Source organism: Saccharopolyspora terrae (assembly GCF_004348435.1).
GTDB classification, from domain to species: Bacteria; Actinomycetota; Actinomycetes; order Mycobacteriales; family Pseudonocardiaceae; genus Saccharopolyspora; species Saccharopolyspora endophytica.
This window is the reverse complement of sequence record NZ_SMKS01000042.1, coordinates 1-52,681: the sequence shown is the minus strand read 5'-3', so window position 1 is coordinate 52,681 and position 52,681 is coordinate 1. Positions and strand designations below refer to the sequence as shown.

55 protein-coding genes, 1 tRNA gene and 1 riboswitch are annotated in these 52,681 nt (G+C 66.4%); of the genes, 23 read left to right on the top strand and 33 right to left on the bottom strand.

Annotation, left to right across the window (positions count from 1 at the left end; translation table 11 throughout):
- Positions 1 to 180: 180 nt before the first annotated feature.
- Positions 181 to 633, bottom strand: coding sequence for a TetR-like C-terminal domain-containing protein (locus tag E1181_RS21405; RefSeq protein WP_207922244.1), 453 nt, complete (start codon positions 631 to 633; stop codon positions 181 to 183).
- A gap of 199 nt (positions 634 to 832) precedes the next feature.
- Here E1181_RS21405 and E1181_RS21400 point away from each other — a divergent pair, with 199 nt between their 5' ends.
- Positions 833 to 1,642 carry an SAM-dependent methyltransferase gene (locus tag E1181_RS21400; RefSeq protein ID WP_235876928.1) on the top strand — a complete coding sequence of 270 codons (810 nt, stop codon included), beginning with the start codon at positions 833 to 835 and terminating at the stop codon, positions 1,640 to 1,642.
- Between the two features lie 717 nt (positions 1,643 to 2,359).
- Here the strand turns inward: E1181_RS21400 and E1181_RS21390 are convergent.
- Positions 2,360 to 4,345 carry a hypothetical protein gene (locus E1181_RS21390; protein ID WP_132677424.1) on the bottom strand — a complete coding sequence of 662 codons (1,986 nt, stop codon included), beginning with the start codon at positions 4,343 to 4,345 and terminating at the stop codon, positions 2,360 to 2,362.
- A 488-nt stretch (positions 4,346 to 4,833) separates the two neighbouring features.
- Here E1181_RS21390 and sepF point away from each other — a divergent pair, with 488 nt between their 5' ends.
- Positions 4,834 to 5,358 carry a cell division protein SepF gene (sepF, locus tag E1181_RS31550; RefSeq protein WP_165944707.1) on the top strand — a complete coding sequence of 175 codons (525 nt, stop codon included), beginning with the start codon at positions 4,834 to 4,836 and terminating at the stop codon, positions 5,356 to 5,358.
- Here the strand turns inward: sepF and E1181_RS21380 are convergent.
- On the bottom strand, positions 5,355 to 6,449 hold the full coding sequence (locus E1181_RS21380) for a hypothetical protein (RefSeq protein ID WP_132677422.1): 1,095 nt from the start codon (positions 6,447 to 6,449) through the stop codon (positions 5,355 to 5,357). The genes sepF and E1181_RS21380 overlap by 4 nt on opposite strands.
- 93 nt (positions 6,450 to 6,542) lie before the next feature.
- Between E1181_RS21380 and E1181_RS21375 the strand changes: the two genes are divergently transcribed.
- Together E1181_RS21375 and E1181_RS21370 are read left to right on the top strand one after the other, a co-directional pair.
- Positions 6,543 to 7,385 carry a hypothetical protein gene (locus tag E1181_RS21375; protein ID WP_132627060.1) on the top strand — a complete coding sequence of 281 codons (843 nt, stop codon included), beginning with the start codon at positions 6,543 to 6,545 and terminating at the stop codon, positions 7,383 to 7,385.
- A 72-nt stretch (positions 7,386 to 7,457) separates the two neighbouring features.
- Positions 7,458 to 8,696, top strand: a complete 1,239-nt coding sequence (locus E1181_RS21370; RefSeq protein ID WP_132677421.1) for an MFS transporter — start codon at positions 7,458 to 7,460, stop codon at positions 8,694 to 8,696.
- Positions 8,697 to 9,071: 375 nt separating this feature from the next.
- Here E1181_RS21370 and E1181_RS21365 read toward each other — a convergent pair whose 3' ends face one another.
- The 4 genes from E1181_RS21365 to E1181_RS21350 form a co-directional block, all read right to left on the bottom strand.
- Positions 9,072 to 9,422 (bottom strand): HIT family protein, encoded by a 351-nt coding sequence (locus tag E1181_RS21365; protein ID WP_132677420.1) that lies wholly within the window; start codon positions 9,420 to 9,422, stop codon positions 9,072 to 9,074.
- Positions 9,423 to 9,531: 109 nt separating this feature from the next.
- Positions 9,532 to 10,803 carry a hypothetical protein gene (locus E1181_RS21360; protein WP_132677419.1) on the bottom strand — a complete coding sequence of 424 codons (1,272 nt, stop codon included), beginning with the start codon at positions 10,801 to 10,803 and terminating at the stop codon, positions 9,532 to 9,534.
- 161 nt (positions 10,804 to 10,964) lie between these two features.
- A complete protein-coding gene (locus tag E1181_RS32960) occupies positions 10,965 to 11,294 on the bottom strand; it encodes a diguanylate cyclase domain-containing protein (RefSeq protein WP_165944706.1) in 330 nt (109 codons plus the stop codon).
- On the bottom strand, positions 11,221 to 11,556 hold the full coding sequence (locus E1181_RS21350; RefSeq protein ID WP_132677417.1) for a diguanylate cyclase domain-containing protein: 336 nt from the start codon (positions 11,554 to 11,556) through the stop codon (positions 11,221 to 11,223). The genes E1181_RS32960 and E1181_RS21350 overlap by 74 nt, the downstream gene beginning before the upstream one ends.
- A gap of 177 nt (positions 11,557 to 11,733) precedes the next feature.
- Here E1181_RS21350 and E1181_RS21345 point away from each other — a divergent pair, with 177 nt between their 5' ends.
- A complete protein-coding gene (locus E1181_RS21345; protein ID WP_132627065.1) occupies positions 11,734 to 12,036 on the top strand; it encodes a hypothetical protein in 303 nt (100 codons plus the stop codon).
- A 10-nt stretch (positions 12,037 to 12,046) separates the two neighbouring features.
- On the opposite strand, the gene E1181_RS21340 is transcribed toward E1181_RS21345, so the two are convergent.
- The 11 genes from E1181_RS21340 to E1181_RS21290 all read right to left on the bottom strand — a co-directional run bounded on the left by E1181_RS21340 (position 12,047) and on the right by E1181_RS21290 (position 20,361).
- Positions 12,047 to 13,870: a hypothetical protein gene (locus E1181_RS21340; RefSeq protein ID WP_132677416.1), complete on the bottom strand. Its 1,824-nt coding sequence runs from the start codon at positions 13,868 to 13,870 to the stop codon at positions 12,047 to 12,049.
- An 81-nt stretch (positions 13,871 to 13,951) separates the two neighbouring features.
- Positions 13,952 to 15,163: a phage tail tape measure protein gene (locus tag E1181_RS21335; protein ID WP_132677415.1), complete on the bottom strand. Its 1,212-nt coding sequence runs from the start codon at positions 15,161 to 15,163 to the stop codon at positions 13,952 to 13,954.
- Position 15,164: 1 nt separating this feature from the next.
- A complete protein-coding gene (locus tag E1181_RS21330; RefSeq protein ID WP_132677414.1) occupies positions 15,165 to 15,569 on the bottom strand; it encodes a hypothetical protein in 405 nt (134 codons plus the stop codon).
- Positions 15,570 to 15,588: 19 nt separating this feature from the next.
- A complete protein-coding gene (locus E1181_RS21325) occupies positions 15,589 to 16,104 on the bottom strand; it encodes a hypothetical protein (RefSeq protein WP_132677413.1) in 516 nt (171 codons plus the stop codon).
- Positions 16,104 to 16,535, bottom strand: coding sequence for a hypothetical protein (locus E1181_RS21320; RefSeq protein WP_132677412.1), 432 nt, complete (start codon positions 16,533 to 16,535; stop codon positions 16,104 to 16,106). The genes E1181_RS21325 and E1181_RS21320 overlap by 1 nt, the downstream gene beginning before the upstream one ends.
- Positions 16,536 to 16,556: 21 nt before the next feature.
- A complete protein-coding gene (locus E1181_RS21315) occupies positions 16,557 to 17,498 on the bottom strand; it encodes a hypothetical protein (protein WP_132677411.1) in 942 nt (313 codons plus the stop codon).
- Positions 17,498 to 17,998 carry a WhiB family transcriptional regulator gene (locus tag E1181_RS21310; protein ID WP_132627072.1) on the bottom strand — a complete coding sequence of 167 codons (501 nt, stop codon included), beginning with the start codon at positions 17,996 to 17,998 and terminating at the stop codon, positions 17,498 to 17,500. Before E1181_RS21310 ends, E1181_RS21315 begins: the two co-directional genes overlap by 1 nt.
- Positions 17,998 to 18,567, bottom strand: coding sequence for a hypothetical protein (locus E1181_RS21305; protein ID WP_132677410.1), 570 nt, complete (start codon positions 18,565 to 18,567; stop codon positions 17,998 to 18,000). The genes E1181_RS21310 and E1181_RS21305 overlap by 1 nt, the downstream gene beginning before the upstream one ends.
- 136 nt (positions 18,568 to 18,703) lie before the next feature.
- Positions 18,704 to 19,621, bottom strand: a complete 918-nt coding sequence (locus tag E1181_RS21300) for a helix-turn-helix domain-containing protein (RefSeq protein WP_132677409.1) — start codon at positions 19,619 to 19,621, stop codon at positions 18,704 to 18,706.
- Positions 19,622 to 19,636: 15 nt separating this feature from the next.
- Complete coding sequence (locus E1181_RS21295) at positions 19,637 to 20,104, bottom strand: DUF3307 domain-containing protein (RefSeq protein WP_132677408.1); 468 nt, start codon at positions 20,102 to 20,104, stop codon at positions 19,637 to 19,639.
- Positions 20,101 to 20,361, bottom strand: coding sequence for a helix-turn-helix domain-containing protein (locus tag E1181_RS21290; RefSeq protein WP_235876927.1), 261 nt, complete (start codon positions 20,359 to 20,361; stop codon positions 20,101 to 20,103). Before E1181_RS21290 ends, E1181_RS21295 begins: the two co-directional genes overlap by 4 nt.
- A gap of 158 nt (positions 20,362 to 20,519) precedes the next feature.
- Here E1181_RS21290 and E1181_RS21285 point away from each other — a divergent pair, with 158 nt between their 5' ends.
- From E1181_RS21285 to E1181_RS21275, 3 genes are all read left to right on the top strand, one after another.
- On the top strand, positions 20,520 to 20,882 hold the full coding sequence (locus tag E1181_RS21285) for a helix-turn-helix domain-containing protein (RefSeq protein WP_132677407.1): 363 nt from the start codon (positions 20,520 to 20,522) through the stop codon (positions 20,880 to 20,882).
- Between the two features lie 271 nt (positions 20,883 to 21,153).
- A complete protein-coding gene (locus E1181_RS21280) occupies positions 21,154 to 22,353 on the top strand; it encodes a helix-turn-helix domain-containing protein (RefSeq protein WP_132677406.1) in 1,200 nt (399 codons plus the stop codon).
- The gene (locus tag E1181_RS21275) at positions 22,350 to 22,892 is read left to right on the top strand and encodes a flavoprotein (RefSeq protein WP_132677405.1); all 543 of its coding nucleotides are present in this window, start codon (positions 22,350 to 22,352) and stop codon (positions 22,890 to 22,892) included. Before E1181_RS21280 ends, E1181_RS21275 begins: the two co-directional genes overlap by 4 nt.
- 50 nt (positions 22,893 to 22,942) lie before the next feature.
- Here E1181_RS21275 and E1181_RS21270 read toward each other — a convergent pair whose 3' ends face one another.
- The gene (locus E1181_RS21270; protein ID WP_132677404.1) at positions 22,943 to 23,926 is read right to left on the bottom strand and encodes a hypothetical protein; all 984 of its coding nucleotides are present in this window, start codon (positions 23,924 to 23,926) and stop codon (positions 22,943 to 22,945) included.
- A 17-nt stretch (positions 23,927 to 23,943) separates the two neighbouring features.
- Between E1181_RS21270 and E1181_RS21265 the strand changes: the two genes are divergently transcribed.
- Positions 23,944 to 25,236 carry a M48 family metalloprotease gene (locus tag E1181_RS21265; protein ID WP_132677403.1) on the top strand — a complete coding sequence of 431 codons (1,293 nt, stop codon included), beginning with the start codon at positions 23,944 to 23,946 and terminating at the stop codon, positions 25,234 to 25,236.
- A 30-nt stretch (positions 25,237 to 25,266) separates the two neighbouring features.
- Here the strand turns inward: E1181_RS21265 and E1181_RS21260 are convergent, their stop codons facing one another.
- The gene (locus tag E1181_RS21260; protein ID WP_207922243.1) at positions 25,267 to 25,473 is read right to left on the bottom strand and encodes a MerR family transcriptional regulator; all 207 of its coding nucleotides are present in this window, start codon (positions 25,471 to 25,473) and stop codon (positions 25,267 to 25,269) included.
- A 98-nt stretch (positions 25,474 to 25,571) separates the two neighbouring features.
- On the opposite strand from E1181_RS21260, the gene E1181_RS21255 reads away from it, so the two are divergent.
- Positions 25,572 to 25,766 (top strand): hypothetical protein, encoded by a 195-nt coding sequence (locus tag E1181_RS21255; RefSeq protein WP_132677402.1) that lies wholly within the window; start codon positions 25,572 to 25,574, stop codon positions 25,764 to 25,766.
- Positions 25,767 to 26,002: 236 nt separating this feature from the next.
- Here the strand turns inward: E1181_RS21255 and E1181_RS21250 are convergent, their stop codons facing one another.
- From E1181_RS21250 to E1181_RS21230, 5 genes are all read right to left on the bottom strand, one after another.
- Positions 26,003 to 26,422, bottom strand: a complete 420-nt coding sequence (locus E1181_RS21250) for a hypothetical protein (protein ID WP_132677401.1) — start codon at positions 26,420 to 26,422, stop codon at positions 26,003 to 26,005.
- 22 nt (positions 26,423 to 26,444) lie between these two features.
- Positions 26,445 to 28,262, bottom strand: a complete 1,818-nt coding sequence (locus tag E1181_RS21245) for a site-specific integrase (RefSeq protein WP_132677400.1) — start codon at positions 28,260 to 28,262, stop codon at positions 26,445 to 26,447.
- An 88-nt stretch (positions 28,263 to 28,350) separates the two neighbouring features.
- Positions 28,351 to 28,425 (bottom strand) — tRNA-Val (locus E1181_RS21240).
- Between the two features lie 94 nt (positions 28,426 to 28,519).
- On the bottom strand, positions 28,520 to 28,984 hold the full coding sequence (locus E1181_RS21235) for a peroxiredoxin (protein WP_132677399.1): 465 nt from the start codon (positions 28,982 to 28,984) through the stop codon (positions 28,520 to 28,522).
- A gap of 110 nt (positions 28,985 to 29,094) precedes the next feature.
- Positions 29,095 to 29,529, bottom strand: coding sequence for a DUF3052 domain-containing protein (locus tag E1181_RS21230; protein ID WP_093420851.1), 435 nt, complete (start codon positions 29,527 to 29,529; stop codon positions 29,095 to 29,097).
- A gap of 302 nt (positions 29,530 to 29,831) precedes the next feature.
- Between E1181_RS21230 and aceE the strand changes: the two genes are divergently transcribed.
- Both aceE and E1181_RS21220 read left to right on the top strand, forming a co-directional pair.
- Positions 29,832 to 32,606, top strand: coding sequence for a pyruvate dehydrogenase (acetyl-transferring), homodimeric type (gene aceE, locus E1181_RS21225; RefSeq protein ID WP_132677398.1), 2,775 nt, complete (start codon positions 29,832 to 29,834; stop codon positions 32,604 to 32,606).
- A 258-nt stretch (positions 32,607 to 32,864) separates the two neighbouring features.
- Entirely contained in the window at positions 32,865 to 33,908 is a 1,044-nt protein-coding gene (locus tag E1181_RS21220) for an isocitrate/isopropylmalate dehydrogenase family protein (RefSeq protein WP_235876926.1), read from the top strand.
- Here the strand turns inward: E1181_RS21220 and E1181_RS21215 are convergent.
- Complete coding sequence (locus tag E1181_RS21215) at positions 33,895 to 34,542, bottom strand: nicotinamide mononucleotide transporter family protein (protein ID WP_132677397.1); 648 nt, start codon at positions 34,540 to 34,542, stop codon at positions 33,895 to 33,897. The genes E1181_RS21220 and E1181_RS21215 overlap by 14 nt on opposite strands.
- Before the next feature lie 98 nt (positions 34,543 to 34,640).
- Positions 34,641 to 34,768: riboswitch (FMN riboswitch) on the bottom strand.
- Between the two features lie 162 nt (positions 34,769 to 34,930).
- Between E1181_RS21215 and E1181_RS21210 the strand changes: the two genes are divergently transcribed.
- Positions 34,931 to 35,158 (top strand): DUF3263 domain-containing protein, encoded by a 228-nt coding sequence (locus E1181_RS21210; protein WP_093420858.1) that lies wholly within the window; start codon positions 34,931 to 34,933, stop codon positions 35,156 to 35,158.
- A 253-nt stretch (positions 35,159 to 35,411) separates the two neighbouring features.
- Here the strand turns inward: E1181_RS21210 and E1181_RS21205 are convergent, their stop codons facing one another.
- The gene (locus tag E1181_RS21205) at positions 35,412 to 36,275 is read right to left on the bottom strand and encodes a peptidoglycan recognition protein family protein (RefSeq protein WP_132677396.1); all 864 of its coding nucleotides are present in this window, start codon (positions 36,273 to 36,275) and stop codon (positions 35,412 to 35,414) included.
- A 125-nt stretch (positions 36,276 to 36,400) separates the two neighbouring features.
- Positions 36,401 to 37,162 (bottom strand): mechanosensitive ion channel family protein, encoded by a 762-nt coding sequence (locus E1181_RS21200; RefSeq protein WP_165944704.1) that lies wholly within the window; start codon positions 37,160 to 37,162, stop codon positions 36,401 to 36,403.
- 242 nt (positions 37,163 to 37,404) lie between these two features.
- Here E1181_RS21200 and E1181_RS21195 point away from each other — a divergent pair, with 242 nt between their 5' ends.
- The 5 genes from E1181_RS21195 to E1181_RS21175 all read left to right on the top strand — a co-directional run bounded on the left by E1181_RS21195 (position 37,405) and on the right by E1181_RS21175 (position 42,270).
- Entirely contained in the window at positions 37,405 to 38,619 is a 1,215-nt protein-coding gene (locus E1181_RS21195) for a PucR family transcriptional regulator (protein ID WP_207922242.1), read from the top strand.
- 193 nt (positions 38,620 to 38,812) lie between these two features.
- The gene (locus tag E1181_RS21190) at positions 38,813 to 39,733 is read left to right on the top strand and encodes an ACP S-malonyltransferase (protein WP_132677394.1); all 921 of its coding nucleotides are present in this window, start codon (positions 38,813 to 38,815) and stop codon (positions 39,731 to 39,733) included.
- Positions 39,730 to 40,710, top strand: coding sequence for a beta-ketoacyl-ACP synthase III (locus tag E1181_RS21185; protein WP_132677393.1), 981 nt, complete (start codon positions 39,730 to 39,732; stop codon positions 40,708 to 40,710). The genes E1181_RS21190 and E1181_RS21185 overlap by 4 nt, the downstream gene beginning before the upstream one ends.
- 79 nt (positions 40,711 to 40,789) lie before the next feature.
- The gene (locus tag E1181_RS21180) at positions 40,790 to 41,029 is read left to right on the top strand and encodes an acyl carrier protein (RefSeq protein ID WP_132677392.1); all 240 of its coding nucleotides are present in this window, start codon (positions 40,790 to 40,792) and stop codon (positions 41,027 to 41,029) included.
- The gene (locus E1181_RS21175; protein ID WP_132677391.1) at positions 41,026 to 42,270 is read left to right on the top strand and encodes a beta-ketoacyl-[acyl-carrier-protein] synthase family protein; all 1,245 of its coding nucleotides are present in this window, start codon (positions 41,026 to 41,028) and stop codon (positions 42,268 to 42,270) included. The genes E1181_RS21180 and E1181_RS21175 overlap by 4 nt, the downstream gene beginning before the upstream one ends.
- Positions 42,271 to 42,447: 177 nt before the next feature.
- Here the strand turns inward: E1181_RS21175 and E1181_RS21170 are convergent, their stop codons facing one another.
- The gene (locus tag E1181_RS21170; RefSeq protein WP_132677390.1) at positions 42,448 to 43,026 is read right to left on the bottom strand and encodes a hypothetical protein; all 579 of its coding nucleotides are present in this window, start codon (positions 43,024 to 43,026) and stop codon (positions 42,448 to 42,450) included.
- Positions 43,027 to 43,086: 60 nt separating this feature from the next.
- Positions 43,087 to 43,602: a DUF3145 domain-containing protein gene (locus E1181_RS21165; RefSeq protein WP_132621199.1), complete on the bottom strand. Its 516-nt coding sequence runs from the start codon at positions 43,600 to 43,602 to the stop codon at positions 43,087 to 43,089.
- A 382-nt stretch (positions 43,603 to 43,984) separates the two neighbouring features.
- Between E1181_RS21165 and E1181_RS21160 the strand changes: the two genes are divergently transcribed.
- Entirely contained in the window at positions 43,985 to 45,235 is a 1,251-nt protein-coding gene (locus E1181_RS21160) for a hypothetical protein (RefSeq protein ID WP_132677389.1), read from the top strand.
- Positions 45,236 to 45,433: 198 nt separating this feature from the next.
- On the opposite strand, the gene E1181_RS21155 is transcribed toward E1181_RS21160, so the two are convergent.
- The 3 genes from E1181_RS21155 to E1181_RS21145 form a co-directional block, all read right to left on the bottom strand.
- Positions 45,434 to 46,036, bottom strand: a complete 603-nt coding sequence (locus E1181_RS21155) for a hypothetical protein (protein WP_235876929.1) — start codon at positions 46,034 to 46,036, stop codon at positions 45,434 to 45,436.
- 133 nt (positions 46,037 to 46,169) lie between these two features.
- A complete protein-coding gene (locus E1181_RS21150; protein WP_132677387.1) occupies positions 46,170 to 47,177 on the bottom strand; it encodes a TolB-like translocation protein in 1,008 nt (335 codons plus the stop codon).
- The gene (locus E1181_RS21145) at positions 47,174 to 47,665 is read right to left on the bottom strand and encodes a SigE family RNA polymerase sigma factor (protein WP_132677386.1); all 492 of its coding nucleotides are present in this window, start codon (positions 47,663 to 47,665) and stop codon (positions 47,174 to 47,176) included. The genes E1181_RS21150 and E1181_RS21145 overlap by 4 nt, the downstream gene beginning before the upstream one ends.
- Before the next feature lie 433 nt (positions 47,666 to 48,098).
- On the opposite strand from E1181_RS21145, the gene E1181_RS21140 reads away from it, so the two are divergent.
- The 4 genes from E1181_RS21140 (at position 48,099) to E1181_RS21125 (ending at position 52,525) form a co-directional block, all read left to right on the top strand.
- Positions 48,099 to 50,237, top strand: a complete 2,139-nt coding sequence (locus E1181_RS21140) for a carbon starvation CstA family protein (RefSeq protein WP_165944703.1) — start codon at positions 48,099 to 48,101, stop codon at positions 50,235 to 50,237.
- Positions 50,234 to 50,440, top strand: coding sequence for a YbdD/YjiX family protein (locus tag E1181_RS21135; protein ID WP_132677385.1), 207 nt, complete (start codon positions 50,234 to 50,236; stop codon positions 50,438 to 50,440). Before E1181_RS21140 ends, E1181_RS21135 begins: the two co-directional genes overlap by 4 nt.
- 170 nt (positions 50,441 to 50,610) lie before the next feature.
- Positions 50,611 to 51,783 carry a 4-hydroxybenzoate 3-monooxygenase gene (gene pobA / locus E1181_RS21130; protein WP_132677384.1) on the top strand — a complete coding sequence of 391 codons (1,173 nt, stop codon included), beginning with the start codon at positions 50,611 to 50,613 and terminating at the stop codon, positions 51,781 to 51,783.
- Between the two features lie 43 nt (positions 51,784 to 51,826).
- Positions 51,827 to 52,525 (top strand): class I SAM-dependent DNA methyltransferase, encoded by a 699-nt coding sequence (locus tag E1181_RS21125; protein WP_132677383.1) that lies wholly within the window; start codon positions 51,827 to 51,829, stop codon positions 52,523 to 52,525.
- Positions 52,526 to 52,681 lie beyond the last annotated feature (156 nt).

Genomic DNA, 52,681 nt, shown 5'->3' with positions numbered 1-52,681 from the left:
AACCAGCACCGCCGCTGCGTGCGCGACTACGAACGCCGCCCCGAACACCACGAAGCCATGGTCCGCTGGGCCATGATCCACACCATCAGCAAGCGCCTCACTCGCTAGTTCAGGAACAGGCTCTGAGCGGGGCGAGGGTTCCCGTCCGACGTCCTCCGGGAAGGAGAGGGTCGGGGCGTGTCAGGTGCTGTGGGTGGCGCGGAGGCCGGCGAGCATCTCGGCGACGAAGGAAGTCTCGCTCGGGGGCAGATCCCCGCGCTCGATCGCGCTCTTCAATCGATCGTCGAGCGTGCTCAGGCGTCGGTCGAAGACGTCGTCGACGACGGTCCGCAGATCGGGGTTCTCCCGCGCTGAGGCCACCGCGGTCAGCAGCGCCCGGCCTCGCGAGCTCGCTGTGGCGGCGGCGAGGGCTTCGAGGAAGTCGACGAGATCGGCGTCGATGTCGCCTGAATCGTGCAGGGCGCGACGTCGGCGCCGAAGGTGGCGAGCGCGTCGGCGATCAGCGCGTACCGATCGGGCCAGTTGCGGTAGACGCTGGGTCTTGTTGACCTCGGCGACCTGGTCGTAGCGCAGCCCGCAAATCCCGTCGCGGGCGATCAGCTCGGCTGCGCCGCGCGCGAACTCCTGGGCCACCGCCGCGTGCGGGCGTTGGCGCTGCTCGTAGGCGCGGAAGGCCGCCCCGACGTCGTTGTGGCGACCGGAACGAGCGCTGCGAGAACAGGTCCGAGCGGCCTCGCGGTCCAGAACGGACCGGCACCGAGACGGCGGTTGACACCGGCCGCGGCGAGACGATCAGCTGATCGGCGGCGTGGCACCGAAGGAGGGCCGGAAGGTGAGCGAGACAACGAGCTGGGTCGGTGGCGATCTCGACATCGAGACGCCGAACGCGGCCAGGATGTACGACTACTACCTGGGCGGTTCGCACAACTTCGCACCCGATCGCGCCGCAGCCGCACGAGCGGTGCAGGTGACTCCGACGATGATTCCCGGTGCCCGTGCGAACCGAGCTTTCCTGCAGCGCGCGGTCAGGTTCTGCCTCGACGCCGGCATCCGGCAGTTCCTCGACCTGGGATCCGGCATTCCCACGGTCGGGCACGTCCACGAGATCGCGCACGCGGTCGACCCGTCGACGCGGGTGGCCTACGTCGACATCGAGCCCATCGCTGTCGCGCACACCAGGCGCATGCTGTCGGGCAGCCCCGCGGTCACCATCACGCAAGCCGACCTGCAAGATCCGCAAGAGGTGCTGAACTCGCCCGGAGTCGCCGAGCTGCTGGACTTCAGCCAACCCGTGGCGGTGCTGGCCGTCGCAGTCCTGCACTTCGTCCCGGACGCCAAGGACCCCGCCGCGATCCTGGACGCCTACTGCCGAGCCGTCCCCTCAGGCAGCTACCTGGCGGTTTCGCACATCACCGACCACTACGACACCCCCGAGAAGGTCGCCGAGATCGATCGCCTGTACTCGAGCACCACGAATGCGGCCCGGCACCGCAGCTTCGAGGAATTCACCAACCTCATCGGCGATCGAGAGCTCGTCACCCCCGGCGCGGTCTACGCCACCGACTGGCGCCCCGAACCGGGCTCCACACCAGCAGAAGGCGCCCGAACCGCCTTCTGGGCAGCCCTGGCCCACATCGCGTGAAGACCCCACCGGCGGCCGCCGAATTGACGACCCGTTCGGGGCCGTGAAGGCGCAACCCGAGGAGAAAAAGAGTCCGCACGAGGCCGGTTCAGAAGTGGGCGCAGTTGGGTTCGAACCAACGACCCCCTGCTTGTAAGGGACATCGACACCGTCGACACCATCATCTACCTGCGCAGACAGCAACACAGTAACCCTCCGCCACCGACTCTGGTCACGCCTATCAACACCATTTCGTGTCATCGGCGTGTCACAGGGCCCTACCCGGCTGTGGTCCGCAGGTACGGCCACAGCCGAGATCGGCCGGCGGTTGTGTTCAGGTATTTCGTCGCCAGTGGCGGTTGCGGAGAGGGAGCCCGAGTCGTGCCGCAATAGTGCGTTCAAGCCAGTCAACGAATGTATCCGGGGTTTCGGGTAGCAGAGGCAAGACCCAATACGCCGCCCATTCCTCGCGCTTCGAAGAACCCAGCCTTGTGTGCTGTCTGAGCCGAATGACTGCGGCACCGTGCCGCAGCACCCGAGTCGGACGGGTCTTGCCGCAGTAGCAGGCTCTGCCGTCTTCGTTGACGACGACATACACCGCGCGCTGCTCGCTGCCGCTGCACTGGTCGAGGAGGATTGGGCAGTCCCGGTACTCCTCCAGCCAGGGACCCGCCAGGCGAGCAAGGCCGGCATATCGGTCCGGTGTCATGCCGACGACACCGGACCAGACTGGACGCCTCACCGCAGCCCGCGCGGCTTCTTTTCGGAGATCTCTCGAAGGTCCTCGTTCATTTCTCCGAGTTGGTTGATTGTCGCCTCGACCTCGGTCCACGGGAGAAGGTCGAGCGTGCCGTGTTCCTCCCGCAAGTCGATCAGGTCCAGGAGCCGCCCAGCAGACGACCCGACATCCTCTTGAAACCGCGTTAGAGCGTCGGCCTCTTTCTCTACTGGGGTGCCGCTTACCGCCTTGCCTCCGAAGCCGTGCCGGGCAGCAGCGCGCAGGTACGCGGCATAAGTGGAGCCCTTCCACTTATCAGTTTGCGACACAAGCCTGCCTGTCTCGTCGTCCCACCACCGTAGTGGCTGGTTTGCGCGGGTCCGTTTGATCGCGTCGGCTAGCAGACTGCGGCCCGCGCCGTGTTCGAGCAATTTCTTGATGATCTGTCCGACGTTTGAGCGGTCAATAGTCGTGCCAGCCGTTTCTTCGGCGGAACCTGCAGCCGCTAGCAGATGTCCGGACATGACCAAAGCGACCATGCCGAGGGTTCCGAGTAGGAGTGCGGCCTGACGGGAGCCCGCGTCCGCGCGGGCAAGGAGGTCATCGACAGCGTCGTTCGTGTCGATGTTCTCGACGGCCCATTCCTCATCGACGAGGTCCTGCCACAAGCACCCTGTCTCCAGTGCTTTTCGGGCCGATGAGAACAGTTTCTGCTCTGCGCTCGCTGAATATGATCGCAGACCCAGCTCCACGACAGGTCCGTTTCGGTGAGCCAGCAGCAGCTTGGCCTGGTGGAGTTTGGACCTCACCAACGCGTTGAACTGCGGTTCTTTACGGGTCAGCTGCTGCACGACCGCGGCGAACCGCAAGTCAGGCAGACTCGGGTCCAGTCCGAGCTCCCGCATTCCTGCGGTCACGTCGCCGCGGCCGACGAGAACGTCGCGGTAGGCGGCCGCGATCTGGCCAGCGCCGAACAGGTTTTCGTCGTGCAGGCCGGCGACAATTTCCTCTGCCGTAACAGCGTTCTTCGCGCCGTCGGCAAAGGGCTTGACCCCGACGTTCATGCGCATCAGGAGAGCACGGACAGCCGTCGGGAAGCGCTGCATCGCACGCTCGGGTTCGTCGTCGAGGTAACCGACGATCACTTGAACCGGAATGGTGAGAGCGTTAAGAGTCTTCGCTGCCCTGTTTCGGGACAGGATGTCGGCTCGGTCGCCGTCGACTGGTGGCTGAGCCAAGCGCTTGTGAGCGGCCTTGGCGACCTTGCGGACTAGCTCTCGACGTTCCTGCAAGGGTAGCTTCATCAAATGGGACGGGAGCAGATCGACATGCTCACGCTGACGGGAGTCCTCCAGCCATCCGCGTTCGACGGTAATACAGCTCAGACAAGCCGCCAGGCGACCATTGCCGTCCACCGACGTCACATCGTACTGCGGTTCTCCGGCTGTGCTTTGGAAAGTCGCAGGCACGAGCATGAGCGGGCGTTCGACCAGACGCTCCCCGACGTCCTGCGGATTGACGCGCTTTACGCCCCTCGCAGCCCAATCAACCGATCTCAAAACGGTTTCAAACTCGCCAGCGTGAACCAGGACCGCGTGCTCAGGATGCGGCTGCGGCATTGCCAGTGCTAGGTTCCCGCCAGCTGCCTTCGGATCCGCCGCGTAGTGCGCTACGTTGAGCAGCCTGTCGTTCTCGACCGCCATCGAAACCATCAGCGAGTAGGCCCGGTACGTCAAGACGGCCAGCCAGCCGGACTCCACTCGATGGCGCTCGACGCGGATTCCCTGCAGCCCGTACGGCTCGACGGCGCCGTAAACGAGCCGTCGAATCACATCCTCAGGCAGGTGGATCTCATCGTGGCCCAGCAGATAGTTCTGGGCCTTCGTGGTCTGGCTCAATGGTGGAACCCGGTGCTCGAAAACACCGTCGGCGTTACGGGAGCCGTTGACAGGAATTACTGGGATCTCTCGAAGCTCGTCGCGATCCAGGAATGAGTTGGCGCTCACTGGCCGACCCCTTCTGCGTTGGCCGGTGCGCCCATGACAACGCGACCGGCAGACCCTACGCGAGGCAGCACCACCTGAGCGCTACGCACCCTCGTCATCCCGGACAGACCGCGGTCTTGCCAACGGAACGGACTCGGCGTCAATGCGCAAGCCGTCAGCAATCCGGTTGCTCGTCCAATGCTCAGACAAGCGGACGCGGGTCGTGCGCACCCGGACCTCGGTCCAGTGCACAGGCGTCAGGCCACCGCAGCAACGGCGTTGATCATAAGGCTAGCGTGATCCCCCGACAAAGCGTCGGCCGTCCGCCACGGGATCGTGCGACGGAACCGAGAACGCTGCCAACCTGGCCGTTCCCGGGATCATGGCCCGCCGTAGCCGTCCGGGTTTCATGGCTCCGTCCGGCCAAGAGCAAGTTGCCCGTTGCTCGCCCTCATCCGATCATTTCCGTTCGCCTGCGGTTCAACATGCTGCCTCAATATGCTCCGAGCGTGGAGATTGCTCGCCTGGTACTCGAGTACCTAAGGACGCTCATCTGGCCGGTCCTGCTGATCGTCGTTGTCATCGCGGCTCGAACCCGCATTGCCGAACTATTCGCAAAGCTGTCAGGGCTAGAAGCGAGCACGAGTGGGATCAGCGCGACGTTCGACCGCTCAGCCGATGAAGCTGCAGAACTGACAGCCGACGCGACCCGGAACCCTGTAACGGCACCCACCGTTGATCGCCTGGTATCGGTTAGGCCAACGTCTTATCTAGCGGCTCGCGAGCTCGGTGAGCACCTGGCCCACGGAGCTCCTGTCCTGCTGGACTTGCAGGACAGTAGTGAGCCCGACAGCAAACGGCTGATCGACTTCTGTGCCGGGGTCGCGTTCATCACGAAGGGTGCTATCGAACGCGTAGGGTCTCGGCGTTTCATGGTCTATACCGGCCCGGCGATCAACGACGTCGGCTCCGTTGCGCCTGATGCCAATCCAGCTAGCGAGCCGCCTTACCCTCGCGAAGCGCAAGGCGACTAGTCATCTGAATCCACCAAATGGACTGTCTGGCCGGTTCGCAGCGGAGCTTCTGCGGGGCCTTTGATATGCGGGTTGATCCAGACTGGGCGGTGCTCTTCGCGCGAGGGGTACCACTGATTGCGCCAGTGACCGCGCACAGTCCATCGGACCTGGTAGTTGCGCCCCGCGCCTTCGGCGACGGGGGTATCCGCACGGTCTCGGATCCGGACGACACGCACCGCGTTGGGGTTGTAGCCCTCACGAGCCGCTCGACGGCGAATGTTGCGCGGTAGAGGGTGCTCATCGACAGAGGTCACCCCTGGCTGCGTGATCAGGAGCCAGGTTGCGCGCACAACCTGTGACCAGGCAATCGTCGTCGCTTTCACCTGCTGCCAGTCGGCCCTTGACCCTTCGAACTCATGCTTGTGGACGACGGTGCCCTTGTCCGTGTGTTCAAAAATCTGGACTCCGACTGCTCCAAACCGCGTGATGACCTCGTTGTCCCAGTTCAATTCGGCTCGGCGCCGGCGAATAAATGCTTCGGCTTCTTCCTGGTCCATGCCGCGGTGCTTCATGACCAGTGGAACTTCAACTGAAAGGTCCGTGGCCGACCAGAAGGTAATCCAAACACCCGGGTCACCGGGTACGACACCGGCGAGCGGCCCCCACGAAGCAGCAACGATCGTCACAACGTCATTCGCTGCGGCGGGAAACCTCGGATCTGGTTCCGGCAGGTAAGCACCGATTGGTTCGGCAAACACCATGAAGCCATACTCGCTGGGCACATCCTCGGGGTGCAGGTTGTGCACAGGCAGAGTTTCTACCGATGCAAGCGCCAGACGAGTCATATCCGCGCTGATGTAGAACAGCTCGGCCGCAAAGAGCCGATCACGTTCCTGCTTCAGAAGGTCGGCTGCGTCCTTGTTGAAGTCGCCCGTAAGCGACCTCATCGTACCCCGCTGACCAGCAAGATTGCGGACAAGAACCTGGTGCTGAAACGGGTTTCGCATCGAGTCAGCTAGCGATTCGCGCAGGCCAGGTAGTTTATTCGGCTGAGGCGGGCTCCAGGTCGTGGGCACGGCTGCCGGCGGTTCGCTCGACGAGGTCGTCACGCCATCGACTGTACGAGACCCAAGGACCCGTCGGGCGCTTTCTCCAGTCAGTTCAGCCAAAACGAGGCATGCCAACGATCGACGCTGCTCGATGTGAAGCTGACCCGCACGCGATACTCCGAGCCGCCAATCTTCAGCGCGCTGTCGGTGCTTCTGGGTAGCGTCCGTGCCATGCCGAACGAGCCCATGTCCATCCGAGCAGGAGATCCTTGGAAAGAACAGGATTACCAGCGTTTCGTTGAAGAACTACGAAACGGTCGCCCCATGGAGGACATTGCGGAAGTGCTGCAACGAACCGTCAAGTCGGTCAGGGGGCGTCTCCTGCGGCTGGTTCCTCTGGAGCTTCAAGCCACCTTGAAGCCGTCTGAACGCGAGCTCTGGGTTCGTGAGGCCCTCAATGCAGACGAAACCTATGACTGGCTCGCCACCCTGCGGGAAAACTACAGCGCGCGCCGGGAGCACTTCTGGAGCACCGCAGACACAACATTGCTGCGCGAGAAATGGGAGGCCAGGGAGCCTCTCCCAAATATCGCGGAGGAGTTTGGCATCTCCGAGGTCATGGCGGCACAGCACCTGTGCCGCCATGGACTTGCACAATCGATGCAGGAGGTTGTTGACCGCCTCGGCGTAACACCAGGTGGAACGATCGACATTCGAACTCGTATGGCGCTGGACCGGGCCGCGGCGTCAGTCTGGGTTCTGATCACAGACGGTGTCGGCACACGCGTTCCTGGGTTGAATAGACAGCGTCAACATGTCTCGACGCACGTCTCACTTGAAGACGCCGAGGACCGCCTGGACGACCTGCTGCGTGAGGCAGAGGCGCACGGCTATGGCCCAGTGAAGTGGTCGATTGTGTGCCGGTCCCTCGGGGACGACACGACCGGGCAGGAGCGGCACGGGATCGCCGAAGACGTCGATGACGTTGCTTCCTGAAAGCTGTGGCCACCTATCGCAGATGACGGCCAGACTCTTCCATCCGTCGTCTGACCCCGGTTTCATGACCCAGTGGCTTCCACCCGCGGCTTCCGCCGGTACTTCATCGGTCAGGCACTATCGACCTTCGGCGACAGCCTCATCCCGCTGACCATCGCATTCGCCTCTTTGCAGGTGGGCGGGGCCGGCGCCCTCGGACTTGTACTGGCAGCCAATCGCATTCCGATCGCGCTGTTGGTGCTGTTCGGCGGGATATTGGGTGATCGGTGGGACCGCCGATGGGTGATGGTCGGCGCCGACATTTTGAGATGCGTTTCGCAATCGGCTACGGGCCTGCTCCTGGTCTTTGGCACAGCCGAAACTTGGCATCTAATCCTCCTCCAGGCATTGGCCGGCGTGGGTACTGCAGCATTCGTGCCGGCTGCGAACGGACTGGTCCCGGCGTTGGTGCCAGCTGAGCGACTGCAGAGAGCGAACGCGCTCCTAGGACTGGCAGCGAACACCAACAAGGTGCTGTCCATTAGCGTCGCTGGCGTCCTGGTGGCGACGGTCGGACCGGGTGTCGCGCTACTCCTCGATGCCGGGACATTCGCGGCATCCGCAGCTTCGCTTCTGGCGCTGAAGCTGCCTAAACAGGCGCGCGAAGCTCACCGCCCCAGTCTCTGGCACGACGTGCGGGCCGGAGCGCAACTGGTCATCAGGACGCCCTGGTTGCGGACATTGGTCGTCTACTCGGCGCTTCTGCAGGCTCTCGTTATCGGGCCGCACATGGTGGCTGGTCCTCTGCTCGCCAACGAGAGACTCGGAGGCGCCGGCGCGTGGGCCGCGATCGGTGTCGTTCAAGCAATCGGATCAATCGCCGGCGGAATGGTCGCCTACCGCTGGCAGCCCAGAAGACCGCTGCGCGCAGCGTTTGGCCTAAGTCTGGTGATGCTTCCATACCTCCTGCTCTTCGCTTGTGGAGCGCCGTTGTGGCTGGTCATCGCGAGTGCGATCGCAGTAGGAGCGCAGGGAGCATTCTTCATGGCAGTGCAGTCAACTCTGCTCCAAAGTCAAATACCGAGCGAATCACGTTCGCGGGTGTCCGCCTGGTCTCAACTGGGCAACCTCGTTCTCCTACCCGCTTCACTCGCTGTAGCCGGGCCGGTAGCAACTGAGCTTGGCGGCGCCGCCGTGTTGCTCACCGGTGGAGGCTGGCTGCTGGCGTCAACTGCAGTAGCGCTGTGCAGTGCATCAATACGAAGCATGAGATCGACAGCTACTAAACCCATCACAGCGTCCCCTCACACCGGGTCAAGATCGTCCGGATGACGCCTTCTGGCATGCTTGAGGACAGGGAACCTTCGGTGTGGTGTAGTTATGCGCAGCGGATCGTAACCGTTCTCCCCCTTCCAGCCACTTTCAGAGCTACGGAAGGGATTAGATGTCTTTGTTTTTCCTGCTTGGATGGGGTTTGGCTGCTTCGTCACTGATCGTGACGCCGGCCGTGCAGGCGCTGACAAGTTCAAGCAAGCGCCGCCGCGATGAATCCCTTCGGAACCTCCGCTTTAACGCTGCATGCGTCGTGAGGTTCATCGGCGTGGCCGGCGTCGTTGCTGGAGCTCTCGAACTGCTCCCGCTTCGGTAAAAGACAGAGAAGGGCCGCGCCCGTTCTGGGCACGGCCCATCTGGCCCGGTAGAACCCGCTTAGCGGCCAGTGCCAACCTGCTGCGGTGTCCAAGGTAGCGGCAAGGCATCGTCTTCGTTCCGTGGAACCACGTGTAGATGCAGGTGGTACTGGGTTTGCGTGGCCGCTGCTCCCTTGTTGGTGATGATGTTCGCGGCTGGTAGATCGGCTGCGAGTTCAGCGGCGGCGGCCATCGTGTAGCCGGAGACGTCCGGCGCTTCGCCGACGTCCGCGACGTGGCGGTGCGGGATCACGAGCAGGTGGCCAGCGGTGACCGGGTTCAGCGGTCGAATGGCGATGACGTCCGGCCAGCTCCGAACGAAGGTCGCGCGCGCCTGGCCTGCGACAATCGAGCAGAAGATGCATCTCATGTGTGGGTCTCTGTCCTGTAGAGCGTTTTCCAAGACTCGGTGGGGTCGATCTGTTCCGTCGTGGCCGCCCGCCAGAACAGGCGGGCGGCCCAGCGCAGCCAGTGGCGAATCACGTGTGACGGATCGGTAGGTCGCGCAGGCTGATCCCGGTCCAGCCCTGCCGCTTGAGGTGGTCAACGGAATACCGGGCAGCGCGACGCTTGATCGTGCCGTTGCGGTAGGTCGCGAGGGCCGCGTGGAACCCGTCAGCGATGTAGCTCATGCCAAGGCCCCAGATGTCCGGGTGGTTGCTGTCGAGCTGTTCAAGCGTGTAGTTGCGCTTGATGTTCGGGACAACAGCAACGCCGATGGAATCGAGTGCACGGATTCCGTTGAGCATCTCGTTGTAGGCGTCAGCTCCGAGGACGTAATCAGTCTCGACGATCTCGAACCCTGCCCGCTTGGCTCGGAGGTACTTCTCGACGTGCTGGTCGAAGGTGATCGACCCCTTCTTCCGCCCCCACTGGCGAATGCGTTCAACGTCGTTGAAGCACTCAACAGTGCCGATGAAGCCGAGGCAGCCGGCCTCCCGAAGTTGTTCCATGGCCGCGGTTGAGTCGATCGCGTAGGTGAAGGGGAAGAAGCCCGCGTTGTCGAAACCGTGCCGTCGGTACTCGTCGATGAGCTGCAGCATCATCGTGAGCTCACGTTCTTCGTCTGGCTGGCATCCGGTGGTGATGTTCACCGAGACGAGCTCGGAGCGGTCCCAGCCACGGCGGTCGAAGTCTTCTGCCAGTGCCTGCACGTGGCGACCGACGTAGTCCTTGGGCGGCGAGGTGAAACTCTTCACCGCTCCCCTGCTGCACCCGAGGCAGCCGCCGGCGCAGGTCGAGTAGGGCGAGATGATTGCCGCGGTCGGCAGCGGCACGAAGTCCGGCGAAACCCTGCTGTAGTGATTGCTCGCGCCGAGGATCTGGGCGTGAACTCCGACCTCTGCCAGGACCTCACCGGTGGCTCGCAGGGTCAACCGAGCGCTCCGTCCGTCTCGGGTGAAGACGATTGGCGAGGCACTGCGGTAGTCCGGAATGCAGATCGTCTGGTAGTTCGACTTGCTGGTTTCGGGGTCGGTGTAGATCAGCGTGTAGGTACGGCTGCCAAGCGACTCCCTCGTGTCACAACCAACGAAGCCGACCAGCAGAGAGAGCAGCTGTGTACGGGACAAGCCAGTGTCCGGGTCCACTTCATCGCTGTCGTCTACAGGGGTGAATGCCTCGATGTAGTCACGAGCTTCAGACACGAACGCTGACAGCCGATCCGCGACTTCCCGCCGCTCGTCGACCGACAGGCCGCCTTCATCCGCCTGCCTTTGGGTGGGCTCAACAGGCAACAGCTGCTTGTTCAACGACAATGGAATCTCCACTTCCTTCGGGTGGTGGAACCCGGCCGAGGCGGTGATCTGCGGAAGGTGAAGCGCCTCGGCCGGGCCTGCAGCGGTCCGAACGGACCCGACGCATCGCCTGACGAGAGCCAGGCGACGCATCGTCGACCGGTCGGCGGTGTGCCCTACGCCGTTGCCTTTTGCCGTCGAGGTCGGCCCGAAGCTGTTCCTCGCTTGTCGCTGTACATGTCGGCGTCAGCTCGGCCGAGCAGCTCCTCGATCGCGGCCGGTCCAGCACTCACAGCGGACCCGATACTGGCGGTGACCGTGATCGTGTAGCCATCGATGGTCATCGGCCTAGCCGCCGCCGCGTGCAGCTGTTGCCTCAACTGGCAGAGCTCCCCCGTGCTCCGCGGCTTGCCACACCAGAAGGCGAACTCGTCACCGGAGAGCCGCACCGCCAACTGACGCGGCCCTTGCAACCGCCGTAGCCGTCGAGCGACCGTGGCCAGCACCTGGTCGCCGTAGCGGTGCCCGATGCCCGAAGGTGTCGTTGATCGCCTTGAACTCGTTGAGGTCGAGCATGAACAGCGCGGCGGAGTCACCGGTGTTCTTTCGAGCCGCTTGTTCGAGCGCCAGGCGGTTGGCGAGCCCGGTCAGCGCGTCGGTGCGGAGCCGGCGCCGAAGCGCCGCCACGCGGAGGTGGGTGTAGGCCCAGCCTGCCGCTGTGAGGGCGAAACCGATCTGGGCGTGCGTTCCATTGAGGCGGATCTTCATCGCGCCCCCTCGATTCGGTTCTGCATGGTGGTGTCTCCTCGGTTGTGGGTGGATCACCTGGGGACGCCGGGTGCTTGGCGGCTTCGAGGCGAACCAGGTGCTGGACGGTGCGAGGCTCGGCGGAGGCGGGCGCGCAAGAACCGCAGGAGAACCGCCGTGCGGCGCTAAGGTGCGGGCATGGTGATCGATGCGAACGCGGTGACGAACCTGCCGGGGCTTGAAGACCGGAAGATGGACAACTTGATTGCCCTGCGTGCTGCCTGCCAGGTGACCGGTCCGCCGGCGACGTCGCAGGATGTCCGTCCCTACGTCGACGAGTTCACACGCTGGCTCGACGGCTCGGTAAGTGCAGCGGACCGCCTGGTTCGCCGCTACGTCCTGCTCGCCGTCACCGACGGGCGTTCCGCACTCGGTAGTTCCGAGCAGGACGCATCGGGCGTCGCGCGCCTCGCCGAGGAGCTGTACCGGAAGGTCTCCTAGCACGAGAGCCTCACTTGCCGTGCTTTGCAAGTGCTCGGCGGACCTGGGAAAGGCTGAGGCCGGTTGCCTGCATGAGTGACAGCGGGTCGGCGTGCGTGCCGGCCTCGATGGCCTCCTCGATCAGCTGCTCACTCGCGTCGTCGGAGGAACTCTCTGCTTCCCGCGGCGACACCTGTTCGTCGACGAACAGGTCCTCCGAGTCACCGGTCATCGTTGGGACCGCCTCGGAAGCGCAATCCGTGTCGAGCCGGGTGGCCGTGATGGACTGCCGCTCAGGGTTCTCGATGAGGAGCGAACGGGCGCGCATCATGCGTTCGGTCAGCATGTAGCCGAGTCCGCGAGTGGGTTTGCCGTCCGGGAAGACTGCCGGGAGCTCGTGCAGACCTTCGGGCATCGGTGCGCCCGAACTGATCATGTTGCCGCTGGTGCGCTCGGTGACTCGAAGTCCGACCACCGTGCCGCCCTTGAGCTGGTCACGCAGCACCGTTGAGCCGCCGAGCTGCTTGGCCGACGGCACCTGAGTCGCGAGCACGAGCGCGATGCCGTACTTCCGGCCTTCCTGCGCGAGCTTCTCGCACATGCGCCGCACGTCGCCGTTGTCGGTACCCGTGTCCTCGTCGTTCATCAGCAGCTTGTGCGCTTCGTCCATGACGATGGCGATCAGCGGCATGTCCGGGCTGGGCTCGACGGACCCACCGCCCTGCCGCTTGACGACCTTCCGCCGACGGTCCATCAACCGCAATGCGTACCGCAGCAGCTTCCGAGCATCCTGCGGCGTTTCCGCGAAGAGCTTGACCCGGTCACGCCAGTGCGGCAACGAAGCGCCTTCGCCGCCGTCGACGATGAGCGGATACACGCGGTCCGACGCGGCTGCCTCGGTGAGGATCAGGTCGAGCACCTTGGTCTTGCCGGATCCGTTGACCCCGGATACCAGGCCGTGCGTCGCTCCCCCACCTGGCCACCAGAACCGGTAGTGCAGCATCTCCCCGTCCGCCGTGGTCATCAGCGGGAAAGTGCCGGTGGCGGGATCCAACTGTGGCTTCTCCCAGCGCACCACCGCCTGAAGAGGGTCGCGGGTTAGGACGGTGATCTGCGCCGTGCGAACTGAGGCTCCAGGAATGGCCTCTACGAACACTCGGCCGTCGGGCAAGTCGTAGACCGACAGGATGGTCTGCTGGGCCTTCATGATCGAGTGCCAGTGCTCACCGATGTTCAGCTCGACAACGCCGCGCCAGCCGAACGGCAGCTCGGAGACCTGCTTGAGATTCGAGCCAGGGAGCGCTTTGCCGGTGGCTCCGATATAGGTGTCCCAGCGCTCGATTCGCGGATCGGGTCCGCTTGTCACAGCGGGGAGTGCCATGTGAGCTGCCGGGCTGGTCTTCTCCGCGGTGATGTCGGGTTCCGGTTCCGTGTGCCGCACCCACCACGGAATCGAGAGCGCCGCTCCGCTGGCCCACAGCAGACTGGCGGCGATTCCTGCGGAGCCATCGAGCGCCAAGGCAGCCTGCCAGCCTGCTGAGCTCACGGCTGCCGTACCGGCGTAGACACGGTTCCAGCGCGAGGCTCGCTGGTGCACGTAGCCGTACGCGCCGGCGCTCGCCGCCCACCCGGCCGCTACAGGCACAAGTGCAGCGGGTCCAGACAACGCGGACGCGGTGGCGCCGATCGCATGCGTTGCACCGATCCCGGCCAGAGGCAGCGCCTGGCGGCGCCAGCGCTTACCAAGGCGCAGGGCCTCCTTTCCGAGTTCGATTGCCGCCTCGGTCGACTGCTTGGGACCTTCGGCGGTCGACGTCTCAACATCCTGAGCGGCGACTCGAGTCATCTGCTTCATGCGGTTGCTCCCTGCTCACCGAGCTGTCCGGGTCCGCACCCCGCCCCGACTTCTGCCGGGGCGGGACACGCACTCGGCAGGTCAGTAGTGGTCGTACCAGGACTTTTCGGCGACGTTGCCGCTGCCGCCGGCACTCGCGACGGCATCAGCAACCGGCGCGTGTCGCTGCTCGACGTGGCGGTAGAGATTCGCAGCCAGAGGTGCAGCCGTCTCCAAGAGATCGGTCAGGTCGCTGATCTGGCCGATCGTGTCGTTGTCGAGGCTGTTCGCGGTCAGGGCCTCGCCTAGGCTTTGAGCTTCCTCGTAGGCCTTGCCCAGGAGCATCGCCATCGTGGACAGCGACGCGATCGTGTCGGCGTATCCCTCGCCGGTCGCGGCGAGAGCTGTGCCGTTGGCGGGCATGAGCTCACCCATCTTGTTTCCTCCGATTTCCTTGGTGGATTCCTCGTTCACGTCCGTGCGTTCCGCGTGGACGTAGATTCGTGAGGGGTCGACGTCGTCTCCGCCGGATCCCGGTTGGCCTTTGCTCCTCTGGGAAGAGGCGCCGCTGCCCCTGCAGGTTCGACACCGCGTGTGGCGGTGGCGTCCGCCGAAGTTCGAGACGTACTCACCCCGGCCCGCGCAGTCGCCGCAGTGGCCTTCGCGCTCGGCATCCGATGGACTCTGGTCACTGTTGGTGCAGTTGCCGTCGCACGCTCCCCTGGCACAGTTCGCGCACCAGCCATCCTCATCAAGCAGAGCCGGGTCGAATTCCTCTGAGCACCAGGCACAACGGCGGAGGACCACTTCGTCCTCCTCGCGACGTTCTGAGTCCCGCCGGCGACCGTCGTGCCGGTTCGAGCGGCAATCAGGGCACACGCGGCCAACGCTCGGCACGATGACGATCAGCTCGAAGTTGACGCCCTGGCCGCAGCCTTGGCACTGCTCGATGTCACGCCGCGACCGCCACTGCTTCCAGGTATCGCGATAGCCCCAACCGCAGTTCGCGCCCTCCCGCCCGAGCCGGTACCCGGTTCGAGCACCGGCCAGAGCACCCGCCCCCAGCCCGTGGAGGCCGGCCACGGTGGCGGTACCGACCGCAGCGACAGTCCAACCCGCCGCGTAGGGCCACCACAGTGGATCGCGCGGCCCCTTCGAACCGGCAGCGCGAAGTCGGTCGGCCCGTCGCTGCCAGTGCTCGGAAGCACGCTGCCGTGTCTCTTGCCAACTCGCTTTGGAGCGGCGCTTGGACTGTTCCCATGCCCGCGTGATCAGCGCCGCTATGGCCATGGCCAGTATCAGGTCCGCGCCCATGTCAGCCCCCGATCAGCTTGCCGAGGCTGTTGGTGCCCATGTCGGCGATCGCATCGGACAGCCCGACACCGGCGCCGGCCAAAGGGCCAACCGCGGCCAGGAACAGGACGGGAAGCAGGATCAATCCGACCTTGGCGGGCGTGTCAGCGTTCCGGTCGACGGCGATGTCGTAGACGACGATCACGGCGACGACCAGCGCGATACCGCCGACGAGCACGGGGCCCTGGTCAACGAGGGAGTTGGAAATCTCGCGGAGGCGGTCCGCGAGCCAGATGCCGACACCGGTGTTCGCGAGGCACGACCCACCGATGAAGGCCAGTGCGGCGCGCACCCACCACGGGATCTTGGTCCGCTTCCGGAGCACCCACAGCAGGACGAAGCAGATAACCATGATCACGAAGTTCATTCCGGGTTCCTCCTGGTGATCAGAGAGCGAAAAGGACGATCAGGACGGTGATTGCTGTCGCGACCACCAGGCGCGAAGGCCGACGTGCGATCCACAGGACCGCGTAGCCGAGCGCTGTGATCGCGAGCGAGACGTAGCCGAACGCGATGCCGGGCACGGCCAGCCACCGGAGGCCAGCCGCCCACTCAGCTCGCTCGACGCGAGCGTGGATGTCCCGCAATGACGGGGGCCTGGAGCGCCACACCGACCCATCAATGGCCGCGCGACCGCTCTCCCCTGCTTCCCGGAGCCACACCGACATCGCCGATTTCCATTGCGAGGAAGGCTGACTGTCATCACTGGGCGTGATTTCCCCGCTGGTTCCGGGGAAAGGGACCAGTTCGCCATGCGCCGTGTCCGGGGTGGGCTCCGAGTAAGATCGCGCGCGCTCGCGCGGGTGTTCGCGCTCGTGCTCGCGCTCGGGCGCCCAATTGCGGACCTGATCGTCGGCCTCGGTGGCTTCGTTGGGCTCGGCCCACGGATCCGGGATTGGCATTACCGGGCACCTCCTTCCCCGCTGATGCGGTTGGCTTCCGCGGTGAAGTGCTGTGTGTAGTGGTCAAAAAGTCGGTCACGTTCGGTGTCCGGTAGCTGGCCAATGCCGCCGCGAAGGCACATCAGCGCGGTCGACAACCGCTGCAGATCCGAACCAGCCGCGGTGAGCTTCCGCTCGTAGAGGGCGCGGCTGTTCTCGTTCGGTCCTGCTCGGTCCAGCACTCGGTGAACGTGGTCGACCAGGTCTTCACGCAACTTCCGGGCAACCCGAGCACTCGCGCGGCTGTGCGCAACTGCGCTGCGCAGTGCGTACTCGGCTGCCTGGTACCGCTCGGCCGGCGTCGCGGCCTTGCGGGTCCGCTCCGCGTGGTGAGCCGCCCGTCGACGAGCCGAGCGGACCCGCTTCGGCTCACGTCGCGCTGTCGCGGTCATCGCGGTACTCCTCTCGCGGTATCAGTTGGCGACAATGGATTCGGCGGTATCGACCGCTGCGGTATCGGCGGTTGACAGCTCGATCACGCGGGGCTCTGTACCTGCCTCGGCAGACACCGGCGCCGGATCGGAACCGGCGCCAGGCGTGAGCGACTTGGCGGCATCAGCACCGTGCTGCGAAACCGCGGACAGGACCGCATTACGGAGCGGGCTAGCCGCGTTGCGGGACATCCGAAGCTCTGAATGGAACTCGCCAAGCTTGGGGTCCCGACCTCGTTCGCACTGGTAGGCGGCTACGAGCTCAACCGCGCGCTTCCACTGCTCGGCGTCCCACTGCCCGCCACGAACCTGCTGAGCCGACCGGAGCGACGCCCCGGATCGGGTGGTGCTGGGGCGCGTAGTTGATCGCCGCGTGCGGGTCGGCGCCGCCGCACGGGTACCGGAAGACGGCACAGGACAGGTACCGGCGACCGGTACCGGTGCGGGCTCGGTACTCGGTACCGGCTGCTGGTACTCGCGCTTCGCCTTGGCTTCCGATACCGCCCGACTGAATGCGATCTGGTATCCCTGACTCGCCTCTGTCAGGACGATGAGCAATACCGGGAAGATCGCGTGAAGCCCAGCGGCCACCCAGTCACCGCGCTCGGCCGACTGCCCGCAGTTGAGAACGAGGCTCATCCCGGCGGTGGCCCATCGGAGCCCGGTCCCCCACGGAGCCCGCTGTCCGTAGCGGTGCAGCTGACGATCACCGATCAACGCGACGACCAAGGCCGCATCCACGGCGAGGCCACCGGCCAAACCGAGGCCCCACGGCACGCCGTGGTGCGCGAGCAGCTCAGCGCCAGCGAAGGCGGAGAAGACCATCACCACGCTGGCGACCAGCCAGACGAACAGGTTGATCATTCCGCCTGCCTGCAGGAGACGCTGCTCCTCGGCCTCGACTGGGGAAAGCTGTTCCGACATCACGCGACTCCCTTACGACGTGCGCGCTGCTCGGCACGGTGCGATCGGCTGGCTTCGCGAGCGTCCGGGCACCGGCAGCCGTAGTTGGCGTAAGCGCTGACCGTCCCGTGATGAGTGGCGTCGCACCCGACGCGCTCGACCTCGGGTTCGTCGTCAGCGGCGTGCTTACGACGCCACAGCCGTCCCAACTCCTGGAAGTCGGGCTGGGCCACGCCGCCCCAGCTGCCGTAGCGCTCGCCCCGCAGGACCGCACCGGCCAGGCATTCGTCGACGACCGGGCAGCCCTTGCACTTCTCGGCGATCTGCCTGCGCAGCCGGAAGCGCTGTGCCCGGCCGTTGAACTCGTCCGCAGCCGGGAAGAAGACGTCGACGGGGATGTCCGCACAGTTCCGGTCGTCCCTGCGGTCGACCAGGTGGAGCAGCTTCCAGCCGTCGGCTTCGGCGAACGGCTCGACCCGCTCGATCTGGCTGCTGAGGAACTCGGTGACGCGGCTTCTCATCAGGCAACCTCCTTCCTGGCGAACTGGGCGAAAACACCGGAGAGCGCGGCGTTGAGTCGGCCGCAGATCGTCTGCACTGCGGCTTTGGCGGCGTCCGTGGACGGCTCCGCGAGCCGCGAGAAGCTGGGCGTCGGCAGGCCGTCAGCCTCGATCGGGACGCGGAGTAGCAAGACCGCGGTGGCCGTTGGCACGTCGTTGTCCTCCTGGACGTGCCAGGTCGAACCGGTTTGCCAACCGCGCCAGTAGCCGCGTAGCACCCTGGTGGTCTCGCCAGGAACCGAAGCGGCGATCTCGACAGTGATCGCGAGTCGGCTATCGAAGTCCCAGGTCGGCACCGCGCTGAGCACCCTCGGGTGGCTCTCGACGTAGGCCGGGCTCATGACCGGCGACTGCGCGACTCGCCAGGCGCTAGCGGCGAATTCCAACGGGCTCTGTGTCGGCTGCTGGCCGTCGACGTCGACGAACTGGGCGGCATTCTGGCGCAGGTACGCGCCGTATCGGGATTGGAAGTCGCTGGCGTGCTCGAAGTCGTAGCGATCGTCGGGTGCGAAAGGACGCGAAAAGGACACAGTCGTCTCCCTAGGTCAGTGATTGGCTGGGGTGGAAGGCTCGGAATGGTGGGTGCTTGGCGGCTTCGGCCATCCCTGAGCCGGACGTCACGCGGCGAGCACCTGAGGGAGCTCCGGGCCGTCCGTGTGGTTGAGCTCAGGCGCTGTGAGGAACACTTGTGCTGCTCCTTCCGGTCTGGTGATCGGTTGGGGTGGAGGACTCGGGGCGGCGGGTGCTTGGCGGCTTCGGTCGCCCCGAGTTCCGGACTCGGTTGTGCGGGTTGCAGGCCGGGCACCGGGCCCACCTGCCATCTGGTCGTTCGATCGTTCGACTGGGCTCGTCGCACGCTCCGCACCACTCAGGGCGGTCGGCACACTTACCGGCATTCGGATTGGCAGGCGGCAGATCATTCAGCCGCGCATTCAGGACAGCGGCCGGCGACCGCACGCCGTTCGGGTTCGCGCCGAGGTGCGCTGCCAGGCGACTCTTCGACCATCCGGCTTGCAACGCCTCAATGAGCTTGGGGCGCAGGCGCTGCCGTTGCTTCGGAGTCAGGTGCCACGCTGGCCCAAGCGCATCGAGCACGCTGTCGATGTCCTGAGCGGATCCCGCCTCCTCCACATCGGACCCGATAAGCCGGAGCCGACTCTCAGGCCCGTCCTTGGTGGACGGTTCCATGACGGTTCCGGATGGTTCGGGTGGCACAGCTGTGCCGGGGGTGGGGTGACGTAGCTCTGCCGCCCCAGGGGTGACAACCGCGCCACCGGCGGCAACTTGCCGGGCCTGGCAATTTGCCGGGGCTGTTGACAACTCCGCGTTCATCAACACCGAGTAGCGATTCGGGTGACGCCCGCCCCGTTCCTCGACAGCAAGCCGACCCTGTTCGGAAAGCTTTCGGATGATCCGCTGAACCGTTCTCTGGTCGAGTCGCGTCTTGCGGGCAAGCGTGCTCACCGACGGGAAGGCGTTGGTTCCGTCGTCTGCGGCGTTGTCGGCGATGGCCAGCAACATCAGCAGCTCAGTGCCTTTGGCCGGGGATTGATCCCAGACCCAGTTCATGACCTTGATGCTCATGCGTTCCTCTGCAGTTCAGATCAACGCGGTGACCAGGGCCGCAACCGCGAGCCACAGCCAGTGCCACGACTGGTCCAGCACGTACGCACCAGTCCCAAGCGAGGGGTTGTCGTCCTTGCCAGCACGCGGTGCCCCGAGGCGGTAGAAGCCGTCGTTGCCGGTCAGCTCCGCGAGCCGTCGAAGCGTCGATCGCCGATCCGCCCAGTAGTGGGTAACCGCGCTGACCACCTGGCCGAGAACGAAACCGAGAACGCTGATCGTCAGGCCGAAGGCGGCCCAGATGAGCGCCACACTTCCGGCCGTTACGGCCGTGTAGGACGAGACGTGCTTGGCGCAGTTCCACCTACCTGGCCAACCGGGGAGGCCCTTTGCGCCAGCCTGGTGCGACGTCTGAACCCAGTGGTCGGCCACGTTGTGCGCGACCAGCAGCGCTGGCAAGGTCGCACCGAACGTCGCGGCAGCCTCGATACCTGCCGGAGTCATGCCGCGCCCTCCCCTACGAAGTCGGCGGCATCGACAGCACTGTTGCTTCCGAGTGCGGCTTCGATCATTCGTTCCACAGCGACGGCCGGGATGATCAGCCGACCTCGGATCCGGACGGCCGGGAACTGGTTGTCCGCGATCGCCCGGTACAGCGTCATCTGCGAGGTCTGGAACATCCGCGCTGCCTCGGCCACGCTGTAGAACTTCGGCGACCTCTCCCCCGGAGCCTGGCTCCAGGGCTTCATCACCTGCCCCATTGGCTACCTCCACTCTCTCGGTCAACGCAGACAACAGTAGCTAACGTAGCTAATTTTGGCTACGTCTACTTGTAGATCGATGTGTTTTCCCAGGTCGGTAGCCAGAATTAGCCGCCAAGCGGATAGCCTCACGTAGGAACACCACGTGGAGGTGAGCAGTGGCGGACGATTGGGCGGCCGTAGCTAAGGCGATCTCGGCCCGTCTGGAAGAGCTGGGCATGACGCAGCTCGATGCGGCGGCGAAGTCCAAGGTTGCGCCCGCCACCATCCGCGAACTGCAGTACAACAAGGTGCCGCGACGACGGAACCCGCGGACGCTCGAAGCCTTGTCCGAAGCGCTGGACTGGCCAGCTGACTACCTCAGCAACGTCCTGGCCGGCACGTCGGCCGAACCGCACGCCGACGAGGCGAACGACCCGGTCCTGCAGAAGCTCGACGACGTCCTGGAGCAGCTTCATGAGCTCAGGACCCGTGTCGAAGCCGTCGAGCGTCGCCAAGAGCGCGAAGACGAGCAGCCCTGAGCTCCCGGACCGTATTGATGAGGTGATCTACCTCGCCGGTCCTGATTCCTCGCTCCCGACCACGCGTGTCGTAGCCACGCGCTTCCCGGTTCGCGTTATCGCTAGCCGACATCCTGGCCACTCCTCTGCACCTGCTGATCGGTGGTCATGGCCAGTAGCCTGAAGGCCGTACACGCGCCTGACCCGCACAAACTGACGCCCGCAGTCGAATGCGGACCGGACTAGTACAAAAGTGCGGGTAGCTGGAATCGCGGGGAGGTGGAATGGGCGCATGGTGACTGAAGGGCCCATTGGCGAACGCATCCGCATCTACCGCCGCCGGCGTGGACTCAGCCAGCGCGAACTTGCCGAGCTCGTTGGACGGTCAGAGTCCTGGTTGTCGCAGGTCGAGCGCCAAATTCGCTCGGTTGACCGTCTCTCGGTCCTGATCGACATCGCGCGCGTCCTCAAGACAGATGTCGAGACACTCGCCGGCAATCGACTGGCGCACGCACCGAACGGCCAGCCCGACCTCAACGGGCTGGAGGAGATCCGCGGTGCACTCAGCGCATACCCCGGCCTTGGCCTCAGCGAGGTACCGGCGGGCGACTTGGAGGAAATCGAGCGTCTGACGGCTGAGGTGCACCGGCGGTACCAAGCCGCTGACTACGGCGCCGCCGCCAGCATCCTCCCGAGTTTGATCACCACGAGCGATGCGATGGTGGCTGAGGCGGCTCCAGCCGCCCGCCGCCGCGCGCTCGAGGTGCAGAACCACGTCTACGTCGCCGCGGCCAAGCTCGTGACGAAGACCGGCGACGGACAGCTTGCTTGGATCGCCGCGGACCGGGCGGTCAACGCGGCCCTGCAGGCGGACACCCCGACGCTGGGCGCAGCCGCGGCCTACCAGGTCGCATGCGCGTTCCTGAAGCTCGACCAGGTCGAGCGCGCCGAGCAAATCGCCATGACGACCGCTGAGAACTTCGCCGACGACAGCCCTCTCGGGCTCTCCTACCAGGGTGCGCTGTTCCTCATCGGTTCTGTAATCGCGGGCCGGCGAAGCGACCGAAGCGAGGCTTCTGATCGTTTGCGACGCGCTCAATACCTCGCCGACGCGCTCGGCCATGACGGCAACTACGGCTGGACAGCCTTCGGCCCGACGAACGTCGCGATCCACCGCGTCTCGGCCGCCGCCGAACTCGGCGACTCCCGACAAGCCATCGACCTCGCCGAAAGCATTGAAACCAGCAACATGCCCGACGGTCTCCAGAGCCGACGAGCACAGGTCCACATCGACACGGCATGGGCCTACTCCCAACACCGCGAAGACGCCGCCGTAGTCGTCAACCTCATGGAAGCCGAGCGAGTCGCACCGCAGGCCCTGCGATACAACGTGATCGTGCGAGAACTCCTCCGCGAAATGCTCAAGCGCGAGCGGCGCTCCGCCACCCCAGGACTGCGCCCACTCGCAAAACGGGCAGGTGTCCTGCATTGAGCAATCGCCCAGTCGTATACCTCATCGCGTCCGCCGCTCCCCCAGTCCGTCAGCTCGACGAACCACTGGCCCTGCTTGACGAGGCTGGCTATTCGGTGTGCGTCATCCTGACCCCAACCGCGGCAACCTGGACTGGCCCCGCACGCCTGGAGACCAAGACCGGCTCCCCGGTCCGAGTTCACCCACGGCTCCCTGACGAACAAGACCCGCTACCGCCCGCCGACGCAGTACTCGCAGCCCCGACGACCTTCAACACCTTCAATAAGGTCGCCGCCGGCATCAGCGACACTCTCGCTGCAAGCTTGCTCAACGAATTCCTAGGCGCGGACATCCCAATGGTGTTCGCACCGTGCGTCAAGCAAAATCTTCGCCAGCATCCCGCGTATCAGTCGAGCCTTAACCAGCTAAGCCGCTGCGGTGTAAAGGTCCTTGAACCGGACTCGATCACGAGCCGCGGACAAGATAATCTCGCTACCTTTAATTGGCCCGCAATTGTATTTGCACTACTAGCGGAGAGCAACGGAGACAAGAGTGCGTGACTCGAGTCTTCCGTGCCTCTAAGCGCCCGCGGAACGCGGCATTTTAGCAATCAATCAACGGCAATTAGCGAAGATAGGTACTTCAGAAGATCTTCATACTCGACCTTATACGGCTGGTGGCGAATTTCGGACATTACTGGCCGCACGATAAGGCCGTAGTTGCGCGCAGTTTTACCCGCACCTTCGCCGCTCGTATAAAACATTCCAACTATATTGTTTAGCAACCTCTGTGGGACTTCAGAGGCGCCGCTCCTACTTTCCGAATTAACGACAAATCGAAATGCACCAAGAACAATGTCCACAGCCGAGCTCACGTGAGATGCGCCATCGCAAGTAGTCGCGTACATCAAAATACGCGACAACTTCCTTGCTGGCCCATCAGGCATCTCTAGGCCAGCCTGAAATCGGCTTTTCAGAACACTATAGGCACCCGATTCGTCAGGAACCCTATCGATTATCACAACACCAACGTCGTCGTTGTCTACAAGAAATCTCTCACCAAACGGCTTCAACACGCTGTTGATTGCGAACTCGGTGCGCTTCTCCTTGTTTGCAATACTGTGGTGAACAATATAGACCACCAGCTTGACGTTAAATTTTGCACACGCTTCGATTACAGCATTTTTCGCATTCTTGTAACCCTCGATCGATATATGCTTCGGGCGACAGTTTGTGTCGAACTTTAGCTGGTCAAAATCCTGGAACCCGTACTCCCCGCGAATTTCCTCTATCGACCGGCTTACGTCAGCCAGCTGCGCCTGTGAAAAAATTAGACCGCCATATATGAAAAACTTGGAGTCCTTGCTCTTTTCGACATTGGTTTCGTCTGTCACGAAAAAGTACATTGATTCCACCCTCTCGCTACCCTCTGCTGAGTTAGTCGCTCCCGAGGCCCGTTCGTTACACCTTCCAAGGCAAGAGATCCTCGCTGCACAACCCGTCCAACCAAGCACGATCAAAGTTGCACCAGACATGAGCCTGGCGGGGCCCGGGAGCGTCGCAGCAAAGTATGGATTCCCCGGTTTGAACGACATATAGCGCTCCATGTGGCATGATCACGATCACGGCGGCAGTGCAGTGCAGTGCAGTGCAGTGCAGTGCAGTGCAGTGCAGTGCAGTGCAGTTCATGCCCGACTCCAGACTAACGGCCAAACCAGGAAGGGCAACGGTGGCGAATCTCAGGAACTCACGTGGAAAATTCTTCGCGACACACAAGATGCCGCCCAACAAGACATTTTGGGAATACTACTTCGACCGCGCCGGTAAGTCACACCTGATCCCCGCCGAGTACACTTCAGCACTCAAAAAATGGAACGCGACTCGATCAAACTGCCCATCCCTGGAGAACACTCTTGAAAATCTAATCGACGTAATCCCGCCCGAATGGCGAGCATTGGCAAATAATCTCTTCGCCGGAAGGGTTCTAGATGGAGAGGCAAACGCCACCGCTTGGACAGAAAAACAAGCCGGGATCATCGAAATTAATGCGCAGTATTCTTTTATTCTGACGGACTACGTGCACGTCTTCGACAGGTTTAGAGATTACATAGCAAAGCTAGTTGAAATGGCCTACAGTTGCGACCCGGCCAGTGAAACGCCACTGCTTGAAGAAGCTCAAAAGCTGTCTCAGGAACTGAGTTTGCACTGGTCTGAGATCGAAGAGAAGCGAAAAGACTGGGCAGACATTAGCCTTGTTCAGCCAGGGGGTACGCCGAAAAGCAGGACGTCAAATCCGAGCCGTGCAAAGGTTCTCTCAGATGTAGAATCTGTATGCGAAGAGTTCATTATCGCGCACGAGCTATCACATCACCTGCTGGGACACACAGTGTCCAGACGCGACAAGAAGAAGGCTAAGGAGGCTGTCGACCAGGCCCTTACCGAGTCAGATTCCGCTGATTTGCTAACGGGGATCAACCGAAGCCAGCAGGACGAGTTGCAGGCAGACCTGCTCGCCTACCTAATCGTTGCCCGAGCGATTGACAGTCTTCCTGACTTTGGGTACTTGTATCGGTCGATCTTCGGCTCCACCATAGCGCTGCTATCACTAGCGCATCTAAATGGAAACTGGGCGCACGAATCTTCGTCCACTCACCCAGGCTTCGATAAGCGATTCCAGCTGATATCCCGACTTACATTCTGGCTTTCCGTTAACCGCCCACGCGACGCTGATCGCGGCCACCCTTTGGGGCAACTGTCCCAATTGGCCGCCTTTTCCTCAATAGCATACCAATCGTACGACGCAAACGTTAAGAAAGTTGAGCTCAACCAAGGCAACGTCAATTCTGTTTGCCTCTGGCTCCTCAAGCAATCAGGATCCTTGAGCGATGCTATTCCAGATTCGTGATCAGATCACAGCGAACAAACTATGATCACCTCATTGATCGTTCTGGCGTCGTTCTTCAGCTAGCTTGCGCATCTCGGCTACGACGTCGTCGTAGCGCCAGCGGTATTGGCCGCCTGGGGTGATGAGGGCTGGGGTGATCCAGCCGTTCTTAGCGTAGTGCGAGACGGTCCGCCGGGCGAGGCCAAGCTTCTTGGCCAGCTCGGAGCTGGAGATCAGCGGAGTCTCATCTTCGGCCACTCAGTCATCGTGTGTGCCTCGAACGGATACCGCTGCCTTGCTTACCTCGATAGAACTGGAATACCCTGATTGCCTACTTTGCCTTGTTGGAGGTTGGCATGGGGTCCGATGCGCGTCTCGCGCTCTTGGCGCGGTCGGCACAGTGGGAACTGGACGAGGCGGCCTTTGAGATCGGCGGGGGCCGATACACGCCCGAGCAGCGGCAACGGTTGGCCAGCCAGCTCGTTGCCCTCGCGGAAGAGCTCCGCGGTGGTGACGTCCAGCCGATGATCACCGGCTCAGACATGGCATGAATCGAACTGCGGCACAGTCGCAGCGCTCCGGGTCAACAAGGTCAGTTCGAGGGAGCCGATCGTCGGGAGGCTAAGAGGCTGCCGAGCGCTCGAGGCGCTTCAAGGCCTCGTCGAAGCACGGGATCAGCTTCTCCGGCAGGTGGTAGCTGTGTACGCGCACTCCGGCGCGATCCTCAGGATGCGGGCGTCTCTCGAAGAAGTGCCGCCACCTGCGGCCTTCGTCCCCGAACTTGGCCTTAAGAGCCCTTGGACGCAGCCATGCTCAGGGTCTGCGTGGCGTGCTGCAACGCTTCCATCCCTGTGATTTCGCGCAGGCGGTCAGCTGTTGCTGTGCCACCTTCATCGATGAGCGCACGAAGGAAGATGCGCCCGTTTCCCTTCGCCCGACGGACCGTGTCTTCCGCGAGTTCATCAGTCCATTCGAAAGGCTGCTCGGTCGGGCGCTTCAGATCAGCGGTGCGCAGGCCACCGGCGAGCAGCCGTAGGACCGGCCCTGAAAGATCGGTGACGGCTACGCCAGCGGGGCCTCTTACAACCGCCTGGCGGCCGTCCTCAGATACGTGGAGCTCCCAGCCTTGTACCGTCTGACCTGGTTCTACTCGGGTCCAGTCTGCCGTCTGATCCACGCCGCCATTGTGCATGAACACCGCTGCCATCAGCTCCATTTACGACCTGAGATCAGGCGGGCATAGTGACAAAGGTCTTGATGACCGTGCCTTCAGGTCGCCGGACATCCATCTCGTAGTCGAGGATCTCGCTCAGGTCGCGGCCGTCACGACGCACAGCTGCCGTGAGGAGCATGCGTAGGTGGGTAGCATTCGACGAGTCTGCTTCCGCAGCGAAGGTCTGGATGCTTTGGCCACCGCGCCGTACCTCGAACTCAAGCATCTCCGTGTTGCTGCGCTCCCCGCCGGCGCTAGCCGGCATCAGCTCGGGGGGCTCAGGTGCCCGGACCTCGGGGCCTTCCACCGAATTCACGTCGACCTCGGCGCTTAGTCTCTGGCTGACCTTGGCCCGCTTGCCCTGCGCAACCTCAACAGTTCCCCAGTCCTGCAACAACTGGATCGCCCGCTGAACAGTCCCAATGGAGACTGCGTAGTCGATGGCCAGACGCTTCATCGGCGGGAGTTCGTCGCCGTCCGCTCGCTCGCCGCGCTCGACCTGCTCATACAGGTCGACTGCGAGCTTCTCGTAGGGACTCCGCGGCTTCGCCCGTACCCGCCCTGCCTGACTCAACGGTTTCGGACGCTTCGGAACTCGGTCGACTAGCGCAGCCGAAGCGCGCTGGTCAGCTTCAGAAACCCAGGCTGTGTAGACGCGCAGCGTGGTCTGCCCACCCGAACCGTGGCCGAGTCGGCCGGCCACGGTTCGGACGTCTACGCCAGCGGAGATGAGTTCGGTCGCAGAGTAGTGCCGCAGCTTGTGCAGCGTCGTATTGATGCCGAGCCGGTCGACCATGCGCTCGTACCGCTGGGTGACCGAGGCCGGTTTCTGGAAGGTGGACGAATCTGGATCACGCGAGAACATAAATGCGTCTCGCGAGAACTCGGATCCGAGAAAGCTCGCCCGTTCAGAGCACCGCTCATGGTGCTCATTGAGAAGTTCGACGGTGACAGGATCCAGTGCGACTCGCCGCTGTTGGTGTGTCTTCGTGTCCTTCTCGAACCAGACCGACTTCTCGGGATCCCATGCGATCGCGCGCTTGAGCGACAGCACGGCCGCATCAGGTTCGTAGTCCACCCAGCGGAGTGCAGTGAGCTCGCCTCGGCGTGCGCCGGTCGTCATCGCCAGCCACAGGAGCGTGCCCCAGTCCGCGTCCTGCCACGCTTCGTCGAGGATCCTGGCTGCTTCCTCGACGGTCGGCGGGCTCGGGTCGGCTGGCGGCGACGCTGGCGGGTCTATGTCCGCTGTCGGGTTCCTTGGGACCCACCCCCAGCGCACAGCGCGCTTGTACGCGCCGGAAAGCAGGTAGTGAATCTGACGGATCGCCGTCGGCCCCAACGGCTTGCACTCGTGTGCCCTGCAGCGGTCGTCGCAGTCGTGCTTCCGCGTGGTGCGGTGGTCGGTGCGCCGGCGGTTCGTGCAGTGGTCGCGACAGCGACGCAACTCCGCGTACAGCGAGTCGAGGACTTCGGCGTTAACACAGCCGACAGGCTCGTTGCCGATGAATGGCGCAATGTGGTTACGCACGTAGCCGCGGTATTGATCGCGCGTACTCGGCTCGCCGTCGAAGTACTTCTCCAAGTAACGCGTCAGCAACTGGCTGACGGTCGCCTTGGTCCGCGGGTTCTTCTGCTCATCGATCTGGTTGAGAAGACGGGTCCGGACGCGCTCAGCGTCGGAGAGATCGTTGGGGCCCTTCGACACGATCTCGGTCAGGAACAGGCGGCGTTTCGTCACGGGGTCTATGCCCGCCGACACCCGAACCCGCAACGCTCCGCTGGGGAGACGGTCGATCGCCCCTCGTTGCTTCTTCGCTACTCGTGCCCGAGCCATGTGCCCAGACTAAGGGCGAATGTGTCATTGACCGTGTCATGCGCGATCGAAAAAAGATCGGAAGCGCAACAAAACACCAGGTCACAGGTGGTGGGCGCAGTTGGGTTCGAACCAACGACCCCCTGCTTGTAAGGCAGGTGCTCTTCCGCTGAGCTATGCGCCCTGGTGGTCGAACGGCTGAGCCGGTCGGACACCTCGGTAACACTACCGGGGTGCCGCGGCCGGCCCTGTGACCGGTCGACCCGTCCGCGAGCAGGTCAGGCGGTCAGTTCCGCCACGGCCTTCTTCCAGACGTTCTGGTCGCGGGCCTCGCCGGGCTGGTTGACCTCGGCGAAGCGGACCTTGCCCTCGGTGTCGATGAGGAACGTGCCGCGGTTGGCCATACCGGCGGCGTCGTTGAACACGCCGTAGGCCTTGGCGATCTCGCCGTGCGGCCAGAAGTCCGACAGCAGCGGGAAGGTGTAGCCCTGCTGCTCGGCCCACGCCTTCAGCGAGAACGGCGTGTCCACCGAGACGCCGATGACCTGAACCTGGTCGTTCTGGAAGTCGCTCAGGTCATCGCGGACCTGGCAGAGCTCGCCCTCGCACACGCCGCTGAAGGCGAACGGGTAGAAGACCAGCAGGACGTTCTTCTTGCCCCGGAAATCGGCCAGCGAGACCTTTTCCTTGTTGTAGTCGGGCAACGTGAAGTCCGGCGCCTGCGCACCGACCTCAACAGCCATGAGAGCACCCTCCTGTTCGACGTGACCTTGTCCCGGCCGAACCTACACTTCGCAGCGAAAGTGGGCACCGATGGCGACATCGGTGCCCACGTTTCGAAACACGAACTACCTCAGCGACGGGCCTTGGCCCGGCGGTATGCCAGCCGGGTTCCCATCCAGCCTTCGCTGACGCTTGCGTTCGCGGTCTGTGCCAGGTTCGCCGTAGAGGCGGCCTCGGCGATGTCGGCCGGTTCGACGTATCCGTCGCGGCCGGTCTTGGGGGTCATCACCCAGATGACCCCGTCGTCGGACAGGGGCGTCATCACATCGAGAAGCGTGTCCGTGAGGTCGCCATCGTCTTCGCGCCACCACAGCAACACGACATCGACCACTTCGTCGGCATCTTCGTCGAGGAGATCGCTCCCGCAACGCTCCTCGATCGAGGCCCGGACGTCGTCGTCGACGTCCTCGTCCCAGCCGATTTCCTGGACAACCATCTCCGGCTCGATGTCGAGCCTCTCGGCGACGTCGGCTTCGCCTTTACCGGCGTCTCCCGCGGCGACCACGGTTTGCTCACTCCTCCAATGCACCGGTGCGGTGACCATCTGGCCCCACACGACTTTCAAACCTGGCCGATAGCGAACACTGCGGACCGCCACCGGCGCAACTGCTAGGCGCACGACACGCCGTAGCAACGCGTTGAGGTTCGACTCTAGACCGGCAAGGCTCGCACCAACAGCCTGCGGTGCATCGTCGTGGGTGTCGGATGCGCCCATCAGGCCCGAACATGAGGGACGATAGCGGTGTCGGACGTCACGTCCGACCCCCAGAACCCTGCCACGAATCCCGACGTAGTCGAGGAGTTCCCTTGTCCGCGCTCAACAACGACGCCACCAACGACGCGGTCCCCGCCCAGCGGGTCCGGGTGATCCGGGAGGGCCTCGCCTCCCACCTGCCCGACATCGATCCGCAGGAGACCGACGAGTGGTTGCAGTCCTTCGATTCGGTGCTGTCGGCCAACGGGCAGCAGCGCGCCCGCTACCTGATGCTGCGGCTGCTCCAGCGCGCCCGCGAGACCGGCGTCGGCGTCCCGTCGCTGACCAGCACGGACTACGTCAACACCATCCCCACCGAGCAGGAACCGTGGTTCCCCGGTGACGAGGAGACCGAACGCCGCTACCGGGCGCTGATGCGCTGGAACGCCGCGATGATGGTGCACCGCGCGCAACGGCCCGGCATCGGAGTCGGCGGGCACATCTCGTCCTTCGCCTCCTCGGCGAGCCTCTACGAGGTGGGCTTCAACTGGTTCTTCCGGGGCAAGGACCACCCCGGAGGCGGCGACCACCTCTACATCCAGGGCCACGCCTCCCCCGGCATCTACGCGCGCGCGTTCCTGGAGGGCAGGCTCACCGAGCACCAGCTCGACGGGTTCCGCCAGGAGCACTCGCACGCCGGCGCCGGCGGCGGCCTGCCGTCCTACCCGCACCCGCGGCTGATGCCGGACTTCTGGGAGTTCCCGACCGTGTCGATGGGCCTGGGCCCGATGAACGCGATCTTCCAGGCCCGGTTCAACCGCTACCTGCACGACCGGGGCATCTCCGACACCTCGCAGCAGCGGGTGTGGGCGTTCCTCGGCGACGGCGAGATGAACGAGCCCGAGTCGCGCGGCCTGCTGCACGTGGCCGCCAACGAAGGCCTGGACAACCTGACCTTCGTGGTCAACTGCAACCTGCAGCAGCTCGACGGACCGGTGCGCGGCAACGGCAAGATCATCCAGGAGCTGGAGGCGTTCTTCCGCGGCGCGGGCTGGAACGTCATCAAGGTCGTGTGGGGCCGCGAGTGGGACTCGCTGCTGCACGCCGACCGCGACGGGGCGCTGGTCAACCTGATGAACACCACCCCCGACGGCGACTACCAGACCTACAAGGCCAACGACGGCGCCTTCGTGCGCGAGCACTTCTTCGGACGCGACCCGCGCACCAAGGAGATGGTCAAGCACCTGACCGACGACGAGATCTGGGGTCTGCGGCGCGGCGGCCACGACTACCGCAAGGTCTACGCGGCCTACAAGGCGGCGACCGAGCACCACGGGCAGCCGACGGTCATCCTGGCCAAGACGATCAAGGGCTACGGCCTCGGACCGCACTTCGAGGGCCGCAACGCCACGCACCAGATGAAGAAGCTGACGCTGGACGACCTCAAGCTGTTCCGCGACAGCCTGCGGATCCCGATCTCCGACGAGCAGCTCGACCCCTACGAGCCGCCGTACTACCACCCCGGCCAGGACTCGCCGGAGATCCAGTACCTGCAGGACCGCCGCCGTCAGCTGGGCGGGTACCTGCCGGAGCGCCGGGCCAAGTCCAAGCCGCTGGTGCTGCCCGGCGACAAGGTCTACGAGGTGATCCGCAAGGGCTCCGGCAAGCAGGAGGTCGCCACCACGATGGCGTTCGTCCGGCTGCTCAAGGACCTGGCCAAGGACGCCGAGATCGGGGCTCGGATCGTGCCGATCATCCCCGACGAGGCGCGGACCTTCGGCATGGACTCGATGTTCCCGTCGCAGAAGATCTACAACCCGCAGGGCCAGCTCTACACACCGGTGGACTACCAGCTGATGCTGGCCTACCGGGAGAGCGAGACCGGGCAGATCATGCACGAGGGCATCAACGAGGCCGGTTCCACCGCCTCGTTCACCGCCGCGGGCACCAGCTACGCCACGCACGGCGAGCCGATGATCCCGGTCTACATCTTCTACTCGATGTTCGGCTTCCAGCGCACCGGTGACGGGTTCTGGGCGGCTGCCGACCAGATGGCGCGCGGGTTCGTGCTCGGCGCCACGGCGGGCCGCACGACGCTGACCGGTGAGGGCCTGCAGCACGCCGACGGGCACTCGCAGCTCATCGCCGCGACGAACCCGGCGGTGGTGGCCTACGACCCGGCGTGGGCGTTCGAGGTGGCGCACATCGTCAAGGACGGTCTGCGGCGGATGTTCGGCGAGAACGCCGAGAACGTCTTCTACTACCTGACCGTCTACAACGAGCCCTACCAGCAGCCCGCCGAACCGTCCGAGCTGGACGTGGACGGGTTGTTGCGCGGGCTCTACCGGTATCAGCAGGCCCCTTCGGGGTCCGGGCCGCGCGCCCAGCTGATGGGGTCGGGGGTGCTGCTGCCGGAGGTCCTCAAGGCCGCCCGGCTGCTGGCCGAGGACTGGGGCGTGCGGGCCGACGTGTGGTCGGCGACGTCGTGGGCGCTGCTGCGCCGGGAGGCCGAGCAGGTCGACCGGCACAACCTGCTCAACCCCGGTGCCGAACCGCAGGTCCCGTACGTGACGCGGGCGCTGTCGCAGGCCGAGGGGCCCGTGGTGGCGGTCAGCGACTGGATGCGTGCTGTGCCGGACCTGATCCGCCCGTGGGTGCCGGGCGAGATGGTCAGCCTCGGCGCGGACGGCTTCGGCTTCTCCGACACCCGTCCCGCGGCGCGTCGGGTGTTCCTCGTCGACGCCGAGTCCACGGTGGTCGCGACCCTGGCCGCGCTGGCCCGGACGGGCCAGGTCGACAAGGCCACGGTGGTCGAGGCCGCCCGCAAGTACCGCATCGACGACGTCCAAGCCGCAGGCCCGCAGACGTCGGACCCCGGAGACGCCTGACCCCGGCCCCCGGCCAATCCCCGAAGGCCCCGGAGGCCCCGCTCGAAACGCGGAGGTCACCGGGGCCTTCGTCGTGCCGGGGGCCTGGAGGTCTCGGATTTCAGTGGAAATCGGGGATCGGATTTCCACTGAAATCGGGGTTCCGACTTCCACTGGAATCCGGGACTCCGCGCGGGCGAGGTGCGGTGCGTCGGGGTCGGGTTGTGAAGCCGGTTTCAGGGGGAGGTCCGCCGGGGCGTCGTGTGGTGGAGTGGGGCGGTGCGAATCGCGTGCATCGATGGCGATGGGATCGGGCCCGAGCTGATGGGCAGCGCCCGGGAGGTGCTGACCGCCGCCGCGTCGATGGACGGGCTGGCCGTCGAGTTCGGCGAGGAGCCCGGTGGGGCCGCGACCTACCTCGAAACCGGAGAACCGCTGGTGGCCGGGGCCCTGGAGCGGTTCCGGGACGAGTACGACGCCGTGCTCAAGGGCCCGGTCGGACTGCCGGAGGTTCGCAAGCCCGACGGGACCGAAGCCGGTGTGCTCGGCGGAGTGCTGCGCAACGGGCTCGACACCTACGCCAACGTGCGCCCGGTCCGGCTGCTGCCCGGGATCCGGGACTCGGCGAGCCCGATCGACTACGTGATCGTGAGGGAGAACACCGAGGGCCTGTACCTCTCGCGCGGCTCCGGAGTGCGCAACGAGCGGGCGGCCAGCGACCAGCTGCTGATGACGCGGGTCGGCGTCGAGCGGATCGTGCGGTTCGCCTTCGAGACCGCGCGCACCCGCAACGGCGCCCCGGGCGACGGAGTTCGCCGGGTGACCTGCGTGGACAAGAGCAACGTGCTGCGCAGCTTCGCGTTCTTCCGGGACATCTTCGACGAGATCGCCGCCGAGTACCCCGACGTCGAAGCCGATCACCGCTACACCGACGCCGCCGCGCACGACCTCGTCGCCGATCCCGGCCACTTCGACGTGCTGGTGACCGAGAACTTCGTCGGCGACATGCTCAGCGACCTCGGCGCGGCGACCGCGGGCGGGCTCGGCACGTGCCCGTCGGGCAACATCGGCGAGCGCACCGCCTACTTCGAACCCGTGCACGGCAGCGCCCCGTCGATCGCCGGGCAGGACGAGGCGAACCCGACGTCGCAGCTGCTGACCGCGGCGATGCTGCTCGACCACGTGGGCGCCATCGGCACGGCGAAGCGCATCACCGGCGCCGTCGAAGCCGCCTACGCCGACGGCTCCGTCCGCCTCAACCCCAACGGCACCCCCACCTGCGGCACCAAGGGCGTGACCGCAGCAGTCCTCAGCCGCTTGTGACCGGGGTGGCCAGTTCGCGCTGGGCTCGGGCCGTGCGGGTCCAGGACCACCAGCCGTGGATGACCAGGGCTGCGAAGACCAGGTAGATGGCAGCGCTGAAGTAGAGGCCGGAGGCGATCTGCAGCGGCACTCCGACCGCGTCCACGGCGAGCCAGACCAGCCAGAACTCGACCAGGCCCCGGCCCTGCGCCCAGAACGCGACGCCGGTGCCGATGAAGATCCAGGCGTCCGGCCAGGGCGCCCACGAGGCGTCCAGCGCGCTCAGCAGCAGCGCGAACGCCGAGGTGCCGAGGGCCAGAACGCCGACGAGCACCAGCCGCTCGACACCGGTGGCCTTGCGGATCGCCACGCCGTAGACCGGGTCGCTGCGGCGGTTCCAGGCCCACCAGCCGTAGACGGAGATCAGCAGGATCACCACCTGGCGGACCGCCAGACCGCCGAGGTGGGCGGAGGCGTAGACCGCGAACAGCAGCACGGTCGCCGACACCTGCACCGGCCACGTCGCCACCCAGCGCCGCTGCGCGAGGAAGACCACTGCGAGCGCGCAGAGCTGCCCCACGAGTTCGGCCCAGGAGATCTTCTGGCCCAGCACGGTGATCCCGTTGCCGAGCAGCCATTCCGCCACCGCTTGCACGCCCGCTCCTCCCGCCGGGTGCGCCGGGGTGTGCGCGGGCGACCGCGGAACCGGCGAAACACGGCGTGAACCGCCGGGATTCGCGCTCCGCGGTGGCCCGTGCGCGCCTCTCATCCGGACTTTGACCGTCGGTTCCGGAATTCCACCGGATCGGCCGGCCCCCACGAGGTGCCGGTTCGCGGACTTTCACCGCCGGTTCGGAGTTTCACCGACCCCGGAGCGCACGAGTTCGTACTGCACTGGCCAACATCCTGCGCCGGTCGATCTGTTCCGCGATCCAGACGTGGGTCGGATCACAACGAGCCGACACCACTGATGGCCGATCGAACACCCGTACCCCGATCACCTAGACTTGATCGTCCGAAGCTGAACGAGGGGGTAACGCCGGATGAACGACACCGACCGCGCCATCCTCGCCTTCGAGCTGGAGCACTGGCAGTACCAGGGCAACAAGGAACGGGTCATCCAGGAACGCTTCGGGTTCTCCCCGAACCGCTACTACCAGCGCCTCAACCGCCTGCTGGACGAGCCCGAAGCCTTAGCCCAGCAGCCCGCACTGGTGAAGCGCCTCCTCAACCGGCGCGACCAACGCGCCCAACGGCGCCGCGCGGTCTAGGGAGTGTTTATGAATTGCTTTGCTTGGCGGTGCGGGTAGCGGAACCTGATCGGCTCCGTGGACTCCGTGCGCCGCTCCTGATGTATGCCAATACACGGCGTCCCGGCGTACTCGCCACGAAGCCGATCAGAACCCGCGGCGGTGCCGGCTGAGTCCCACACCTGAAACAGCGGCTTGCGCCGCATTCTTAAACAGCACCTAGGGCTGCCGCGGAATCATCGCGCTCGCGGCTGGAACAGCGACCACGCCGCCCTCAAGCCCCCGGCGCCGGTTGGCGTTGCTGCTGGATGCGGACCAGTTCGGCGAGCAGCGGCGCGGCTTGATCGGCCGGCATCGCTTCGAAGGCCGCCTTGATCGCCTCCGGACCCTGGACGGCTCCCTGCGGCGCGGCCGGCTGGTTGTTCGCGGCCATGCTGTTGACCAGGTCCACCAGCATCGCGACGATCGTGCGCGGACCGACCGCGGTCTGCCACCCCTGGATCTGCCCCTGAGGACCGCGCGGTCCCAGCAGTTCGTGCTCCAAGCGCCGCAGCATCGCGTCCTGTTCCGGGGTCATCTCGTCCTCCTGGTCCTTGGTCACGAGGTCAGCGCGAAAGCGGTCCATGTCGACGTGGCCGGGGTCGATCTTGCCGGTGACGCTGGTCTCCTTGTGGCCGCGCGCCGCCTCCAACGGCCGGCCGAGGTGACGCAGCACCGCGGCGGTGGCGGTGATCGCCGCGCCGTGCTGCTCGGGGCTCGGCCCCTGCTCGACGCCCTGGTAGTCCCACTCGAACCCGACGTAGAGGGTGTTGCCGTCGCCGGCCGGGTTCGGCCCGGAGGCCTTGGCCTCGCCCGCGTGGTTGGCGCGGCCCGCGGCGATCACGTGGACCACGCCGTCGAAACCGATCACCGCGTGGCACAGCGGCCCCTTGAGATCGCTGCGCCCGTCGATGCACAGCTGCACGCTCGGAGCCGGGTTCTCGTACGAGGCCGGAGTCGCCGTGTGGTGCTCGAGAACGCCGACCGCGGCGGTCGGCTGCACACCCGAGGCCGTGCGCTCCTTCCACCCGGACGTCTCCACGACGGCCAGGCCGGCCGCGCGCAGCACGTCGGCGAGCCACACGAGAGGTAGTGCCATCGGTGATCACCCCCAACGAGATCCCGCGCACCATGGTGTCGGTTCCCCGCACCCGCCCGGAACGGCCAAGAGCGTGAAAAATCGGGACCCACCCGATGGGTGGGCCCCGATCTCTCGGCCTCGCGTCAGAGGGTTCCGCTGTGCCCCTGCTGCCCTGGCCCGGGCTGGCCGGGCTGCCCCGGAGCGGGCATCTGCTGCGTGGGCTGGTCCCCGGCGACGTTGCCCTTGCCGCCGAACTGCGACTCGGCGTTGTCCAGCCACCGGCTCCAGCGGTGCTGCATCGGCTGGATGAGGCCACCGCCGACACCGACGATGACCACGCCCGCGGCCGCGGCCAGCACGGCGACCAGCACCGGGGTGGTCACGGTGACCGCGATCCCGATCTGGTTGAGCGCCGAGATGATGCCCAGCGCCAGGATGAAGCCGAAGGCGATCTTGCCGAGCATCGGGCCGAACGAGCGGTTGCCCAGCGAGCTGGTGATCAGGTCACCGACCGCGCGACCGATCGCACCGGCCACCAGGACCAGGACGACGGCGACGACGATCCGCGGCAGGAACAGCACGACCTGGTCGATGAGGTCCTTCACCGCGTTCGGGCCGAACGCGCTCAGCGCCAGCTGCAGGAAGATCAGCAGGATGAAGTAGTAGATCAGCTTGACGAGGATTCCGCCGATGTCGATTCCCGAACCCGACGTCATGTCGTTCAAGCCGGACTTCGCCAGGAGTTTGTTGAATCCCAGCTTGGTGAACGCCATCTGAACAGCCTTGGAGACGGCCTTGGCGATGAGCCAGCCGACCAGCAGGATGATCAGGAAGACGACGAGTTTCGGCACGAACGTGGCGACCGCGGACCACGCCGCGGACAATCCTTGCTGGAGAGCTCCCATAGTCCTTGCTCCTCGGTGAAACCGGAAAATCATTGGCGAATTCGCGTCTCGGAAATCGTTCTCGAACATCAACTCCGCGGCAACTCCGACAGGCTCCACGTTCGGACGACTTTGTCGCTCTTTCGAATGAATTGTTTGACCAATTCAATTACGCCATGAATACGAATTCCAGCCGGGTGAGGCTGCTCGCTTCCGCGCGCTCCCCGCGAACGCGCTGATCTCGGACATGCGATTCTGTCGGCATGAGTACCGAAGACGCTGGTGAGCGGGACACCGGTACACAAGATCAAGTGTGTGCGGCGACGCTGCACCGGCTCGAGCGCGCTTCCGGCGGGCTCGCCGGCGCCAGCATCACCGCGATGGAGCAACGACTCCCCTGGTTCCAGCGGCTTCCGGCCGACCAGCGGGCGAGCGTTCAGCTGGTGACCCAGACCGGGGTCTCCAACTTCGTCTCCTGGATGCAGGACCCCAGCCAGTCCATCCGGCTGACCGCCGAGGCGTTCCGCAACGCGCCCCGCGACCTCTCCCGCTGGGTCAGCCTCCGCCAGACGCTGGAACTGGTCCGCGTCGCCATCGACGTCTTCGAGCAGCAGCTGCCGGAGCTCGCCGAGAAGGAGCACGAGCGGTTCGTGCTGCTGGAGGCGATCCTGCGCTACACCCGCGAGATCGCCTTCGCCGCCGCCACCTCCTACGCCGCCGCGGCCGAGGCGCGCGGCGCGTGGGACGCGCGGCTCGAAGCTCTGGTCGTCGACGGCATCGTGCGCGGCGACGCCGAGGAGTCACTGCTGTCCCGGGCCGCCGCGCTGGGCTGGGACCCCGCTTCCGAGGCCACCGTGCTCGTCGGCAACGCCCCCTCCGACGACCCGCCGACCGTCGTCTACCAGGTGCGCAGCCGGGCCGCCCGGGTCGGCTGCCCGGTCCTGCTGGGCGTGCAGGGGACGCGGCTCGTGGTCGTCTTCGGCGGCACCGGCGACGGTCGCGACAACGAGCAGATCGCCCACGGGCTGACCGAGGCGTTCGGCGAGGGCCCTGTGGTGGCGGGCCCGAGCATGCCGAGCCTGGCCGACGCGCACCGCTCCGCCTCCGACGCGATGTCGGCCCTGCGATCGGTGGTGGCCTGGCCGACCGCGCCCCGACCGGTTCCCTCCGTTGACCTGCTGCCCGAGCGCGCGCTGGCCGGTGACCCCGAAGCCGAGCGCCAGCTGGTCGAGCGCATCGTGCTTCCGCTGGTCGACGCGGGCGGCGCGCTGATGGAGACCGTCGACACCTACCTGGAGGTCGGCGGCGTGCTGGAGAACTGCGCCCGCCAGCTCTACGTCCACCCCAACACCGTCCGATATCGACTCCGCCGCGTCGCCGAGCTGACCGGGCGCACGCCGTCCAACGCCCGCGACGCCCACGTGCTGCGGGTCGGGCTCGCGGTCGGCCGGCTCGCCAAGGCCCGAGGGCTGTGGTGAGTCCGCGAACACAGGGCGAATTCGGTGGTGCGGGGTTCACCAGGCTGTCACCGACCGGACACGCCCAACAACGATTCCCCAGTTAAGGACGACCGCCCCAGGTGGTGCTTGTAGACACTCCACAACTTTGCGCGCAGGACTTAGTCCTCGTCGGCATCACCCCGATCCCGCCACCGGGTGTTCAGTAGCAAGAGTGATCGCGCTTCTCGCCCCCGGACAGGGGTCTCAGGCCCCAGGGATGTTCAACCCGTGGTTGGAGCTCGACGGCGTCGAGGACCGCCTCGGACGCTGGTCGGAGCTCACCGGCCTGGACCTGATCAGACTCGGCACCACCGCGGAGGCCGACGAGATCAAGGACACCTCGGTCACCCAGCCGCTGGTCGTGGCGCTGGCGCTGATCGCAGCCGAAGAACTGCGCCGCCGCTTCGAGGTGCCCGCCGACACGCCGGTCGCCGGCCACTCTGTCGGCGAGCTCGCCGCAGCGGCCGTCGCAGGAGCGCTCAGCGCGGACGACGCCGTGGCGCTGGCAGCGGTGCGCGGCCGGGAGATGGCCGCCGCCTGCGCGCTGGAGCCGACCGGCATGGCCGCGGTGCTCGGCGGTGACGAGCAGATCGTGCTGGAGACGCTGGAGCGCCTCGGCCTGGACCCGGCCAACCGCAACGGCGGTGGTCAGATCGTCGCCGCGGGCAAGACCGGTGCGCTGGAGCAGCTGGCCGCCGAGCCGCCGGAAGGCGCTCGGGTCCGCCCGCTGCCGGTCGCCGGCGCGTTCCACACCCGCTTCATGGTGTCCGCCCGCGAAACCCTGGCCAAGCACGCCGAGAGCGTCGAAGCCACCGACGCGGTGCTGCCGCTGCTGTCCAACGCGGACGGCTCGGTGGTCTCCTCCGCCGACGACATCCTGAACCGCCTGGTCAACCAGGTGACCAGTCCGGTGCGCTGGGACAGCTGCATGACCGCGCTCGGCGAGCGCGGTGTGGACGCCGTCGTGGAGTTCCCGCCGGCCGGTGCGCTGACCGGCATGGTGCGTCGCGCGCTCAAGGGCGTCCAGACCATCGCCCTCAAGACCCCTGCCGACCTCGACAAGGTCGCCGACCAGCTCGGGAGCGCCGCGTGAGCCTGCCCCACATCGCATCGAAGCCCGCCGTCGCGGGAACCAAGCTGCTGGGCTTCGGCAGCACCCAGGGCAACCGGATCGTCACCAACGACGACCTGGCCAAGCTGGTGGACACCAACGACGAGTGGATCCGCCAGCGGGTGGGCATCATCCACCGCCGCATGGGCGACGAGCACCAGACGGTGGTCAACATGGCCGTCGAGTCCGGCGCCAAGGCGATCGCCGACGCGGGCCTGACGCCGTCCGATGTGGACCAGGTCATCGTGGCCACCTGCACGATGCCGGGCGGGATCCCCAACGCCGCGGCCCAGGTCGCCGACCAGATCGGCATCAAGGCCAAGAGCGCCTACGACCTCAACGCCGCCTGCGCCGGTTTCGTCTACGCCCTCAACACCGCCTCCGACGCGGTGCGCGCCGGTTCCGCCCGCAACGTGCTGGTGATCGGTTCCGAGCGCTTCCAGGAGTGGATGGACTGGACGGACCGCTCCAACCTCATCATCTTCGCCGACGGTGCCGGTGCGACCGTGGTCGGCGCGTCCGACGAGCCGCAGCTCGGCCCGGGTGTGCTCGGCAGCGCCGGCGACCTGGTCGACACCATCTACCTGCGCGAGAACAAGTACATCCACCAGGAGGGCCAGTCGGTCTTCCGGTGGGCGACCACGCAGATCGCGCCGGTGGCCATCGAGGCCGTCGAGGCGGCCGGGTTGCAGCTCTCCGACATCGACGTGCTGGTGCCGCACCAGGCGAACCTGCGCATCGTCGAGGCCATCGGGAAGAAGTTGCAGAGCAAGGGTGCCCGCGATGACCTCGTCGTCGCGCGTGACATCGTCTACTCCGGCAACACGTCGTCGGCGTCGATCCCGCTCGCCATCGATCACATGCGGGCTGCCGGGGAGATCCCCAGCGGCGCCGTGATGCTCCTCGTGGGCTTCGGTGCCGGGCTGTCCTACGCCGCCCAGGTCGCCATCTGCCCCTGATATCGCGCCACAACCGGAAAAGCCACCGCGGGTGACGCAACCCGGCGGTAGGAACGTAAGAACCAGGAAGGAAGAACCAGTGTCGAACGAAGAATTCACCAAGGGTCTCGCCACCATCGTCGAGGAGGTCGCGGGTGTCGACGCGGCCGACGTGACCATCGACAAGTCCTTCGTCGACGACCTGGACATCGACTCGCTGTCCATGGTGGAGATCGCCGTGCAGGCCGAGGACAAGTTCGGCGTCAAGATCCCGGACGACGAGCTGGCCAACCTCAAGACCGTCGGTGATGCGGTGGACTACATCGCCAAGAACGCATGACCACCGAAGTCGTCATCACCGGGCTGGGCGCGACGACACCGCTGGGCGGTGACGTCGCGTCCACTTGGGACGGGTTGCTCAACGGCGCCAGCGGCATCCGCCGCATGGAGGCCGAATGGCTCGACACCTACGAGCTGCCCGCCAAGATCGGAGCCCCGCTGGCGGTCGATCCGAGCGAGGTGCTGCCCCGCGTGCAGCTCCGCCGGATGGACCGCTGCGAAGCCATCGCGGTCATCGCGGCCCGCGAGGCGTGGGCGGATGCCGGCTTCGAGATGCCCACGGACGAGTCCGAACCGGTCGACCCCGATCGGCTCGGCGTGGCGCTGGGCACCGGCATCGGCGGCCCGCTGACCCTGCTCCAGCAGGACGACCAGCTGGAAGCGGGTGGCCTGCGCAAGGTCTCGCCGCTGACCGTGCCGATGCTGATGCCCAACGGCCCGGCCGCCATGGTCAGCCTGGAGCTGCGCGCCCGCGCCGGCGTCCACTCCCCGGCTTCGGCGTGCGCGTCCGGCGCCGAGGGACTGGCCAAGGCCGCGGAGATGATCCGGTACGGCCACGCCGACGTGGTGGTGGCCGGTGGTGCGGAGTCCTGCATCCACCCGATCACCATCGCCGGTTTCGCCCAGGCCCGGACCCTCAGCACCCGCAACGACGAGCCGGAGCGCGCCTCCCGCCCGTTCGACGTGGACCGCGACGGGTTCGTCATGGGCGAAGGTGCCGGTGTGGTGATCCTGGAGAGCGCCGAGCACGCCAAGGCGCGCGGTGCCCGGATCTACGGCCGGTTGGCCGGATCCGGCATCACCTCCGACGCGTACCACATCACCGGTAGCCACCCGGACGGTCTGGGACAGGTCGCGGCGATGCGCAAGGCGCTGGCCGCAGCTGACATGCAGCCCTCCGACATCGGGCACGTCAACGCGCACGCCACCTCCACGGTGGTCGGCGACGTGGGCGAGGCGAACTCGGTGCGCAAGGCCATCGGGGACGGTGCGGTGGTGACCGCGCCGAAGGGTTCGCTCGGGCACCTGGTCGGCGGGGCCGGTGCGGTGGAGAGCATCGTCACGATCCTCTCGCTGCACCACGGCGTCATCCCGGCGACGCAGAACCTCGAGAACCTCGACCCGAAGGTGGAGCTGGACGTGGTGGCCGACAAGCCGCGCCACGTCGAGCAGACCGCCGCCATCAACAACGCCTTCGGCTTCGGCGGGCACAACGTCGCGCTGGCCTTCGCCAAGGCATGATCGCGGTCCGCGGGGACGGGTGACATTCCCGTCCCCGCCACGGCCCGCTTCCTCCCGCTCCGGTGAAGACCGCCCGGAACCGCGCATCGCAGGTCTCCGCGCGACGGCGTCGCGATGCGCAAGGCCCGCAGATCCCGTGACCAGAACTCCCCTCGTGCCGGCGCGTCGGCGCCTGCGTCACCCGCAGGGGACGACGATGGCGCTGTTGGGCAGCTTGCTGATGTCGAGGACGGCGTTGCCGTCCTCGTCGACGACGACCGGGTAGACGACGTCCCACTGCACGCAGCTCGCCTTGGCCTGCGGCGGCGCGTCAGCGATGTCCTGGTTGCTCTTGAAGCTCAGCATGACCAGCGCGGAGCGGTCCTGGCCGGGATCGATGCGGTGCACCTTGATGTCGAAGTCCGTGGTGGTGCCGTAGTCGTCGTGGAACTTGCTCAGGGGCAGCTCTCGCCACTTGCTGGGCGGGACCGTGGACTTCCACAGCTCGTAGTTCCTGCGGTTGATGCCGTCGAAGTAGTTGTCCAGCAGTCCCTCGATGATCCGCTGGTCCGGGTACGCGGCGGCGTCAGGCGAGTACTCGACGCCGGAGCGCGACACCTTCTGCTGCGCGGCGACGCCCGACGGTGCGGACTCCACGTCCGGAGACGACTCGCGCTCGCCGTAGTAGACCTGCTGGGCCAGCAGGACCCCACCGCCGCCCGCCGCGAGCAGCACGACGACGGCGAGCGGAATCCCCCATTTCAGCCAAGAACGCACCTGCTCAGCTTCGCACAACCCGATCAGCCGGGTGAGAGCTTCCCCGCGATCTGCCGGAAATCAGCCGACGCGGTGCAGGACCGTGACCGGTGCGCCGTCGCCCGCGCGGCGGAACGGTTCCAGGGCGTCGTCCCACTCCGCGCCGAGCAGCTGCCCGACTCGGTGCGAGAAGGCCTCCGGGCCCTTGGCATTCGCCGCGAGCGTGCGGAGTTGATCTTCGCTCACGACGATGTCACCATTGGCGCTGGTGCAGGCACGCCACAGGCCGAGTCCGGGCGCGTGGCAGAACCGCTGCCCGTCGACCCCATGGCTGGGGTCCTCGGTGATCTCGAAGCGCAACATGGGCCACGCGCGCAGCGCGGTCACCAGGCGTGCTCCAGTACCCGGCTCGCCCGTCCAGGTGCACTCCGCGCGGAGTTGTCCTGGGGCTGCCGGTTGCGCCGTCCAGCGGAGTTCCGTCCGAGTGCCGAGTGCGCCGGAAATCGCCCACTCGACGTGCGGGCAGACCGCAGACGGCGACGAGTGGATGTAGACCACACCGCAGGTGAGGCCACTGTCGCTGCCACGGGTGCTCACTGCTGACCTCCGCTATTCGACGAGGGACGTCTTCCCCTACGACCTCGCGAACCCGACGATCACCAGCTGCGACGCCATTCTGCATCGCCGGTGGAGATCTCCGCCACCGCGAGATCGTCAACCGTCCATCTGCGACGAAGCCCGGTACCAGCCGAGACCAGTCGGCCCCCGGTGACGGTGATTCACTGAAATCGCTGATCCCAGCGCCGCACCGGACGATCGACGTCCCTCGGACGCACCAACGCCTCCTCGGCGGAGGAGTGGCAATTACCACTCGAACGGGTTAATGCGCAATCCGAGGGACGTGACCTGGCGGCCCCCGCTACCGTCTTTCGGGTCGGTCCGAAAGGACCCGGCACACCGGAACTCTCGAGGAGGCCTGATGCACCTGGTGCGGCTCGGAGCGGAACCGACCGAGGTCGGCGCCGACATCCGGGCGGCCATCGCCGCGTGGGGCGCCGGCCGTTCGGTGCTCGGCGGTGTCACCGTGTTCGGCTGCCGCCCTCCGGGCAGCCCTCGCCCGCTGGACGCGGTGATCGTGCTGCCGCGCGGGGTGATCGTGGTGCTGGGTGTGGACCTGCCGGAACCGGCCCTGAAGCTCGACGCCCCCGTCGGCACGCCGTGGACGGTGGACGGCTGGCCGCTGGTGCGCACCGAGGGCAAGGTCAACCCGGCGCAGGAAGGGCTGGAATCGGCTGCCGCGCTGGCCCGCAGCCTGCAGACCCGCGGGCTCGAACCGCTGCCGGTGGCGGCGGTCGTCGCGGTCGGGCCCTACGTCGGGCAGGTCATGCAGCCGACGACCGACCTGCACCGCGGCGTCCGGGTGGTCTCGCCGAACACGACCTCCGTCCTGTCCGCGGCGCGGGAGCTGGCGACCTACGAGAGCCCGTGCGGCGCGGTGCCCGCGCTGGGGCTGCTCCGGGTGCTGGGAGCTGAAGCGACCGGAGAAACCCTGGTCGAGGAGGGTTTTCCGGCCTCGCCGGAGGTCGACCTCTCCAGCATCGACACGATGCTCATCCCGAAGTACTCCGAGGACCGGCCCTCCGACCGCGAGCGCGAGCGCGAGGCCGCGAAGGCCCGGACGTTCCCGCGCGGCAAGCTGATCGCCGCCGTGGCGGCGGTGGCCGTGGTGTGCGCGCTGCTCGGGGTCATGACGCTGGGATCGCCCTCGGCGAGCCCGCCCGAACTGGCGGTGCAACGGGTCGACGGCGTGGAGTTCACGCAGCACGCGATCGACCAGGGCAAGGCCTGCGGACCGAACGCCTACGGCGACGTGCAGCGCTGGTTCCAGCAGCAGTCGTGCCGGAGCCTGCGGCGCGGCGTCTTCGAGGCGCACCTGGGCACCTCGTCGGTGGCGGTGTCGATCGCGGCCGTGGACCTGGCGGACCCGAAGTCGGCGACCGAGCTGCGGACGCTGCTGGAGTCGGCGGGAACGGGCGGCATCAGCGACCTCGTCGCGCAGGGCCGGAGCTGGCCCGGGGCACCGCGGGACTTCGGCGACGCGGCGCAGTCGGTGCAGCAGAGCGGAAGTCAGGTCCGGGTCGTGCAGGCCGTGTGGTCGCAACAGCCCTCCAACCCCGACGACCTCGAACTGCGCGCGATGGCCGAACGAGGTCTGCGGCTCGACGTCTAGGTGCTGTTTAAGAATGCGGCGCAAGCCGCTGTTTCAGGTGTGGGACTCAGCCGGCACCGCCGCGGGTTCTGATCGGCTTCGTGGCGAGTACGCCGGGACGCCGTGTATTGGCATACATCAGGAGCGGCGCACGGAGTCCACGGAGCCGATCAGGTTCCGCTACCCGCACCGCCAAGCAAAGCAATTCATAAACACTCCCTAGGAGCGCTCCCGGTCGTGGACGGGCGCTTCTTCGCGCCGCTGCGCGGGAATCGGGCGCGGCCCCTTGGTGAGGTAGGGGTTTCCGAGCCTGGCCAGGAACAACGTGGGCGCGAACAGCGGCACCACCGCCGACAGCGCGGCGGCCGTGACTCCTGCTCGCACGACGTCGTTCGGGAACAAGGTGGTGCGGTCCAGGAAGCGGCGGGAGATCTGCGCGGTGATCCACAGCAGCACCACGAACCCGACCATGCTCGCCACCGCGACCAGCATCGCGGGCCGGTAACCGAGCCGCTCGGCGCCCAGCATCACCGCGACCCAGCCGAGCAGGGCCGGGAGCTGCCCACGCTCGGTGGTGGCCGCCCACAGCAGTCCGCCGAAGATCGCGAGTCCGCCGCCGCTGTGCTGCCAGGTCTCGGCGACGCGCTCCGCCCAACCGCCGCCGGTCACACCGACGCGCGCGGCGAGCTCTCCGAGCACGCCCAGCGCGCTCGGTCCGTGCGCGGGTGCGATGAACTGCCCGACGATCCACGCCAACGCCCACAGCGACACGCAGCACGCCACGAACTGCTGCCACCGAGGCCGGTCCAGAGCCACGAGCACCAACCGCCGCAATCCCCGCACAACCACCCCAACCTCTCGGCCGATCTTCCGAGGATGAGTCACCCCCTCCTCCCGGACCAGCACATCGCCGATGTCTCGCCCGCTTGGGTGAAGCACAGGGATGACGCGTCGGTCAGAAAGTCGCGGGAAGAGCGGTGCAGGGCCCGGATGCCGCGCAGGGCAACGGGATCTGCAGGACGTCGGTGCCGTCGACCAACCACTGGGCCCGGCCCGGGACGGAGACCAGGACCCGGCCCTGGGGGTCGGCGGAGAGGCCGAGGTGCGCCGGGTCGAGCGGCGGGGTCGCGAACGGCACGCCCGCGGCCAGCTTCCGGCCGGTGTCGGCGGCGTAGGTGGCGATCCGGGCACGGCCCGGAGCAGTGCAGTCGGCGGGTTCGAGGGCGGCGATGTCCGAGCCGGATCCGGCGATGGCCAGCGGCCCGCACGGGCCCGTCGGGGCCGCGCGACTCGCGTCGACGGTGGTCGGATCCGGGTCGGTGATGAGGAGTTCGGCCGGTCCGCCGCGTTCGGCGAGCAGCGCCAGCCGTCCGTCGCCGGACAGCGCGAGGTCGAGCACGCGCAGCCCGGGGGTCGGGAGGTCCCGGCGGTCGCCGCCGATCCACAGCACGATCCGGTCGCCGTCGGCGTAGGCGACCCGGCCGCCCGCGGCGGTCAGCGCACGAGCGTCCCCGGCGCCGGCGAGGTCCCGCTGGGCGCCGCCGGTGGCCACCTCCACGACCCGATGACCGTCCGGTGTGGACACGAGCGCGAACACCCGGCCCTGGTCCTCCGCCAGATCGGTCACCTCGCCACCGGACACCTGGGCGACCTCGCCCTGCCTGCGCCCGGACGCCACGTCAAACGACGCGATCGCCCCGGCTCCCACGGCGGCGACGTAGTTGCCCGGCCGCACGCTCACCGGCTGCGGGTCCGGCGCCTGGAAACCCAGTGCCACGCCGAGGAAGACGGCCGCCACGGCGGCTGCGGCGACCACCAGGAACGTCGGTCTGCGGTGCGGCGCGCGCCTGCGCCGGGCGGCGGCGAGCAGTCGTGGCAACGAATCCGGCGCCGGTTCGACATCGGCGACGGCCCGGTGCATCCGGGCGCGCACCAGCTCGGTGTCGCGATCGAGTTCGTTCACACCCGCTCCCCCAGCAACTCCGACAGCCTGGCCACCCCGCGCGAGCAGTAGGACTTCACCGACCCCTGGCTGCATCCCATCACCTCGGCGGTGCGGAGTTCGCTCAGGTCGGCGTAGTAGCGCAGCACGATGGCCTCCCGCTGCCGCCGCGGCAGGCGCGCGAGAGCCTGGGCGAGCACGGCGCGGTCGAGTCCGCGCCCGGTGTCGTCGGGGTGGCTGTCGGCCACGGCCAGCTTCGGCAGGTACTTGCGGGCGACCAGCCGTCTGCGCAACGTCGATCTCGCCCGGTTGAGCACCGCCTGCCGCAGGAAGGCCAGCGCCTTGTCGGGATCGCGCAGCCTGGTCCGCGAGTCGAAGACCCGCAGGTAGGCGTCCTGCACGATGTCCTCGGCGGAGGCTCGGTCGTCCACCAGCAGCACCGCGATCCGCAGCAGTTGCGCGTAGTGCTCCTGGTAGAGGTCGGTCAGCTTGTTCGTCAGCTCGTCCATTGCCGCCGACCCGTCACCCGGCCGGACGGTCACAGGCATTGCGATCGACACCGTCACATCTGTGCACGACGCCCGGGACCCCCTTCTGGGTTGTGGCCGGAATCCGGTCGTTACCGAATCGGCTGTGATCAACGGCGGCGACTCTACCGACGCGGCGCGCTGTTGATCAGTCCATCCGGCGACTTCACGCCAGTGGACCAAGATCGAGCCGCGGGAGCGGAAGCCGACATGCCGGTTGCCCGGCCGACGTCACCCGAGCAGGCCGCCCACCCCTTCACATCCTGATTACTCTCGCGCAACGGGCTGGACATTCCAGACGCGCGAGCCGATGCTCTAGAACTGCTGTGCAACCGCATCTCGCGCAGCAGGATTGGAGTCCGAGACGGTGGCTACGACAACGGCCCCGAGCGGTGGATCGGCTCGGAAACGCAGAATGAGTCCCAAGGAAATCATCATCTGGGTGCTGGTCGCGTTGGTCGGCGCGGTCAGCTGGGGTGTGATCGCGCTGGTGCGCGGTGAGGAGATCTCGGCCGCCTGGCTGGTCTTCGCGGCCCTGGCGTCCTATGCCATCGCGTACCGGTTCTACGCCCGGTTCATCACCAACCGGGTCCTCAAGACCGACGACGAGCGGGCGACCCCGGCCGAGCGGCTCAACAACGGAGCCGACTTCCACCCGACCGACCGGCGGGTGCTGTTCGGCCACCACTTCGCCGCGATCGCGGGCGCCGGCCCGCTGGTGGGTCCGGTGCTGGCCGCGCAGATGGGTTACCTGCCCGGCACGATCTGGATCATCATCGGCGTCATCTTCGCCGGTGCCGTGCAGGACATGGTGGTGCTGTTCTTCTCCACCCGCCGCAACGGCCGCAGCCTCGGCCAGATGGCCCGCGAGGAGATCGGCCCGGTGGGCGGTGTGGCGGCGCTGATCGCCGTGCTCGCGATCATGATCATCCTGCTGGCCGTGCTGGCGCTGGTCGTGGTGGGTGCGCTCAAGGGTTCGCCGTGGGGCGCGTTCTCGATCGGCATGACGATCCCGATCGCCCTGTTCATGGGCTTCTACCTGCGATACCTGCGGCCCGGCAAGATCGTCGAGGTGTCGGCGATCGGCATCGCGCTGCTGCTGCTGAGCATCGCGGGCGGCAGCTGGGTCGCCGAGTCCGGCATGGCGGAGTTCTTCACGCTCACCGGCAACGAGGTGACCTTCGCGCTGATCATCTACGGCTTCGTCGCCTCGGTGCTGCCGGTGTGGATGCTGCTGGCTCCGCGCGACTACCTGAGCACCTTCATGAAGGTCGGCGTGATCGTGCTGCTGGCGGTGTCGATCCTGGTCGCGATGCCGGGGATGAAGACCGCGGCGGTCACCGACTTCGCGCTCAACGGCGAGGGCCCGGTGTTCTCCGGTGCGCTGTTCCCGTTCGTGTTCATCACGATCGCCTGCGGTGCGCTGTCCGGGTTCCACGCGCTGATCTCCTCGGGCACCACGCCGAAGATGATCGAGAAGGAATCGCAGATCCGGGTCATCGGCTACGGCGGCATGCTCACCGAGTCTTTCGTGGCGATCATGGCGCTGGCAGCGGCCTGCATCATCGACCCGGGCATCTACTTCGCGATGAACATGCCCGACAGCGCGCTCGGCGACACCGTGCAGTCGGCGTCGCAGGCAGTGGCGGGCATCGGCTTCCACGTCACCCCGGAGCAGCTGTCGGCTGCCGCGGCGGCGGTCGAGGAGGAGACGCTGGTGGGCCGCAGCGGCGGCGCACCGACCCTGGCGCTGGGCCTGTCCGAGGTGTTCTCGCAGGTCATGGGCGGGGACGCGATGAAGGCGTTCTGGTACCACTTCGCGGTGATGTTCGAGGCGCTGTTCATCCTGACCACTGTGGACGCCGGCACCCGAGTGGGCCGGTTCATGCTGCAGGACACGGTCGGCAACGTCTGGAAGCGCTTCGGCGACGTCAGCTGGAAGCCGGGCAACTGGCTGGCCAGCGCGGTCATCGTCGGCGCGTGGGGCTACTTCCTGTGGGCCGGCGTGAACGACCCGCTGGGCGGCATCAACCAGCTGTTCCCGCTGTTCGGCATCGCCAACCAGCTGCTGGCGGCGGTGGCGCTCGCGGTGGCCACGACGCTGCTGATCAAGGCGGGCAAGGCCAAGTACGCCTGGGTGACGCTGATCCCGCTGGCCTGGGACGCGGCGGTGACGCTGACGGCGAGCTGGCAGAAGATCTTCTCCTCCGACGCCAAGATCGGGTTCTTCGCCCAGCGCGCGTCCTACCAGGCCGCGCTCGACGCCGGGCAGACCAGCAAGGGCACGGCCGACACCGTCGAGGAGATGCAGAAGGTGGTGGTCAACTCCACTGTGGACGGCGTGCTGAGCGTGCTGTTCGCGGTGCTGATCATCATCGTGCTGGTGGACGCGGTCCGCGTCTGGATCAAGGCGCTGCGCACCACCGAACCGCTGCCCAGCACCGAGGCCGAGTACGTGAAGTCGGAGCTGTGGGCGCCCTCCGGCCTCATCCCCACGGCCGAGGAACGCCAGAAGCAGAAGGAGCTCGCCTCCTCCGGGAGTGGCGGGAGTTGAGCGGCACGACGCTGACCAGGCTGCGCGGATCCGTCCGCGCGGCCTGGCAGATCGTGCGCGGTGTCGTGGGCGAGACGGCCTACGAGACCTACCTGGAGCACCACCGCGCCCACCACGGCTCCGAGCAGCCGATGACCGAGCGCGAGTTCTGGCGAGCTCACATCGACCGCAAGGAGATCGACCCCGGATCGCGCTGCTGCTGATCCGAAGACCACGAGGGCGGGAGTTCCACCGGGAACTCCCGCCCTCCGTCGTTCGCGGGGACATTCCTGGGCAGCGGGTTTCCGCTCAGCGGTAGCGAGGCATCCTCAGGGGCGGTCGCGGATCGGACAGTGATGCTTGTCCGTGGTCCCCGAAGAAGTGAGGCCCCACCTTGCGCACCCAGGTCGCGATCGTCGGCGGTGGTCCCGCCGGTCTGCTGCTGTCCCACCTGCTGCACCTGCAGGGCATCGACTCGGTCGTGCTGGAGCGGCGGAGCCAGGAGTACGTCCAGCAGCGGGTCCGGGCGGGCGTGCTGGAGCAGGGCACGGTCGACCTGCTGCGGGAGGTCGGCGTGGGCGAGCGGATGCTGCGCGAGGGCGACCGGCACGAGGGCGTGCACATGCAGTTCGACGACGAGCGGCTGCACATCCCGTTCACCGAGCTCACCGGTCGCGCGATCACCGTCTACGGCCAGCAGGAGGTCGTCAAGGACCTCAACGAGCGGAGGCGGGCCGACGGCGGCCAGGTGCTGTTCGAGGTCGACGACGTCGCGGTGCACGACGTGACCACCGAGAGCCCGAGCGTGACCTTCACCCACGACGGCCGCGCGCACGTGCTGCAGGCGGACTTCGTCGCCGGCTGCGACGGCTTCCACGGCGTGTGCCGGGACGTCATCCCGCCGGACGTGCGCCGCGTCTACGAGCGCGTCTACCCGTTCGGCTGGCTGGGCATCCTCGCCGAGGTCGCACCCTCCACCGACGAGCTGATCTACGCCAACCACGAGAGCGGGTTCGCGCTGCACAGCATGCGTTCTGCCAGCATCAGCCGCTTCTACCTGCAGTGCGAGCCGGACGAGACGCTGGCGAACTGGTCCGACGCGCGCATCTGGGGCGAGCTGCACGCGCGCCTGGCCGCTCCGGGCTGGAAGCTGCAGGAGGGGCCGATCATCGACCGGTCGGTCACCGCGATGCGCAGCTTCGTGGCCGAGCCGCTGCGTCACGGCAGGCTCTTCCTCGCGGGCGATTCGGCGCACATCGTGCCGCCGACCGGCGCGAAGGGCCTCAACCTGGCGGTGGCCGACGTGGACCGGCTCGCGGAGGCGCTCGTCGACCACTACCGCACGGGCAGCGACGCCGGGCTGGACGAGTACTCGGCGAAGTGCCTGGAGCGGGTGTGGCGGGTGCAGCACTTCTCGTGGTGGATGACGTCGATGACGCACCGCTTCGAGGGGCCGGACCAGGACTTCGAGCGCCGCCTGCAGCGCTCCCAGTTCGACTACCTGCGCTCCTCGAAGGCCGCGGCGACGACGCTGGCCGAGAACTACGTCGGCATGCCGCTGCGCTGAAAATCGGTTTCGCGCCCCCCGCCCGGGCGGAACAATTCGGCGAGTGGATTTCGAGACGTTTGACGCGCGCGGATACCGGACGGTCGATGTCCGGACGGGATACGGCGAGTGGGTCGCCGACTACGAGAACACCGTCGAGGACGTGATGGACCTGGCGCTGCTGGAGCGCCTGGTCGAGCCGAGGTGGTCGGCGGTGAGCAGGGCCGCCGACCTCGGTTGCGGCACCGGCCGCACCGGGCAGTGGCTGCGGGAGCACGGTGTCGAGCACATCGACGGTGTGGACGTCACCCCGGAGATGCTGGACCTGGCGCGCCGCCGAGGCGCGCACGAGCGCCTGGAGGAGGCCGACGCCGCGGCCACCGGACTGCCCAGCGGCGCCTACGACCTGGTGATCTGCTCGCTGATCGACGAGCACCTGGAGGACCTGCGTCCGCTCTACGCGGAAGCGCACCGGCTGGCCGCACCCGGGGCGGCGTTCGTGCTGGTCACGTTCCACCCGCACTTCATCATGACCTCGGGCATGCCCACCCACTACACCAACGCCGAAGGCGAACCGGTCGCGATCGCCACCAACGTGCACCTGATCAGCGACCACGTCGCAGCAGGCCTCGGCGCGGGCTGGCGGCTGGCCGAGCTCCACGAGAACGTCGTCGACGACACTTGGCTCAAGATCAAGCCCAAGTGGGAGCGCTTCCGCAACCACCCCTTCTCAGCCGCCTACACCTGGCGCGAGGACTCCTAGGTGTAGTGCCTTGGGAGGTTGTGAACGGGTGACACGGGGTCGGATGATCTTGGAATGAGTGAGGACCTCCGGGTTCGGTGTGGATCACCACAATCTGCACCGATCACCAGGAGGTCCTCGTGTGTCACCGTAACGCTCCGCTGACCGAGACGGGCA

What these genes read in the sequence shown, in the direction of transcription:
- E1181_RS21200 (WP_165944704.1), bottom strand. Translation starts at nt 37,162, where the DNA reads ATGGGAGCTCTCCAGCAAGGATTGTCCGCGGCGTGGTCCGCGGTCGCC.
- E1181_RS21350 (WP_132677417.1), bottom strand. Translation starts at nt 11,556, where the DNA reads ATGAAGATCCGCCTCAATGGAACGCACGCCCAGATCGGTTTCGCCCTC.
- E1181_RS21265 (WP_132677403.1), top strand. Translation starts at nt 23,944, where the DNA reads ATGATCACGATCACGGCGGCAGTGCAGTGCAGTGCAGTGCAGTGCAGT.
- E1181_RS21270 (WP_132677404.1), bottom strand. Translation starts at nt 23,926, where the DNA reads ATGTCGTTCAAACCGGGGAATCCATACTTTGCTGCGACGCTCCCGGGC.
- E1181_RS21325 (WP_132677413.1), bottom strand. Translation starts at nt 16,104, where the DNA reads ATGCCAATCCCGGATCCGTGGGCCGAGCCCAACGAAGCCACCGAGGCC.
- E1181_RS21295 (WP_132677408.1), bottom strand. Translation starts at nt 20,104, where the DNA reads ATGACTCCGGCAGGTATCGAGGCTGCCGCGACGTTCGGTGCGACCTTG.
- E1181_RS21345 (WP_132627065.1), top strand. Translation starts at nt 11,734, where the DNA reads ATGGTGATCGATGCGAACGCGGTGACGAACCTGCCGGGGCTTGAAGAC.
- E1181_RS21235 (WP_132677399.1), bottom strand. Translation starts at nt 28,984, where the DNA reads ATGGCTGTTGAGGTCGGTGCGCAGGCGCCGGACTTCACGTTGCCCGAC.
- E1181_RS21245 (WP_132677400.1), bottom strand. Translation starts at nt 28,262, where the DNA reads ATGGCTCGGGCACGAGTAGCGAAGAAGCAACGAGGGGCGATCGACCGT.
- E1181_RS21255 (WP_132677402.1), top strand. Translation starts at nt 25,572, where the DNA reads ATGGGGTCCGATGCGCGTCTCGCGCTCTTGGCGCGGTCGGCACAGTGG.
- E1181_RS21195 (WP_207922242.1), top strand. Translation starts at nt 37,405, where the DNA reads ATGAGTACCGAAGACGCTGGTGAGCGGGACACCGGTACACAAGATCAA.
- E1181_RS21315 (WP_132677411.1), bottom strand. Translation starts at nt 17,498, where the DNA reads ATGTCGGAACAGCTTTCCCCAGTCGAGGCCGAGGAGCAGCGTCTCCTG.
- E1181_RS21205 (WP_132677396.1), bottom strand. Translation starts at nt 36,275, where the DNA reads ATGGCACTACCTCTCGTGTGGCTCGCCGACGTGCTGCGCGCGGCCGGC.
- E1181_RS21340 (WP_132677416.1), bottom strand. Translation starts at nt 13,870, where the DNA reads ATGAAGCAGATGACTCGAGTCGCCGCTCAGGATGTTGAGACGTCGACC.
- E1181_RS21175 (WP_132677391.1), top strand. Translation starts at nt 41,026, where the DNA reads ATGACCACCGAAGTCGTCATCACCGGGCTGGGCGCGACGACACCGCTG.
- E1181_RS21160 (WP_132677389.1), top strand. Translation starts at nt 43,985, where the DNA reads ATGCACCTGGTGCGGCTCGGAGCGGAACCGACCGAGGTCGGCGCCGAC.
- E1181_RS21290 (WP_235876927.1), bottom strand. Translation starts at nt 20,361, where the DNA reads ATGGGGCAGGTGATGAAGCCCTGGAGCCAGGCTCCGGGGGAGAGGTCG.
- E1181_RS21280 (WP_132677406.1), top strand. Translation starts at nt 21,154, where the DNA reads ATGGTGACTGAAGGGCCCATTGGCGAACGCATCCGCATCTACCGCCGC.
- E1181_RS21140 (WP_165944703.1), top strand. Translation starts at nt 48,099, where the DNA reads ATGAGTCCCAAGGAAATCATCATCTGGGTGCTGGTCGCGTTGGTCGGC.
- E1181_RS21335 (WP_132677415.1), bottom strand. Translation starts at nt 15,163, where the DNA reads ATGGGCGCGGACCTGATACTGGCCATGGCCATAGCGGCGCTGATCACG.
- E1181_RS21310 (WP_132627072.1), bottom strand. Translation starts at nt 17,998, where the DNA reads ATGAGAAGCCGCGTCACCGAGTTCCTCAGCAGCCAGATCGAGCGGGTC.
- E1181_RS21250 (WP_132677401.1), bottom strand. Translation starts at nt 26,422, where the DNA reads ATGGCAGCGGTGTTCATGCACAATGGCGGCGTGGATCAGACGGCAGAC.
- E1181_RS21365 (WP_132677420.1), bottom strand. Translation starts at nt 9,422, where the DNA reads ATGAGATGCATCTTCTGCTCGATTGTCGCAGGCCAGGCGCGCGCGACC.
- E1181_RS21210 (WP_093420858.1), top strand. Translation starts at nt 34,931, where the DNA reads ATGAACGACACCGACCGCGCCATCCTCGCCTTCGAGCTGGAGCACTGG.
- E1181_RS21320 (WP_132677412.1), bottom strand. Translation starts at nt 16,535, where the DNA reads ATGACCGCGACAGCGCGACGTGAGCCGAAGCGGGTCCGCTCGGCTCGT.
- E1181_RS21330 (WP_132677414.1), bottom strand. Translation starts at nt 15,569, where the DNA reads ATGAACTTCGTGATCATGGTTATCTGCTTCGTCCTGCTGTGGGTGCTC.
- E1181_RS21300 (WP_132677409.1), bottom strand. Translation starts at nt 19,621, where the DNA reads ATGAGCATCAAGGTCATGAACTGGGTCTGGGATCAATCCCCGGCCAAA.
- E1181_RS21145 (WP_132677386.1), bottom strand. Translation starts at nt 47,665, where the DNA reads ATGGACGAGCTGACGAACAAGCTGACCGACCTCTACCAGGAGCACTAC.